Below are 49,897 nucleotides of genomic sequence, written 5' to 3' on the forward strand. Positions count from 1 at the left end.
ATCCCGACATTTTACTCCGGCTGGGCTTCGCTTGAAGTTGTGCGATTGTTCAGTCGTTGCTGATTGGCATCGCCGCGCAGCAGATGAACCGCTGCGGGCGGGGCCGTCTGCCTTTATAATGTCGGCCTGTCTTTACCAGCCTTGCCGACATGTCTTCCACAGCCAATACCGCCAACTTCGTCAATATCGCCGCCTATAAATTCGTCACGCTCGACGATCTCGACGCGCTGCGTCCGCAGTACCAGGCGCTGTGCAACGAACTGGGCCTGAGGGGCACCATCCTGTTGACGCCGGAAGGCATCAACATGTTCCTGTCCGGCTCGCGCGAGCACATCGACCAGTTCCTGGCGTGGGTGCGCAGCGACGCCCGCCTGGCCGACCTCGAGTGGAAGGAAAGCCTGTCGAGCGAACAGTCGCACAAGCGCATGCTGGTGAAGATCAAGAAGGAAATCATCACGATGCGCATGCCGCTCATCAAGCCCGAGCTCGGCCGTGCACCCTCGGTCGACCCGAAAACGCTCAAGCGCTGGCTCGACCAGGGGCATGACGACGAGGGCGTGCCGGTCGTGATGATGGAAACCCGGAATGCCTTCGAAGTGGATGTCGGCACCTTCAACAACACGCTCGACTACCGTATCGAGAAGTTCACCGAGTTCCCGGAAGTCGCCGCCCAGCATAAGGATGAGCTGGCCGGCAAGACGGTCGTGACCTTCTGCACCGGCGGTATCCGCTGCGAGAAGGCGGCGATCCACATGAAGAACATCGGCTACGAGCGCGTGTTCCAGCTCGACGGCGGCATCCTCAAGTACTTCGAGGAAGTCGGCGGCGACCATTACACGGGCGACTGCTTCGTGTTCGACTACCGTACCGCGCTCAATCCCAAGCTGGAGCCGACGGAGACCGTCCAGTGCTTCGCCTGCCGCGCAGTCGTGACGCCGCGCCAGCAGCTGTCGCCGGACTATGTGGTCGGCAAGTCCTGCCCGCATTGCGCAGGCAAGGCCGCTCCGGCCCAGGAAGCCGCCGAACCGGCCGGGAACGCCGCAGGCCGGTAAACCCGACCCGCTACCACCCAATTAAAAAGCCCCGGCCACGACAGGTGTGGAAGGGGCTTTTTATATTGCCTTTGCAGCCGGTGACGCGTCATGCATCCCCAGGCCTGGCGTCATTTAAAACAGGAATTCCGGGGCGTCCATGCCGCTTGGGGAACCGACGATCTGGGCAATCTTGGCATCGATCTGGCCAGGCTGGATTGCCGCTGCTGCCGACTGCGCATCCTTGACGGTGCCCACATAGGCTTCCGCGATGTCGAACGAGCCTGGACGCAGGTAGGCATTGATTTCCGCCTGGGTGTCGAGACGATTCGTGAATTCGGTAGCGACCGCCACCTTGGCGTTGAAGATCTGCTTGTCCGGAAGCGAAGCAGCTTTCACCATTTCGGTCACCACCGTGTTGATGGTCAGCGTGCCGTTATTCATGGCATCGGTCCAGAATTTGACGCCTGCGGCTTCACCCTGGCGGCCGAACATGTTCTCGTAGACCTCGCGCACGATGCCTTCGTTGTTCATGTTCGCGTAGTTCGCGCGGTACTCGGCCGAACCCGAGAAATCGCGGGAGATTTGTTGCAGCACGTTCGGATTGACGTTCAGCGCATCGACCCAGAATTTCAGTCCGCCCGGATCCGCAGGGCGGCCAAAGAACTGCACGTACATTTGCTGAACGTTGTACACATTATCTGCCATCGCAGCCTCCTATAAGAATGTATAGAAAATATTACACAATTCCGAAAAGGGGTGGCGCAGCAAACGCGGCAGTATTGTAACAAATTCTACATAGATACTATTTCTTATTGGAAGTAACCACTAACGACCAACGCTGAATTGTGAAATTTGGAAATTAGTTACAAGGTCTTTATTTGTCTTTATGAGAGTGCCGCGCGAGACCGTGTTTTTATATTTCCAATGCCAAAAGGAAACCATATTCACTCACCGGGCAAGAGGAGCGTTCTGCTCAACATTTACAAGCGAAAATCTTTACTAAAAATAAGTAACGAAAAAACCACAGTCGATAATGGCATGGTGGTTCGTGACGAAAAAACCGCTCAGCACTGACTGAGCGGTTTCAGGCATTTCGCTATATGTTGTGTTCGCTGTTCAGCTTATTCGAAATAAGCAGCGATCAATTGCACGTCGTCGCGAGCGAGGGTCCCCGCCGCCGCCTTCAGGCGCAGTTGCGCCAGCATGTAGCCATAGCGCGCTTGCGCCAGGTCGCGCCGCGCGAGCGATAGCTGGCGCTGGGCATTGAGCACGTCGAGGTTGATGCGTACGCCGCCCTTGATGCTTTGCTCGGTAGCCTTTACCAGCAATTCGGCCGAGTCGACTGCCTTGATCAGTGCATTGATGCGCGGAACGCTGCTTTCGGTCAGCTTGTATTGGCGGCGGAGCTCCACCAACACCTTGTTGATCTGCGTTTCGAGGTCGGCGACCGCCCTGCCCTTGTTGGCCGCGGCCTGGCGCGTTGCGGCACTGATCGCACCGCCTGCATAAAGCGGGATATTGACCTGGAAGCCGACACTATGGGTCTTGATGTCCTGGTTGATGGTAGTGGTGGTGTCCGAGACGCCCTTGTTGTAAGTGGCGATGGCATCGAGCCTGGGCAGGTGTCCGGCACGCTGCTTCCTGATCTCTTCCGTCGCAACCTGGACGCCATACTGCAGGGTCTGAATATCCGGATTGTTTCGAAGCGCGATGTCTTTCCACGCATCGAAACCCAATACATCCCGCTGCTCGGCGCGGAAGCCCGGGCGCAGCTGGTCCAGCCTGTCCACGTAGCCACCGATGATACCGGCCAGGACATCCAGGGCGCTGTTCATGTTGTTTTCGGCTTCGATCAGGGCCGCTTCCGCCACGTCCAGCCGCGACTGGGTTTCCAGCATGTCGGTGCGGGTCCCCTCGCCATTCTTGAACAGCTTGTCATTGACATTGCGTTGCTCGACGTAGACATCGCGCTCGGCACGCGCCAAGGCCACCTGGTCGGCCTGGAACAAGGCATCGAAATAGGCCTCGGCCACGCGCAGGATGACGTTCTGCTCCTGGCTTTCGAACTGGGCCGCAGTGTAATTGCTCTGTGCGACACCCTGGCGGTAGCGGGCAATGGCGTCGAAATTCACCAGCGGCTGGCGCACCTGCACCACGGTCGAGCGCGAAATGTAGTGCTGGTCGTTCACGCGGCCCAGACCGTAGTCGCTAACCGTATGGGCCTTGTTGCTGCCGTAATTGGCGCTGACGTTCGGCAGCAGGTTGGAACGGCCGAGGATGCGGTTTTCCTTGCCGGCCTCGTTCGCGTACACCGCCGAGCGGAAGGCCGGATCGTTTTTCAACGCGAGATCATAAGCTTCCAGGAGGCCGAGCGCCGACGCCTGGCCACAGGCGGCGGCCAGTGCAAACCCGAGTACGGCGGGCAGGAGCTTCATCGACGGAATGCGCATTGTCAATCCTCCGACATCGAAGTGCGTGCACGGTCGACGATCGGCTTGAGCAGGTAGCTCATCATCGAACGCTCGCCCGTCTTGACGAAGATCTCGACCGGCATGCCCGGCTGGATATCCAGTTTCTTGGCCGCGATGATGCGGGCGCCTTCCGGCGTCACGCGTGCCCTGACCTTGTAATAGGGATGGCCAGTACGCTCGTCCACGCTTCGGTCCGCCGACACCTGGATCACTTCGCCAGGAATATGCGGGGTGCGATTCGTATTAAAGGCGGAGAAGATCATCTCGACCGGCAGGCCGACATGGACCTTGTCGACCAGGTGGACTTCCAGCTGACCCTCGGCTACCAGCTGATCGTCGGCCGGGACGATGTCCATCATCTTGGCGCCCGGCCCGACGATGCCGCCACGCGTGAAGATGGTCGAGTTGACGACGATACCGTCAGCCGGTGCCTTGACCTCGGTGTTGGCCAGGTCGTATGTCTGCGCCTGCAGGCGTGCACCCTGTCCTTCGGCCTCGCGCTGCACGTCAGCCAGTTGAGAACGTACTTCCTGCTGGAAGCTCTGGCTGCGCTGCACCTTGCGCAGCTTGAGCTCCATTACTTGGCGTTGAGCACGGCCAATATTGCCGATGTCCTGCGATATCTCACCGCTCAGCTGGGCATAGGTGCGCTCCAGGTCGAGCAAGCGGTTACGGGCCACGTAACCCTCTTTTGCCAAGTCGCGCATGCCTGTCAATTGTTCCTTTAGGAATTCAATCTGCTGGCGCTTGCTTTCGCGCGATTCCTGCAAACCTTTGATTTGCATCTGGAGGCCGGCGATATTCTCATCGATGGCTGTCAGTTCGCTTTCGAGCGCCATGCGGCGCGAGCTGAACAGCTGGTTCTGCAGGGCCATCGCTGCGACCACGTCCGGATCGTTCTTGTACGGCGCAAGCGCTGCCGGGAAAGCGATGCTCTTCGCGCCGTCGCGTTCGGCCTGCAGGCGGGCTTCGGTGGCACGCGCCGTGATGAATTGGGCGCGAGTCGCGTCTACCTGCGCCGCAGCCTGCACGTTGTTCATGCGCACCAGCACCTGATCCTTGCGCACCACGTCGCCGTCCTTGACCAGGATGTCGTGCACCATGCCGCCCGTCAGGTGCTGGACGGCCTTGCGGTTGCCCTCCTTGACGACGGTCGCCGGCATCGGCACGCCGCGATCCAGGGGAGCGGTCGTGGCCCACAGCAGGAAACCGCCGAAGCCGGCGGCGACCACGAACCAGCCGATTCGCGCATAGCTGCGCGGGTCGGTCTGCACGTCCACCGGCGAAGCTTCGTGCGAAACCACTTCGGCGGCGGCGTTTTGTTTGTTGACTTGAGTAAGTTTCATCATTCCTGTTCCGTACGCATCGGCTGAGCTTGCTGACTTGCCTGTGCTTTTGCTTGTGCCTGCAACTGGGCCTGGTGTTGTGCCTGCTGCTGCGCCATTGCCTTTTGGTTCGCTTCCTGGATCGCGGCCATGACCTGCTCCGTCGGTCCGAACAGCTGTGCCGCACCATCGCGCATCAAGAGCAGTTTGTTGGTGGCGCCGATGATGCTGGTACGGTGCGTGATCAGTACGATCGTCTTGCCGCGGCGGCGCAGGTCGAGCACCGCCTGCACCAGGGCATGTTCGCCGACCTCGTCGAGGTTCGAGTTCGGTTCGTCCAGCACGATCAGTGCAGGGTCGCCATACATTGCGCGGGCCAGGCCCAGGCGCTGCTTCTGACCACCGGACAGGCCGGCGCCGCCATCGCCCAGCGGGGTGTCGTAGCCTTTCGGCATGTGCAGGATCATGTCGTGCACGCCGGCGCGTTTGGCGGCCTCGACCACTTTCTCCGCGTCGACTTCTCCGAAGCGCGCGATGTTGTCACTGACGGTGCCGCCGAACAGTTCGATGTCCTGCGGCAGGTAACCGATATTCGGGCCCAGCTCACCCTTGTTCCAAGTGTAGATGTCGGCGCCATCCAGGCGCACCTTGCCTGCCACTGCCGGCCATACACCAACCAGCAGGCGTGCAAGGGTTGATTTGCCGGAACCCGACGGGCCGATCACCCCGAGGGCGTCACCCGGTCCGATGCCAAATGACAAACCACGTACCACGGCCTGGGTTGCGCCCGGCGGTGCGGCAGTCACGGCCTCGACGGTAAGGATACCCTGGGGCTTCGGCAACTCCATGCCGGCGCTGCGCTCCGGATTGTCGCCCAACAACTTCACCAGGCGGTCGTAAGCGCTGCGGGTGCTGGACCACGACTTCCATACCGCGATCACCTGCTGCACCGGGGCGAGCGCACGGCCAATCAGGATCGACGCGGCAATCATCATACCCGGGGTAATCCGGCCTTCGATCGCCAGCAGGGCGCCGAAGCCCAGTACCAGCGAGGTCAGCGCCGTCTGGGTGAACTTGGTAAGTGCACCGACCACACCGGCCTTCTCGCTGGCCTCGGCCTGGAGATTGAGGAAGCGGCTGTGCAACTTGAACCAGCGGCTCATCAGATTGGGCAGCATGCCCATCGACTCGATGACTTCGGCGTTGCGCAGGTTATTGGTTGCCAGGTTGCCGGACATGACCGCCATGGTATTGGCTTCGGCGAGTGGCTTGCGTGTGACCTTTTCGTTGATGACGGCCAGGACGATCAGGACGAGCGTGCCGCACAGCGCAAACAAACCGAGCCAGGGCTCGAACATGAAGATCACGATCAGGTAGATCGGGAACCAGGGGGCGTCGAAGAACGCGAACAGGGCATTGCCGGTTAAGAACTGGCGCAGGTTGGTCAGGTCGTTCAGTGCCTGTCCTGCATTGCCGCCGGACTTCTTGAGATTTTGCTCGAACGCGGCGGTATAGACACGCTTGTTGAGCATCATGTCGAATTTGGCGCCAACACGAATGAGGACGAAGCTGCGCATCATTTCCAGCGAAGACATCAAGACGTATGCGCCCAGCATCATCAGAGTCAACATCAGGAGAGTGATCTCGTTGCGGCTTGCCAGCACGCGGTCATAGACCTGCAGCATGTACAGCGAAGGCACCAATGCCAGCAGGTTCGTGATCGCACTAAAAGCGCCGATAGTCACGAACGTACTCTTGAAGCCGCGCAGGGCCAGTTCGATCTCGTTCTTGGGTTGCGATAGTGTGTTATTCATCTTTAGGCCGTCGTGAGAGGAGTGCTTGACGAATGGATTGTGCCCATCATCAAGCAGTCGCGACATTATCGCCTAAAAGCGGAACAAAATGTGATGAGGATCACATTTAGGCAAGAAGTTTGTTGCGGTTTTGTAGAGCGGCTACCGCAAGAAATAAAAAGGCCATGCTCTTCAGCATGGCCTTATGGAGGATTATTGGCTCCGGCTCGGCATTACGTTATTCCATCTGGCCGACACCCAGCAGAGCAAGCTCCGCATTCGACAGCGCTACAGAAAGTCGCACCACCTGCCCGGCAGCTGTCCTCGCGTATCAGTTCAAGGACCGCACCGGAGCGCGGCCCGAGAATCAGAAACGATTAAGGAGCTGGGGTGGTGAAAGCAACGACCAGGGCGTCCAGGTTCACGGCGCCGGTCAGCTTGACGACGATGTCATTAGCGTCAACAGTGTTGTTACCGCCCACGTCCTGGTACACATAGGTATCGCCACCGAAGCTGAACACGAGGGTGTTCGCATCAACACCGTTGACCTTGTATGCAGCCGCTTCTTTCAGCGCCAGGTCGAAGTCGGTCTGGGCAGTGGTGAACTTGACTGCATTGCTCACGCCGGTGATGAACAGCTTGTCCGAGGTAGCTGCCAGCGACTTGCCGTCGGCGGTCAGGACCAGGTTCAGGCCGGTCACGGTGTCCACTTTGCCGTAGGTCGAAGCGTTCAGCGTGACGCTGTCGATGCCAGCGCCCAGCTTGATGGTTTCGACTGCAGCGTTCGACGACACGTAGGTCAGGCCATTGATGGCAGTACCTGCGTTCGCGCCCAGGGTCAGCTTGCCGCCCAGAGCCGATGCATCCACGGTGACCAGGTCGGAACCGTTTGCGTTGGTGACGGTGGCCGAACCGTTGCCCGACAGGGTCAGCGAAGCCAGGTCAGCATTGCTGGTGCCAGTGTTCAGCGAGACGCTGGCGATGGTGTCAGCGGTACCAGTGCTGTTAGCACCGTTGGTCAGGGTCACGATGGCCGACTGAGCATTGCCTGCCAGGGTAGCAGCAACAGCCGAGGTGCCTGCGGTAACTGCCAGCTTGACGACGTCAGCGTTGGCGTTCACGGTGCCGTTGACTTTTTCGGTGATGTTCAGCGTGCCGGCGTAGGTATTGCCGTTTGCTGCATCAAGCTTGAAGCCCGAAGCCGAAACGGTCAGGGCGCCGTTTGCGACGATCGACTGAGCACCGACGTTGGCAACGGTCGAACCGGCAGCCAGGTCGATGGTGGTGTAGTTGGCGCCCAGCAGGGATGCGTCCAGTGCGGTGGTGCCGCCTTCAGCGCTGGTGAACTTGATGGTTTCGAAGTTCTTCAGCAGCTTGTTGAAGACGATGAAGTCGTCAGCGGTACGCGTACCTGCGCCAGCCAGCGAAATGGTGTCGGTGCCTGCACCGCCGTCGATCACGTCGGTGGTTGCCAGGGCCGCGCCACGCAGGACGACGGTGTCGTTGCCTTCGCCGCCATTGATGTTCAGGCCAGCGCCTGCCACCTTGGTGACGGTAATGGTGTCGTTACCTGCGCCAGCATCAACAGTGGTCAGGCCGGTGCCAGTGGTCAGGATGGTGATGTTGTCGTTGCCGGCGCCGGTCGAGACCGATGCGTTCTTGGCAGCGTCGGTGCCACTAGCAGCAGCGGTTGCGTAACTGATGGTCACGCGGTCAGCGCCCGAACCGGTGCTGACGTTTGCCACGGTGTTGGCGGCGACGTAGGTGATGTTGCCGGTCGAAGCCGATGCGTCGACGGTAGTCACGGTGCCGCTGGTGCCAGCGCTTTCGGCCACGGTCAGGGTGGTGCGCAGCGCGCTGTTGACGGTCACGGTGCTGACCGACGCGCCAGCCGAGCTAGCGCCAGCCTTGACGTTCAGGTTGACCCACGAGGTGTTGCTGTCAGGGATGGCAGCAGCCACGGTACCCGACAGGTTGACGGACGACAGTGCGGCGCCAGCGACGTTCACGGTCACGCCGTTTTGCTGGACGACAGCTGGGACAGCAGCGACGTCATCGGCAGTACCTGGCAGATTGTCCGGACCATTGCTAGCCGGAACGGCAGCGACGTCGGCGCTGGTTTCGCCGGTCACGCCGCTCAGGACAACTTTCGCCGACGATGCACCGGCAGCAGCGGTCACGCTGATGGCGGTGGTGTCGGTCGAGGTGCCGCTGAAGGTTGCGGTGGTGGTCGCAGCCAGGCCGGTCACGGCAGCAGCGGTCACGCCCGCCTGGTTGATGTTGGTTGCGCCGACAAATTTCGATGCATCCAGGCCAGTCGAGGCGAAGGTGGCACCAGTCGCGTTGTAGATGTTGATGGTCTCAACATTCTTGACGGTGCCCTGCTGGGTCACGTTGAAGCCAGGCTTGGTGTAGATGTTCAGGGTGTCCTTGCCTGCGCCGCCGTCGATCACGTCGAATGCGCCCAAGGTGTCAGCGTCAGCGCCAGCTGCAGTCTGAGGAATGGCGTTGAAGATGTCATCGCCAGCGGTGCCGGCGGGGGTATCGACACCGACGGTCAGAGCGATGGTTGCGCCCGGAACGACGGTCATGCCGGTGATGGCTGCGTCGATGGTGGCCTGGTAACCGGTCACGGTGGTGGTGCTGGTCACGCCAGCCAGCAGGCCGCGTGCGGTAGCGGCAGCGACATCACCCGAGTAGGCGTTGATTTCGGTCGGGGTATCCAGTGCGGTGGTGAAGGCAGTAGCGACGTCCAGCTTGTTCTTCACAACCAGTGCGTCCAGCTTGCCCTGGTCCGAGGTGTTGGTCATTGCAGCTGCGGTGATGGCGGCAGCGGCGTTGGCCTTGGTCAGGGTGCCCGAGGTGATGGCGTTGACCCAGAAGTTGAAGCCAGCGGTGTCGGCTTCGCGGCCCAGGACGTTCTGGTAGATCGCGGCGACGAACTTCGAGATGCCGATCTGGCTGTTGTCGGTGCCGTACAGGGCGTTCGATTCAGCCGAGTTGTTGAAGGTGTTCACCAGCTTCGACAGGGCGGAGGTGCCGGCTTTGTCAGCCTGCACAGCAGCCTGAACTTCAGCGAAGGTCTTCGGCGCTTTCATTGCGTCCAGCTGTGCCGAGAAGTTCTGCAGACCGTAGTAGTCGGCCGGACGGCCGAAGTACGAGATGTACAGTTGCTGCACTACGCTGGTGTAGTCTTGTGCTGCCATGGTGTGAAATCCTTTTAATGTGTGGTTAGAACCAAGTCTGCTTCCGGTCAGTCTTCGACTATTTCCGGAACAATATCGCAGAACTGCGAAGTATATTGCCACATCGCCAGAGTCGTGTTGTGACAGCCATCACAATCCGAAACTTTTTTACTTATTAGCGACAAATTTTTCACAATTCTCTCCAATAGTTTCACGCGCATGCGGAATGACACCTACATATGCATATGCATTATGTATTGACGCGCTTATCGCCCCCACAAAGTCGCCCCGCTGACGACTACCCCGGGATTTGCGTAATTCTTGAATATATAACCAGCCTGCTCCGCATTTGGACCGCCCAGATAACCGCGAATGAGCGTTTCCGAACTCCGGTCTTCATAGAGCATTCCCCTGTCGGTAATGATGCCGCTGCCGATGACATTGGCACCGACGCTGCCCGCTTTCACGACCAGCGAAGTGGCAAACGTCCGGCTCGAAAAATCCATGCTCAGCTGGCCGGAATCGATACTGGCAGGACGATCGACGCCGTCGCTTGTCATAATTGCCTCGCCATCCATCAATTTGAAAGTTGCCATACCTTCCTTCGGCATGACGAGTGCCGAATTCTTTAATCTGGAAATGGCATAGGGCGCGTAATAGATGGTTTCCACCTCGGGGTCGTCGATGCGGCCCGGCTGCGCAGGCCGCTCCGCCAGCGCTGCCCAGCGGCCCCAGAAAATCTCCTTCACCGCCGGCACGTCCGGGCGCGGCGGCTCCACGACCACCGGCGGCGGCACCACGACAACTGGCGGGAGCGGCGCAGGGGGCAGCTGCCCGACAACGGGCCGCACATTGCTCAGCGACTGTTCCGACCGTTGCGGATCGAGATTGATCTGCGCCAGCGGCGACGCCGGCAAGGCCTGCTTAACTGCGGGCTCGTCGCCGCGCGGCTTTTCGGCCTGATCCGGGGACAGGGCCGGGTTCTGCAATAGCTGTGGCACATGGTTGCCGCGATCCACCTGCAACAGCAGCCCGGCCTGACCGGCGAACAGCTCGCGCACGTCGCGCCCTTCGCAGGGCCCCGTACCTGCCACTGGGCAAGTAGCGCTGAAGCCGCTCATCACGACGCCGCCGGAGAGCACAGCCACGCGGGTGGTCTGCTGGTCGGTGTACACCGTGAAGTCGGTGCCGCGCACGCCGATCGCCGCGACCGGAGTATTGAAGCGGAAATTCTGGCGCGCCTGCTTCACACCCCGCCCCGAGATCGTGCGGGCCACGCCCTGCAGCAACTCGAGCTTGACCTGGGTCTTCGACGGGTCGCTCTTGTCGATCGTGTACACCACGACACGGGCGGTACTGTTCGGGCGCAGGATCAGAAAACCATTGTCAACGGTCTTCACGTACACGTAGCCATCGGCTCCAGTCGACAATTCGTCACCCTCCGCCACGACTGTGTCCTGCGTGGCGGCATGGCGCCCGACCTGCACCTGGCCTGTCACGAACACCACACGGCCGGCTTCAGCCGCGAACGCGGCGTCGGTAAGCGACCACAACAATCCTGCTGCCACAGCGAGTTGACGTAACATAGTTAGAATTCTCCTTACCTAGCATTGTCCGGAAACAATTGCCAAAGTCTGTGACAGGCGTCACAATCCACTATTGTTACACTTGGGCTCGCCTGGGGCAAATATTTCCAGGTAGTCAATGCACCCCTTATACTTCGTGTTTCTGCTCAGCCTCTCGTAGTCATCTACGCTCCCACTTCCTATATAGATGAGAATTCCCGGCTTCCTGCGCACTGCCGTGCGCGACACAAGCCTCCAGCGCAGCCTGATCGCGCTCATGGCACTCGTTATTACGGGATGGCTGGAATGGCACGGTGGACCTGCCCTGACCACCGCGGCGGACGAGTGGCTGCGTGATAAATTCATCCAGCTGCGGGCAAGTGAGGTGCCGGAACGACGCGTGCTGGTCATCGACATCGACGAGAGCAGCGTGGCGCAGATCCCCTGGCCTTGGCCGCGCGCGCGCATTGCCGACCTGATCGAACTCGTGCTGGCCGACGGTGCGCGCGGAGTCGCACTCGATATTTTGATGGAAAAGCCGGCCGATCCTTTGGGTGACACGCGCATGGCCATGCTGGCAGCCCACGGCCCGGTCGTGTTGGCCCAGATGTTCGATTACATGGATCACCCCGAGCCGTTGGCCGGGGGCCGGCTGGTCGCCGGCCAGCCGGCGCGCGATGCCGGTAGCGCCGTGCTCGCACGTGGCTTCCTGGCCAATCACCAGGGCTTCGCGCAGGCGCGCCACGCCGGCAACATCGGCATGGTGCCGGATGCCGATGGCACCCTGCGCAGACTGCCGATGCACACCAGTTACCAGGGCCACATCTATCCTACGCTGTCGCTGGCCCTGCTCCAGTGTTGCGGCGACACCACAACGAGCAAGGCGTCGCTACCGCCCTTGCGCCCTATCGAGCGGATTCCATATGCGCGCGACTGGCTGGCCTATGACGTCCTCAAGGCTGGCGACCTGCTGGCTGGGCAGATGCCGGCAGGGATGGCGCGCGACCGCCTGGTGCTGATCGGCTCATCTTCGCTGAGCATTGGCGACCGCGTATCCACGCCTCTGGGCGCTTCCAGTGCCGGACTGCTGGTGCATGCATCGATGCTGACCTCCCTGCTCGACCGCCAGCAGGGGCTGGCGCCGCCCCCCCTGCCGGGCAAGGCAATTGCTTTTGCCTTCGTTCTGGCGGTCGTGCTGCTGACCAGCTTCACGCTGCCGCGCATGTCGGCGGCAGCCAACACGCTGCTATTGGGCGCCAGCGCGCTGCTATGGCTGGGTATTGCCGCGCTGCTGGCGCCGCGCGACCCCGTGTTCGCACCGGCGGCGCCTCTTTTCTGCTGCCTGTACCTGCTGGCGGTTGCGGTGCCCTTCCACTGGGAACTGGCACAGCGCCGTTCGCGCCAGTTGCTGGGTACGCTACGCCAGTACGTTGCCGGCGAAGTCGTCGACGAACTGCTGCGCAGCGACCTGAAGGATCCACTGGCGCCACGCCGCCTCGAAGTCACGACCCTGGTGGCGGACATGGAGGGCTATACCAGCCAGGTCGAGTCGCTCTCGCTGGAAGACGCGTCGCGCCTGACCACCGACTTTCTGGAATGCCTGACGCGCCCCGTACTGGAGCACCGTGGCACGCTCGACAAGTACACCGGCGACGGCCTGGTGGCATTCTGGGGCGCGCCGCTGCCGAACCCCGAGCACGCCGACCTGGCACTGGACGCGGCGGCCAAGATCCTGCGCGAAGTAGCCCAGTTCTCGGCCGTCCGGGTTGCCGACGGCAAGCCGGCTCTGCGGGTACGTATCGGCATCGAAAGCGGCACGGCAATGGCGGGCGACTACGGCACCGCCGCGCGCAGCATCTATACGGCCGTGGGCGACAGCGTGAACACGGCCGCGCGCCTGGAGCAGGCCGCGCGCGACTACGCGCACGACGTGATCATTGGCGAAGGCACGGCATCCCTGGCACGGCGCCACCGGCTGCTGCCGCTGGGCGAGCGCCAGCTGCGTGGCAAGGGCCGCCCGATACGCGTGTACACGTTGGAACGCGCGCTGGAGCAGACCAAATGAATCGATTGCTCCGCATTGCCGTGCTGGCCACGGCCTTGTCGTCATGTTTGTCCCATGCGCAACAGAACCCGCAAGACCATCAGGAAGAACTGTACCGCGCCGCCCTGCGCGCCTTGTCGGATGGCAAGCTCGAAGAGGCATCGGCCATGCTTCAGCGCGTGGTCGACCAGCAGCCGCGGCATGCCGGCGCCTGGCTGGACCTGGCGATCAGCCAATGCGAACTCGGCAAATCGGCAGAGGCGGAGCGCCTGTTTGTCAGGCTTGAACAGGGGTTTTCCCTGCCTTCGGGCATCGTGGAAACCATCGCGCGCTATCGTGCCACCGGCTGCGGCAAGCCAGCCGCGCGCCGGGACGCGTGGTTGGTGGTCGCCACCCGCGGGCGCGACGACAACGTCAACCAAGGCGCACGCGATCCGCGCTTCTCGATCGGCACCGGCAGCACCCTCACCGAGTACGAACTCGACCCGGATTTCCTGCCGAAGGCCGACGGCTTCAGCCAGCTGGCCGCCTCCTGGCTGAAGCCGCTCGGCAACAGCGGGACCAACGCCATCGTCCAGGCCTACTCGCGCTGGCACGAGCACGAGCGGACGCATGACACCGCGTCCGTGCTCGGCGCCGTCGAACATACCTGGACAGCAGGCGGCTGGCGGCTGCGCGGCACGGCCGTGCTCGGCTATGTGACGCTCGACCGCACGCTGTACCAGCGCCAGCAGCAGGTGCAAGCTCGCCTGGCGCCGCCGCTCAAACTAGCGCCGGGAGCTGAGTTCGCCCTGTATGCGAACGCCAGCCGCGTGATCTATCCGACCCGCCCGGCGTATGACAGCAATACGGTGGAGCTCGGCGGCATTGCTGGCTACCGCAGCAAGCGCAGCCTCACGCAGGCGACCCTGACCCGGCTGCAGGACGACAGCTCCAAAAGTCGCCCCGGCGGCGACCGCAAGGGGTGGTTCGGCAGCCTGCAGTGGTATGGGGAAGTGAACGAGCGCCTGACGCTCGAAGCCGGGCTGACGCGCCAGCACTGGCGCAGCGAGCGGATCTACTCCCCGCGACTGATCGAAACCCGCCGGCTGCAGAACACGACGACGGTACGTGCCGCCGGCCAGTGGCAGCTGCGGCCATACCAGAGCGTCGTGCTGGAATGGCGCGGCACTTTCAACCGCGAAAACATCTCGCTGTTCCAATATAATAGTCGTGCCCTACAGCTGAGCCTGCGCTGGGATAATTTCTGATTGTATGTTCTGGGAAATAATTGTCTTCGTGACTGCGGCCTCCGCAGTTGCCCTCGGGTGCCTGCTGCCCGCCACCTGGCTCCCCCCGCTTCCGCATGACAAGCTGCTGCATTTTGTCGCGTTTGCAGGGCTCAGCGCACTTGCGCTGCACATCGAACCTGCCTGGATGGGACGCGCGTTGTGGCTGCTTGGATTGCTGTTGGCCGGCCTCGCGATCGAACTCTTGCAGAAACTGGTTCCTGGGCGCAGTTTTTGCTGGCGTGACATGCGTGCCAACACGGCCGGCATTGCCGCGGCCACCCTGGTTTTCGGACTGTTACAGGTGATCTGAGAAACGAATGACATCTTCGAGCAAACGAAAGAACGAGTCAGACAAGGACATCGCCGCCAACGAACTGGTGCCGGATCCGGCCGCCGTCGCGGCGAATGAACCGGCGTCGCAAGAGCTGAACCTGCAGATTCACCTGCGCAAGATCCCCTTGCTATCCAACCTCAGCGAGGAGGACATGGCGCGCGTCAAAGCCGACCTGCGCATTCGCCAGTACGCCAAGCGTGACATCGTGTTGCAAAAAGGCGCACCCGGTGACAGCCTGCTGTTCCTGCTTACCGGTTCGCTGCAGGTCATCGACGTGACCGAGGATGGCCGCGCCGTCGGCCTGCGCATGCTGCAGCCGGGCGACTTCTTTGGTGAGATCGCGGTGATCAATGGTGCGCTGCGCTCGGCATCGGTCGTGGCGCTCACGCCGGTGCTGGTAGCGCTGCTGCCGCGCGCTACCGCCTTGTACCTCTTCTCGCATTCGCCACCGGTTGCCAACCAGATGTTGCGCTTCCTGGCCGACAAGGTGCAGCGCGACTCGGAATTCCGTTCCCTGCTCAGCATTCACAACACCTCGCGGCGGATCTATACCTTCCTCAATTTAATGAAGGAAAAAAAAGATGGCGACGTTCATGTGGTGGAAAACCTGCCAACCCACCAGGACATCGCCAACATGATCAATACGAGCCGCGAAACCGTCACGCGTGCCTTACTGGCCCTGACCCAGGCCGGGATCATCCAGAAAGGCACGCACCGAATCACGATCGTCAAGCCGGATGAGCTGCAAAAGCTGATCCAGGGCTAGATCCTGCCCTCGCCGATGGCTTATTGTGGAAGTTGTAACAATTGTTAATGCGTAAATTACCATTACGCATCCTGTTATAATCCGCAACTTATCTGCAGGATCAGGTGCATGCCGCGCGCAGCGCCATCCGCCTTCCTGATCCCTTGACCAGCGTCCTACATCGATGATTTCCCGATTCATGCTCGGTGGCGTCTGGCGCTACCGCGGCTTCATCGCGGGCAGCGTGCGCCGCGAATTCCAGGCCAAATACCGCAACTCGCTGTTCGGTGCCGCCTGGACCATCCTCAACCCCCTGGCGATGATCCTGGTGTATACCGTGATCTTTTCGCAGGTGATGGGTACCCGCCTGCAAGGCAATGTCGGCCACTTCGCCTACAGCATCTACCTGTGCGCCGGCATCCTCACCTGGGGCCTGTTCGCCGAGATCACCACGCGCGGCCAGAACGTCTTTCTCGAACACGCCAACCTGATCAAGAAACTCCAGTTTCCCCGCATCTGCCTGCCGATCGTGGTCGTGCTCAATGCCTTCGTCAACTTCGCGATCATCTTCGGCCTGTTCACGGCCTTCCTGGCCCTGTCCGGCGCCTTTCCGGGCTGGACCTACCTGGCGCTGCTGCCGGTGCTGGCCATCCTGGTGCTGTTCGCGATCGGCCTGGCCATGACCCTGGGCGTGCTGAACGTGTTCTTCCGCGACGTCGGCCAGTTCTTCACGATCGTGCTGCAGTTCTGGTTCTGGTTCACCCCGATCGTGTATCCGCTTGCCGCCCTGCCCGAGGAAATCCGGCCCCTATTGGCCTGGAATCCGATGGCCGCCGTGATCCAGGCCTGCCAGGGCATCCTGCTCGACAACCGGCTGCCGCACTGGCCCAGCCTGATCCCGGTCACGCTGCTGGCCCTGCTGTTCTGCGCGCTGGGCCTGCACCTGTTCCGCAAGCGCGCGGGCGAAATGGTGGATGAACTGTAATGGGCGCGATCATCGTCGACAACCTGGGCAAGGCCTACAAGCAGTACGGCAACCGCTGGAGCCGCCTGGCCGAATGGGTCCTGCCCGGCAACAAGCCGCGCCACAAGCTCAAGTGGGTGCTGCAGGACATCAGCTTCCAGCTGGCGCCGGGCGACGCGGTCGGCATCATCGGCATCAACGGGGCGGGAAAAAGCACCCTGCTCAAGCTGATCACCGGCACCGCCCAGCCGACCACCGGCAGCGTCTCCATCGGCGGCCGGGTCGCGGCCCTGCTCGAGCTGGGGATGGGCTTCCACCCCGACTTCACGGGGCGCCAGAACGTGTTCATGGCGGGCCAGCTGCTGGGCCTCACGGTGGACGAGATCGCCCAGCTGATGCCGCAGATCGAGTCCTTCGCCGAGATCGGCGACTACATCGACCAGCCGGTGCGGGTCTATTCGTCCGGCATGCAGATGCGCCTGGCCTTCAGCGTCGCCACGGTGCGCCGCCCCGACGTGCTGATCGTCGACGAAGCCCTGTCGGTCGGCGACGCCTATTTCCAGCACAAGAGCTTCGAGCGCATCCGCGAGTTCCGCAAGCAGGGCACCACCCTCCTGATCGTCAGCCACGACCGCGCCGCCATGCAGTCGATCTGCGATCGCGCCATCCTGCTCGACAGCGGACGCCTGGCCAAGCAGGGCACGCCGGAAGAAGTCATGGACTACTACAACGCCCTGATCGCCGAGCGCGAAGGCAGCACGGTGGAACAGGTGCGCACGCCGGAAGGCCGGGTCCAGACCACCTCGGGCAACGGCCATGCCAGCGTGGTCGAGGTGGCGCTGGAAAACGAGGCCGGCCAGGCGCTCGAGGTGCTCAACGTCGGCGTGCCGGCGACCCTGCGGATCCGGGTGAAGGTCAACAAATCGCTGCCGCGCCTGGTGCTCGGCTACATGATCAAGGACCGCCTGGGCCAGCAGATTTTCGGCACCAACACCCATTACCTCGACCAGGCACTGACCGGCCTGCGCGCAGGCGAAACCATCGAGTACCGCTTCCGCTTCCCGCTCAACCTGGGGCCGGGCAGCTACTCGATCACCACCGCGCTCACGAGCAATGAAACGCATTTGGCCGACAATTACGAATGGCGCGACCTCGCCGCCATCTTCATGGTCATGAACATGAACCGCCGCGAGTTCGTCGGCAGCAGCTGGCTGGAACCGCAATTGGAGATCCAACGTTGAACCAGACTTCGTTCTACCGCGCCTTCGAGGACCGCTTCCGCGGATCGCGCGACCTCATCAAGGACCGGCTGCGCACCTATGCCCGGTTCACCGACCCGCTGCTGCAACTGCCGGGCAGCCGCACGGTGCTCGACCTTGGCTGCGGCCGCGGCGAGTGGCTGGAGCTGCTGGGTGAAAGCGGTTTCGACGCCCAGGGCGTGGACCTGGACGAAGGCATGCTGGCCGCCTGCCGCGAACGCGGCCTGAATGCGCGCCATGGCGACGCGCTGGCCGCGCTGCGCGCCCAGCCGGACGACAGCCTGGCCATGGTGTCGTGCTTCCACCTGGTCGAGCACCTGCCCTTCGACCTGGTGCGCGACCTGATCGCCGAAGCGCTGCGCGTGTTGCAGCCGGGCGGTCTCCTGATCATGGAAACGCCGAACCCGGAAAACCTGACCGTCGGTGCCACCAGCTTCTACCTCGACCCGTCGCACCTGCACCCGCTGCCGCCGGGCCTGCTCGGCTTCGCCGCCGAATACGCCGGTTTCGCACGCCAGCGCATCGTCCGCCTGCAGGAAGACCCGGCGCTGCACACGGCGGAACGGGTGCCCTTGATCAGCGTGCTCGAAGGCGTCAGCCCGGACTACGCCGTGGTGGCGCAAAAGGCCGCGCCGCCAGACCTGCAGGCGCCGTTCGACGCCGCCTTCGGCGGATCCTGGGGTCTCACGCTGGGCGAACTCGCGCACCGCTACGAAGAACAGGCGGCCGGCCGGCATGCCGAGCTCCATCACATCATCGGGGGGATCCAGCGCCGCGCCGAACAGATCGCCATCGACGTCACCACCGTGCATGCCCAGGCGCAGGCCCATCTCGCCGCCCACATCGACGAGCTGCGCCAGCAGGCCGCGCGCCAGGAAGCCCGCCTCGCGCACGTGGAGGCGCATGCGGCCGAGATGTCGCAGCGCGTCGTGGATATGCTGGACAGCACCTCATGGCGGATCACCGAGCCGCTGCGCCGGGTCTCGGCGGTGGTCATCCGACTGCGCAAGGCGCGTGCCGAGGGGCGCCTGGGCAGCGCGGCCAAGGCGCGCGCGGTGCGCCTGGCACGCCGTCTCTGCGGCGCCGTGCTGCGCCGTCCGGCCCTGAAGCGCGCCGCGCGTGCCGTGCTGCGCCGGGTGCCGAAACTGGAAGCGCGGCTGTACGCCATGATGCTGGACAATAGCGGCGCCACCCGCGTGGTGCTCGACGATGCCTCGGGCGAACTGTCCCCGCGCGCCACGCGCGCCTACCAGCAGCTGCGCCAACTGAAACAGGAACAAGCAAGGAAGCCAGATGCGCATAGTCATTGATCTCCAGGGCGCCCAGTCGGAAAGCCGCTACCGCGGCATCGGGCGCTACTCGCTGGCGCTGGCCCTCGGTGTGGCACGCAATGCGGGCCAGCACGAGGTCTGGCTGGTGCTGAACGCAGCGCTGGGCAGCGCCATCGAGGACATCCGCCAGGCCTTCGCTGGCCTGGTCCCGGCCGAGCGCATCTGCCTGTTCGACGTTCCCGCGCCTACCGCCGAGGTGCAGGCCCACAACAGCCCGCGCGCGCGCGCCGGCGAACTGCTGCGCGAGCACGCGATCGCCCAGCTGCGTCCCGACGCGGTGCTGGTTACCAGCCTGTTCGAGGGCTACGTGGACGATGCGGTCGTCTCCATCGGGCGCCTGGGCAACGTGGGCGACCCGGGCGAGGCCGTCACCGCCGCCGTGCTGTACGACCTGATTCCTTTCCTGAACCCGGACCAGTACCTGCGCCAGCCGGAACAGGGCAGCTACTACGAACGCAAGATCGCCTCGCTGTGCCAGGCCGGCCTGCTGCTGGCGATCTCGGACTACTCGCGCCAGGAAGCGATCGATGCCCTCGGCCTGGATCCGGCCCGCGTGGTCTCGATCTCGACCGCCGTGGACGAGACCTTCCATCCCGGTGCGCCCGACCCGGCACACCTGGCCGCGCTGCATGCGCGCCTCGGGATCACACGCGCCGTACTGATGTGCGCGCCGGGCGGCTTCGATTCGCGCAAGAACATCGACGGCCTGATCGCCGCCTACGGCATGCTGCCGCAGCCGCAGCGGGCCGCGCACCAGCTGGTCATCGCCGGCAAGATCAACGACGGCGAGCGCCAGCGCCTGGCGGACCTGGCGCGCCAGCACAGCCTGGGGCCGGACGAACTGGTGCTGACCGGCTACCTGAGCGACGCCGACCTGATCGACCTGTACCGCAGCTGCGCGCTGTTCGTGTTCCCGTCGCTGCACGAGGGTTTCGGCTTGCCGGCCCTGGAAGCGATGGCCTGCGGCGCGCTGGCGATCGGCGCCGACAGTACCAGCGTGCCGGAAGTGATCGGCAACCCGGACGCGCTGTTCGATGGCCGCCAGCCGGCCGCGATCGCGGCCAAGATCGCGCAGGTGCTGGGCGACCCGGCCCTGCAGGCGCGCCTGCGCGAACAAGCCGCACTCCAGGCGCGCAAGTTCAGCTGGGACAACAGCGCCCGCCGCGCGATCGCCGCGCTGGAAGCGCAAGCGGCCGCGCGCGCTACAGTGCCCACAGCGCCCGCGGCCGTGTGCCCCCTGCCGTCCAGGCCACGCATCGCCTTCCTGTCGCCGCTACCGCCGGAGCGCACCGGCGTGGCCGACTACGCCGTGCGCGTGCTGCCGACCCTGCTGCCCCATTTCGAAGTGGAACTGATCGTGCACCAGGAGAAGGTCGAGATGCCGCCCGAACTGGCCCACCTGCCGCGCCATCCGCTGTCCTGGCTGGACCAGCACCCCGGGCGCTACCAGCACATCGTCTACCAGTTCGGCAACAGCCCCTTCCACAGCCACATGATGCCGCTGCTGCAGCGCCATCCGGGTGTGGTGGTACTGCACGATTTCTTCCTGAGCAGCATGATCTCCTACGAACAGGTGACCGGCGCCATGCCGGGCGTCTGGACCCGCAGCCTGCTGCATTCGCACGGCTACGCCGCGGTGCAGTCCAGCATCGCACCGGACGGCCTGGACCGCACCAAGCAGGACTATCCGTGCAACCTGGAGATCCTGCAGGACGCCAGCCACGTGATCGTGCACTCGGAGTACGCACGCCAGCTGGCGCGCGACTGGTACGGACCGCAGGCGGGCGCCGACTGGAGCCCGGCCCAGCTGCCGCGCGCGGTGCCGGCCGAGAACGACCGCGCGGCCGCCCGGCGCGCGCTGGGCATCGGCGAGGATGTTTTCCTGGTCTGTAATTTTGGCTTCGTTGCGCCGACCAAGCACTGCCTGGAACTGCTGCAGGCCTGGCTCGCCTCGCAGCTGCACCGCGATGTCCGCTGCCGCCTGGTCTTCGTCGGCGCCAACCATGGCGGCGACTACGGCCGCAGCATGACCGAGACCATCGCCGCGGCCGGCGCCGGCGAGCGCGTGACGATTTCCGGCTGGACCTCCGACGAGGACTATTTCCGCTACCTGCAAGCGGCCGACATCGGCGTGCAGCTGCGCACCGGTTCGCGCGGCGAGACCTCGGGCACGGTGCTCGACTGCATGATCTACGGGCTCCCGGTGATCATCAACGCCAACGGCGCCATGGCCGAGTTCCCGCACGACGCCGTCTGGATGCTGCCGGATGCGTTCAGCCAGGCCGCCCTGGTCGATGCGCTCGAGACCCTGCATGCGGACGATGCGCGCCGCCGCGCGCTGGGCGCCGCCGGCTTCGCCCTGATGGGCACCCGCAACAGCCCCGAGCGTGTCGGCCAGATGTACAAGGAGGCGCTCGACGTGGCCGAGCGCAAGCAGAAGAGCGGCCGGCCCGCGCTGCTGTCGGCACTGCTGGCCACCCCCGGCCTCGACAGCGACGACGCCATGTTGCAGCGCCTGGCGCGCTGCGTGGCGCGCTGCCCAGATCCCCTGCAGCCGCGCCAGCTGCTGCTGGACGTGACCAACATCGCGCGCAACGACCTCAAGACCGGCATCGAGCGCGTGGTGCGCAACCAGCTGGTGGAGCTGCTGCAGATGCGCGCGATCGGTTACCGCGTCGAGCCGGTCTACTTGGCCGCCGGGGACGGCCCGCCCCAGTACCGCTACGCGCGCAGCTACGCCGCCCGCCTGCTCGGCATCGACACCGTGCTGGAAGGCCCGGACCCGGTGGTGGACGTGCTGGCCGGCGACATCTATTACTGCGCCGACCATTCGCCGCACGCCGCGATGGAAGCGGCGCGCAACGGCCTGTACGCGGCTTGGCGCGCACGGGGCGTGTGGATCAACTTCACGGTCTACGACCTGCTGCCGGTGCTCCATCCAGAATTCTTCCCGCCGCACGCCGACGTCACCCACGCCGCCTACCTGGAGTGCATCGCCAGCGAAGCCGATCGCCTGATCTGCATCTCGCACGCGGTCTGCGACGACCTCGCCGCCTGGCTGGCCGAACGCGGGACGGCGCGCCGCCCGGGCCAGCTGCTGACCGCGCTGCACCTCGGCGCCGACCTCGAGGTGCGCCATGCCGGCGTACCGGTTTCGTCGCCGGTGGCGCAGCAGGTTGCCGCCCGTCCCAGCTTCCTGATGGTGGGCACGATCGAGCCGCGCAAGGGGCACCTGCAGGCGCTGCAGGCGTTCGAACAGCTGTGGGCCGCGGGCGAAGACCTGAACCTGGTGATCGTCGGCCGGGAAGGCTGGAAGCCGCTGGCCGACGCCGACCGCCGCACCCTGCCGCGCATCATGGAGCGCCTGCGCGCCAGTCCCGAACTGGGCAAGCGCCTGCTGTGGCTGGACGGCATCGACGACGACACCCTGGAGCAGGTCTACCAGGCCAGCACCTGCCTGCTGTTCCCGAGCGAAGGCGAAGGCTTCGGCCTGCCGCTGATCGAGGCCGCCCACCACGGCTTGCCGCTGCTGGCGCGTGACCTGCCCGTGTTCCGCGAGGTCGCGGGCGAGCACGCGCATTACTTCTCGGGCCTGGACGGCGCCGCGCTGGCCGAGGCCGTGCGCGGCTGGCTGGTCCTGCATGCCGAGGGCCGCCATCCGACCCCGCAAGGCATGCGCTGGATGACCTGGCGCGAGCAGGCGCGCGCCCTGCTTGTGCTGCTGGGCACACCAACTGAGCGACTTCCCACATGAATTCACTGCACAACTTTCCACCGAGTCCCCGGTTGAGGGGTGCCGCCGGCCTGGGCCATACGGCCCGGACCCGAAGCTGGCGCCCCGCTATCCTGTTCGACGTCGACGGCCCGCTCGGCCTGGCGCTGGCGGCCGCCCTGAGCCTGGGTTACGCCTGGTGGCTGTATGGCTTCCCGATGCTGCACGGAACCGCGCCTTTCTGGTGGCGCGACAATACCGACATCACCCAATATATCGCCGGCTTCAACGCCTTCGCCAGCGACGCCTGGCGCTGGCCGCTGCTGCGGGTGAATACCCTCAACGCGCCGGAGGGCACGCTCGCCACCTTCCTCGACACGATTCCGCTCTACTCGCTGGTGCTCAAGGTATTCACCCAGGGCAAAGGCTACTGGAACCCCTACGGCTTGTGGATCGCGATCTGCTTCACCCTGCAGGGCGTGGGGGCCTGGTGGATGTGCCGCGAGGCGCGGGTGCGCAACTGGGCCGCGCTGGTGGCCCTGGCGCTGCTGCTGGCCAGCTTCCCGGCCTTCACCTTCCGCATCTCGCACACCAGTCTGATGTCCCAGTGGCTCCTGCTGTTCGCGTTCGCCATCTACCTGCGCAGTTCGCGCCTCGGCACGCTGGCCACGGGATGGTGGGTGGCGCTGGTGGTCGGAGCGTTCTACATCAACATCTACCTGTTCGCGATGGTGTCTGCCATCTTCGCGGCCGACGTGCTGCGCCAGCTGCTGCGCGCGCCCCTCAGCGCATCCTCGGTCGGCCGCGCGCTGCTGGCGCCGGCGGCGGCCTACGGCCTCCTGTTTGCCACCATGTGGGCAACGATGCTGCCGCTGCCGCCGGGTTCCGGCAACCAGGAATGGGGTTTCGGCTACTATTCGATGAACTTGCTGGCGCCGCTGCACGGCGGCATCTTCCTGAGCTTCCCGCATCCGACCGCGCACGACGGCCAGGGCGAGGGCTACAACTATGTAGGCCTCGTCGTGCTGGCGCTGGCGGCGGCAGTGTACTGGCTGCACAAGCGCCGCGACCCGGATTTCTGGCGCCGCCACAAGGCGCTGCTGTGGGTGCTGGTGGCGCTGAGCGCATTTGCGCTGTCGAACAGGGTATACCTCGGCGATATTCGCCTGTTCAGCCTGAAGGTGCCGGAATGGCTGAGCGTCGTCACCGCCACGTTCCGTTCCTCCGGCCGCTTCTTCTGGCCGGTCGGCTATGCGATCACGGCTTTCGCCGTGCTGGGGTTGGCGCGCCATGCCGGCGCGCGGGTCGCCGTGCCCGTCCTGGCCGGCGTGCTGCTGCTGCAGCACATCGACCTCGAGCAGCACCGGCGCCATGCGCGCGAGACCGTCGCCCATGCCGGCGGGAACGTGCTCGACGTGGCGCGCTGGAACGCTTTCCTCGGCACGGACATCAAGGCCCTGCATTACTATCCACCCTTCCGTTGCAGCGACACGCCCGGGCAGGAATCCCTGCTGCCGGTCATGGCGTATGCGGTGCGCCAGGGCTATCCGTTTTCAACCGGCTATATCGCCCGCGCCAGCAAACCGTGCGGCACCCATGAGAACGAGATCGCCCGCCTGCCCGCCGGCACCGCGGTCGCCTTCGAGAAGAAAACCTTCCCGCGCCTGGACGAGGCACAGCGTCTGATGGGTCCAGGCGCTGCCTGTGCCGACATGGACATCGCCTTCCTGTGCCGCCGCCAGGCTCTCCACCACGACAAGCCATGACGAAAAAACGTATTTCCCTGGTCGCCCCCTTCTACAACGAATCGGGCAACGTCCACGAGTTCTTCCGCCGCGTGGCCGCGATCCGCGCCGACCTGCCCAGCTACGAGGTCGAGGTCGTCGCCGTCAACGACGGCAGCCGCGACGGCACCTGGAACGAGCTGCTGCAGGCGCGCGAGGCCTACCCGTGGGTGCACCTGGTCGACCTGTCGCGCAATTTCGGCAAGGAGGCCGCGCTGACGGCGGGCCTGGACCGGGCCGACGGCGACGCCGTGGTGCCGATCGACTCGGACCTGCAGCACCCGCCCGAGCTGCTGGTCCAGATGCTGGAACAGTGGGAACGGGGGGCCGAAGTGGTGCTCGCGCGCCGCATGGACCGCCATACCGACGGCAGGCTGCAAAAGATTTCGGCGACCTCGTTCTACCGTTTCCACAACATGATCTCGAACGTCCAGGTGCCGATGGACGTGGGCGACTTCCGCCTGATGGACCGGCGCGTGGTGCAGGCGCTGCAGCAGTTGCCGGAGAACCACCGCTTCATGAAGGGCCTGTTCGCCTGGGTGGGGTTCCGCACCGTGACGATCCCCTACGACCATACCGACCGCCACGCCGGCAAATCCAGCTTCAACTTCTGGAAGCTGTGGAACCTGGCCCTGGAGGGCATCACCAGCTTCTCCACCGCACCCCTGAAGATCTGGACCTACGTCGGCTTCGGCGTATCGCTGCTGGCGCTGCTGTACGGCGCGCTGATCGTGCTGCGCACCCTGGTGCAGGGCGTCGACGTGCCCGGCTACGCCTCGCTGATGGCCGGCTGCATGTTCCTCGGCGGCGTGCAGCTGATCGGCATCGGCGTGCTGGGCGAGTACGTCGGACGCATCTACCACGAAGTCAAGCGCCGCCCGGTCTACCTGGTGCGCGAAGAGCATCCTGCAGCGGATGCCGCCGACGAGCGGCAGGTGCGACTGGTGCAGGACGGCTACTGACATGGCAAGGCTGCAACAGCTGCTGGAGCGTCACCGCAGCCTGTTGGTCTTCGGCGCAATCGGGGTCGTCAACACCCTGCTCCACACGCTTGCCGTCGTCACCCTCGTGGAGAGCGCCATGGCGCCGCCGGTGGCGGCGCACGTTGCCGGCTTCGTCCTGGCAAACTGTTTTTCCTTCTTTGCCAATTGCCGCTACGCCTTCCGGCAATCCCCGAGCTGGGCCCGTTATCGCAATTTCCTGAGCGTATCGCTGCTCAGCCTGGCGCTGACCGTCGGCCTGTCAGGACTGGCCGAGGCGATGCGCTGGCATTACCTGGCAGGGCTACTGCTGGTGCTCCTGTGCGGCCCGGTACTCAGCTACCTGCTGCACAAGACCGTGACTTTCCGTGCAAAAGCGCCTTGATCGAGCGCATTGCGCACCGATGCTTGCCTGCCAATGTGAACTCACGTACGGAGCACGGAACCTTGTCCGGATAGAGTGAATTCACATCGGCAGCCGTGCGCGGCCGCTTATGCCGCGTTGAACTGCCTTACCTATGGCACAGCTTCGGAACCCGCAATGGCGACTGGATCGGACAAGGAAGAAGGTCTCTCGAAACCGCTGGACTTGCAAGGCGGCGGCCAGAGCATGGGCGTGCCCGCGGTCGGCGAGGTCGAGGGCAATGCCTTCAATCCGGCCGGCGGCCCCGGCGTCAATCACTGGCAGGCCAGCTACATCGGCCGCGAGGGCCTGGAAGATCGCGGCAACATCTTCTTTGCCGCCGTCGAGATGACGCGCATGCCCATGGTCGTTACCGACCCCAACCAGGAAGACGATCCCATCGTGTTCGCCAACGGCGCCTTCTACGACCTCACCGGATACGAGGAAAAGGACGTGATGGGCCGCAATTGCCGCTTGCTGCAGGGCCCCGACACCGACCGCAGCACGGTTGCCGAAATCCGCAATGCCCTGTGCGAACACCGTGCGGTGTCGGTCGACATCCTCAACTACAAGGCCAACGGCGAGCCATTCTGGAACGCGCTGTTCATCGGCCCGATCTTCGGCCAGGACGGCAAGCTGCTCTACTTCTTCGCTTCGCAGATGGACATCACCGAGCGCCGCAGCATGCTCGAATCGAACCTGCAGGCGCAGAAGATGGAAGCCATCGGACAGCTGTCGGCCGGAATGGCGCACGACTTCAACAACCTGCTGCAGGTAATCAACGGCAACCTCGAACTGGCCCTGATAACGGCTGGCAAGATCCCCGCAGCGGCCGAGCCGATCCGTCGCGCCCAGCGCGCCACCATGCAGGCCGGCAAGCTCACCCAGCAGCTGCTGAGCTTTGCGCGCAAGCAGCGCCTCGAGCACAAGCGTGTCAGCCTGAATTCGCTGGTCGTCGATTTTTCCGACATGCTGGTGCGCACGCTCGGCGACAAGGTCGAGCTGCGGCTCGACCTGCGGCCCGGCCTGCCGTCCTGCTCGATCGACCCGACCTACCTGGAAATGGCGCTGCTCAACGTCGTCATCAATGCGCGCGACGCCATGCCGCGAGGCGGCGCGGTCACGGTGGGCACGACGGTGGTCGATGAAGGACGACGCCTGGCCAACCGGCTGCCGCAGGGCGAGTACGTGGCCATCTGGATCCGGGACCAAGGCGAAGGCATGGCGCCGGAGGTGCTCAAGCGCGCCACCGAGCCCTTCTTCACCACCAAGGGCCTGGGCACCGGCCTGGGCCTGGCGATGGTGCACGGCTTTGTGCAGCAGTCGCATGGCCGGCTGGACATCGACAGCGCACCGGGGCGCGGCACCGAGGTGCGCATGATCTTCCCGGTGGCGCAGCAGTCGCGCCACGAGGACGGAGACCGCCTGGATGCCGGCACCGAGGCGCACGAAGCGGGCCGCAAGTGCCGCATCCTGGTGGTGGAAGACAACGAGGACGTGCGCGAGCTCGCCGAGGCTATGCTGGCGGCGGCCGACTACGACGTGCTGTCGGCGCCGAGCGGCGAGCGCGCGCTCGAGGTGCTGGAATCGGAAAAGGTGGACTTGCTGTTCACCGACGTGATCATGCCGGGCGGGATGAACGGACTGCAGCTGATCGAACAGGTGCATGCCAGGCGGCCGGGGATGCCGGTGCTGGTGACCACCGGCTACATGGACGAACTGCCGGCACGCGGGATGCGTGAAAAGTCACTGGACGTGCTCGCCAAGCCGTACCAGCACCAGGATCTGCTGGACCGGGTGCATGCGGCGCTGCATGCGCGCAGAGCGGCTTGAGAGATCGCGTCTTTCGTAGGGTAGGCGGGGCATGCGAGGCCACTGGCCTCGCATGCCCCGCCCACCCTGCCACATCAGTTCGAACGCGGCCCGCCACCCAGCAGGAAGGCCAGCTTCTGCTTGCCCGGCTTGCTTGCCGCCGGCGCCGGCGTCACGACTTCCTTGCGCGCCGCGCTCGACGGCTCGTAGGGCTTGAGGAACCACGGATCGACCTTCTCGCGGCGCGGCGTCGGGCTGTAGCCGCTGCTGCGCGGCGGGCGCTCGCCGCGTTCGCCGCCACGCGAAGGGGCCTCCTCGCGGCGCCCACGGCGCTCGCCGTCGCGGGCGAACTCGGCGCGTCCGCCTTCGCGTGCACGGCTGGAGGGCGCCACGAAGCCCGGCAGCTCGCCGCGCGGGACGGTCTGCTTGATCAGCTTCTCGATGTCGGCCAGCAGGCGCTCGTCCTTGTCCGAGTACACCGACAGCGCGTCGCCCGAGGCGCCGGCGCGGCCGGTACGGCCGATGCGGTGCACGTAGTCTTCGGCGTTGTACGGCAGGTCGTAGTTGATCACGCAGGGCAGGTCCGAGATGTCGAGGCCGCGCGCGGCCACGTCGGTGGCCACCAGCACTTCCACCGATCCCGCCTTGAAGGCGTCGAGGGCGGCCATGCGTTCCTGCTGGGTCTTGTCGCCGTGGATCGCCGAGGCCTTGATGCCCTTCTGCTCCAGGTGGCGCGACAGGCGCGAGGCGCCGATCTTGGTGTTCGAGAACACGATCACCTGCTTCAGGTTGCGCTCGCGGATGATGTGTTCGACCACGTCGCGCTTGAGCTCCTCGTCGACCTTGTAGACGATCTGCGTGACCCTGTCGGCGGTGGCGTTGCTGCGCGCCACCTCGATCAGCACCGGCTTGTTCAGGAAGCTGTTGGCCAGCTTCTTGATCTCCGGCGAGAAGGTGGCCGAGAACATCAGGTTCTGGCGCTGCTTCGGCAGCAGGTTGATGATGCGTTGCAGGTCCGGCAGGAAGCCCATGTCGAGCATGCGGTCGGCTTCGTCCATGACCAGCATCTGCACCTGGCCCAGGCTGATGTTCTTCTGCTCGATGTGGTCGAGCAGGCGGCCCGGGGTGGCGATGACGATCTCGACGCCGCCCTTCAGGATGGTGGTCTGGCCCTTCATGTCCATGCCGCCGAACACGACGGTGGAACGCAGCGGCGTATGCTTGGCGTAGGCCTTGACGTTGTCGGCCACCTGCACCGCCAGCTCGCGGGTCGGGGTCAGCACCAGGGCGCGCACCGGGTGGCGCGCCGGCGACATGCTGCTGTTGGCGTGCGCCATCAGCAGCTGGATGATCGGCAGCGAGAAGCCGGCAGTCTTGCCGGTGCCGGTCTGGGCGGCGCCCATGACGTCGCGGCCCTGCAGCACGAGCGGAATCGCCTTGGCCTGGATCGGGGTCGGATGCTCGTAGCCCTGGTCGGTCAGCGCGCGCAGGATTTCCGGCGCCAGGCCGAGGTCGGCGAAGCGCACGGTGGGCGCTTCGTCCGCCTTGACCTGCTCGACCGGTGCGGCAAGCGTCAGGTCGGTGGGGTCGGCCGGGTCGGCGCTCACGGGAGTATTCTGGATATCAGACATATTCTTGTTGGACAGTATTTCGTTAGCTCTACGGCTGCGCCTGCTGGCACGGTCGGGCCTGCGGGTAGCTTCCAGAGGGACGGCGGGCCGGCAATCCGGTCCGCATGGGCCGCGAAGCGCCCAGGCAACAGCCTGGACTGGGCGGACGTAGAGGCACTTTAGCGGGCTACACGATACCTGAAAACCACCCCACTGTATATAAAGTCCTGTTTTTCGTCGGGTGGGCGGCTTTGCCGCCCACCCGACGGGACCCCATCAAGGCGTCCAGCCACGCTGCTGGGCCGCACGTTCGGCTGCCGAGTCGAGGGTGGAACCGACGATCCGGGCGTCGATGGCCGTCTGTACCGACGGCGGCAGCGTGCTGCCGTCGAGCCAGGCGGTGCCCGGCTGCGGCTGGGCCAGCACGGGGATGGTCCAGCGCCCGTTGCCGCGGCAAGCGAGGCCTGCCGTGGTGTCGACCACGAAGCTGCGGCAGTAGCTGCCGTCCTTCGAGACAAAGGTGACGCCGATGCGCACCCCGGTCTCGGAGGGGCCGGGGCTGGCCAACTGGCCGCCCAGGGCCTCGACCAGGCGGCCGCGCGCCACCAGGGTGCCCTCGCTCGCTTCCAGCATCACCAGGCCCGGATCGGGCCGCAGTTCCTGCCAGCCGAGCACGCCGCCGACTGCGCCCGCCATGAGTGCGGCGCCGACGGCCAGCCAGTGGCGCGGCGTCCATTCGGCACGGATGGGCTGGGGCGGCGGCACGGGCGGTACGGCGCGGCCGGGTCGGATGGCGTCGAGGTGGACCACCTTGGCGTCGGACTGCGGCCGGGCGCGCTGCTGGTGGCCGCCGCCGTGGCCGTTCGAGACGCTGAAGATGTGCGAGCGGCCGGCGGAGCGTTCGCTGCTTTCGCGCCGATGCTGGGCGATGCGGGCCGCCAGCACCGGATCGGCGCGCATGGCCCGCTCGACCGCCGCGCGCGCCGGCTCGGCCAGCTCACCGTTGATGTACGCGATCAGGAGGTCGTCGGAGAATTTCATGCCAACACATGAGCTACGAGTTGAGCTACGAGGTAATGAGTCCATGTTCGTCCAGAACGTCGTGCAAAAGTTCCAGGCGAATCACGGGGTTGTCGAGCATGAGCATATGGTGCTTCTGCTGGTTGGGCAGCGGCAGCAGTTCGCACCACCGGTTCGCCACCCAGCCGCAATCGTCGAGACGAAACGGCGGCTGCACCGGCCAGCGGTGGCGTGGGACGTCGTGCAGCGAAGACAGCACGCGGTCGAGCGCGTCGGACGCACCCTGCAGTTCGGACGGCACCTTGACGGCGCGGTCGTCCTCGACCAGTTCGGCCTCGGCCATCCACAGCCCGTTCAGGCGCTGTTCGGCGGTCACCACCGTGAAGCGCGAGCCGCCGCGGCAGAGTACCTGCAGCAGTCCAGGCGAGGTGGTGGTGGTTTCGGTCACGGAAGCGATGGTGCCGGCGGCGGCAAATCGCTCTGGCTCGCCATCCGGCTGGCGCACTTCATGCCCGTGCGTCAGCAGCACCACGCCGAACGGTGCGTCTTCGGTGAGGCAGCGGCTGATCATGTCGAGGTAGCGGACCTCGAACACCTGCAGCGGCAGCACCCCGTCCGGAAACAACACCGTACTGAGCGGGAACAAGGGCATGGAAATCGTGGACATGATGCCCATCATGACAGAATCACAGGCAAAACGGGAGCACGATTGGGACGGTCGGCACGCTTGTCCAGCCCACGGCGGCGTTGCGGCAGGGCAAGCAAGGCGTGAACGCGCGGTCGGCATAGCCGACCAGGCTACTCCGGCCCCTGCAGCGGCATGGTCCGGATTGCGTGGGAAAAATTGGCCAGCCGCCAGCGCAGGCGCGCCAGCCCCGGATCCGGCATCGGCACCACCCGCAGCCGCAGCACGCCGCCCGGCAGCGCCGGACAGGGGATGGCCTGCTCGCCCGCCTCCTCCACCGGCAGCCTGAACTCGCCTCCCGGCGCCAGCTGCACCGGGCCGAACACCAGCGGCGCCCCGGTGCTATTCCTCAGCAGCAGCACGTCCTGCACGCCCAGGGTCAGGCGCACCGCCGCGGGCGTGTCCTGGCCGCGCCGCACTTCCAGCGGCAACTCATGGCTGTCGCCCCGCAGCGGCCACAGCATTCCCCACAGCAGGACCAGCAGGAGCAGGCCTGCCATGGCCGCGAGCGGCCAGTGCCGCCGCAGGAGCTCGGGCAAGTCAGGCATCCTCATGCTGGAAAAAGCGTGCGCACGCCATGGAAGAAGAATGCGGCGACGTTCACCAGGCTGTCATAATGTTGCATCAAGTCAATTTTAAGCGATAATACATATTGCCGGATGCGCACAATGGCGTGCGCCCCGACACAGCAAGGATGCGTATCCTACCTGCTTCCGCGCGTTTCCGATCAACCAGCCCCACGGCGCCCTTCGCGCGTACGACCAGATGCCGCAGTCCCAGCGATCCGCCCAGCCCAGCCATATTCCCCTGCCCGGTTCCGGACCGATGCCGCTGCTGCTGGCCATGCTGGTGCTGCTGGTGACCCTGCTGGTCACCTTCAGCGCCTGGAGCAGCGCCAAGCGCAGCGCCGAATCGCAGCTGCTCGAGACCTTCGACTACCGCACCCGCGACATGGCCTACAGCATCAGCCGTCGCATGGCGGTATACGAACAGGTGCTGCGCGGCGCGCGCGGCTACCTGCGCGGTTCGGTCGAGCTCGACCGGCGCGACTGGGCGGAGTACTACCGCGTGCTGCGCCTGGACCAGTCCTTCCCGGGCATGCAAGCGCTCGGCGTCGCCACCATCGTTCCGCGGCAGCAGCTGGCGGCGCACGAAGCGGCCATGCGGCGCCAGGGCCATCCCGACTACGCGGTGCGCCCGGAAGATCCACGCGAGCTCTATACCTCGATCACCCACATCGAGCCCTTCGGCGGACGCAACCTGCGGGCCTTCGGTTTCGACATGTTCAGCGAACCGGTGCGCCGCGCCGCCATGGAGCGCGCGCGCGACGGCGGCCAGGCCGCACTCAGCGGCAAGGTGGTGCTGGTGCAGGAAGGCGTGGCGCACGAGGGACCGGCCAGCCAGCAGGCCGGCGCCCTGATGTACCTGCCGGTGTACCGCGGCGGCGAGCTGGCCGGCACCGTCGACCAGCGCCGCAAGGCCATCGTCGGCTGGGTCTACGCGCCCTTCCGCATGAACGACCTGATGCGCGGGCTCGGCGGCGCTCACTCGACCGACCTCGACATCGAGATCCACGACGGCGACCCGGCCGGGGCGGCCAGCCTTCTGTTCCGCTCGCCGAACGCAGCCAACCACAACCCACGGCTGCGCGCCAGCGCCCAGATCGTGCCGGGCGGGCGCACCTGGACCATCATCATGCGCTCGAGCACCGCCCTCGAGAACAGCCTCGACACCACGCGCCCGCGGCTGGTGGCCGTCACCGGCATCGGCCTGAGCGTCCTGATCAGCCTGGTGGTCTGGCTGCTGGCCAGCGAACGACGCCGCGCGCTGCAGCTGGCGCATGGCATGACGCTGGAGCTGCGCCGGTCGCACGACCGGGTTGCCAGCGAGCAGAAGCGCATCCAGGTCATCCTCGAGAACGCGCCGGACGCCTTCGTCGCCGTCGACGCCCGCGGCTGCATCACCGACTGGAACGCCCAGGCCAGCCGCCTGTTCGGCTGGAGCGCCGGCCAGGCCATCGGCCGCGAAATACAGGAGCTGCTGCCCGCGGAAAGCCGCGCCGCTTTCCGCGCCGGCTACGCGTCCTTCGCGCGCAGCGGGCAATGCGCAATGACGGGAGCGCCAACCGAACTGCAGGTAGCCGAGCGCAACGGGCGCCGCATCCCCGCCGAAGTGACGGTGGCGGTGATGCCGATGGGTGAAGGCTTCGGCGCCACCGCCTTTGTCCGCGACATTACCCAGCGCAAGGAAGCGGAAGCGCGCGAGCAGCAGCGCCAGCACGGCCTCGACGAGGCCCGCAATGCCCTGGCGCGGGCCCACAAGCTGGAAGCGGTGGGCAAGCTCACCGGCGGCGTGGCGCACGACTTCAACAACATCCTGCACATCATCAGCGCCAACGTGCAGCTCATGCTGCGCGCCGACAGCGGCCAACGCAAGCGCCTGCTCAGCATCCTCGACGCGGTGGAGCGCGGCGCCAAGCTGGCCAACCAGTTGCTTGCCTTCGCGCGGCGCCAGCCGCTGCACCCGCTCGAGGTCCACGTGGACGGACTGCTCGAACGCATGGACAGCCTGGTGCAGCGCGCGGCGGGCGACCAGATCGCGCTGGACAAGCGCATCCCGCCCGGGCTCTGGCCGGTGCTGGTGGACCCGAACCAGCTCGAGAACGTGCTGCTCAACCTGGTCATCAACGCACGCGACGCGATGGAGGGCCAGGGCCGCATCGTGCTGGAACTGGGCAACGTGCAGGTGCAGGACGACCCGGTGCTGGCGCCGGGCGACTACGTGACCGTGGCGGTCGCCGACACCGGGCAGGGCATGCCCCAGGACGTGATGGAGCGCGCCTTCGAGCCCTTCTTCACCACCAAGCCCGAAGGCAAGGGCACCGGCCTGGGCCTGTCGATGGCGCACGGCTTCGCGCGCCAGAGCGGCGGCGACATCCGCCTTGCGAGCACGCCCGGCAAGGGCACGACGGTGACGATCTTTTTGCCGCGGTACATGGCGGCCACGCATGTAAGCATCGGAAACGAGGCGGCCACGCCACATTGAGATGCTGCCCCGGGGCGCGCCGCCAAATCGTGCGCTCGAATCGACGTGCTACATTGGGCCTGCCTGAACCCGACCCAGGAGCCCAGAGTGTCTTTTTCCGACAATCAGTCTCTCCATGTTCCCGTCGAACAGGGCGTGCCGCGCACCAGGTCCTTGGACAGCACGCTCAAGCTGCTCTCCGAAGGCTATCCCTTTTTCCAGCGCCGCTGCGCCGAACTGGACACCGACGTCTTCACCACCCGCCTGATGGGCCGGCGCGCCGTCTGCGTGAGCGGCCACGAGGCCGCGCGCATGTTCTGGCAGCCGAACCGCTTCACGCGGCGCGGCGCCATCCCGCCGACCACCCTGATGCTGCTGCAGGACGTCGGCAGCGCCCAGACGCTCGACGGCGAAGACCACCGCCACCGCAAGGCGATGATGATGTCGCTGCAGACCCCGGGCGACCGCGCGCGCATGGTGACGATCGCGCAGGAGGAGTGGCGCGCCCACTTCGCGCGCTGGCCGACCCTGCGGCGCGTGACCCTGTTCGACGAGACCGAAAGCGTGCTGTGCGCCGCCGCCTGCCGCTGGGCCGGCATCCCGCCCTCGCACATCGACCGTCCGCGCCTCGCGCAGGAGTTCTCCGCCATGATCGACGGCGCCGGCAATGTGTTCCGGCGCACGATGCGGGGCCTGCTGCTGCGCCGCCGCACCGAAGCCTGGGCCAAGGGCCTGATCGAGGCGGTGCGCGCCGGGCAGGTGGCGCCGGAACCAGGCAGCCCCCTCGCCGTGATCGCCCGCCACCGCGATCGCGACGAACAGCCGCTGGGGGTGGACATCGCCGCCAACGAACTGATCAACGTGCTGCGTCCCGTGGTGGCGGTGGCGCGCTTCATCGTCTTCGGCGCCCACGCGATGCACGAGTACCCCGAATGGCGCCCGCGCATCGCCACCGGCGACGACGCGGCGCTTACCGCCTTTGCCCAGGAGGTGAGGCGCTGCTATCCCTTCTTTCCCGCGGTGGGCGGGCGGGTGCTGAATGCCTTCGTGTGGCGCGGCCTGCATTTCGCCGAAGGTACCTGGGTGCTGTTCGACATGCACGGCACCAACCACGACCCGCGGCTGTGGCCGGAGCCGCAGCGCTTCAAGCCGGAGCGCTTCATGGCCTGGCAGAGCGACAGCTTCGACCTGGTCCCGCAAGGCGGGGGCGACTACCTGACGGGGCACCGCTGCCCGGGCGAAGCGATGACGGTGGACTTGGTGAAGACGGCGCTGCACCTGCTGGCCTCGGAAGTGGTGTACACGGTGCCGAGGCAGGACCTGAGCATCGACCTGTCGCGCATGCCGACCGGGCCGGCGAGCCGCTTCCAGATCGAGGTGGCGCCGCCGGTGCGCTGAGGGGCGCCCCGTCAAGCCTGCCTGTGCAGGGGCGGTTCGATCCGGTGCGCACTCGAGACTCGGTTGCGCCCGTGCGACTTGGCCTCATACATGGCCAGGTCGGCCGCCCGCAGCAGCTCCTCGGCATCCGTTCCGTCGTCCGGGAACATCGCCACACCCAGGCTGCCCGAGATGCGGTGCACCAGCTCGCCGTCCTCGAACGGCTGGTTCAGCTGGTACAGGATGTTCTCCGCCACCTTGACCGCATCGGCCGGCGCATCGCAGCGCGGCAGCAGCACCACGAACTCGTCGCCGCCGACGCGCGCCAGTGTGTCGGCATCGCGCAGGCCCGCGCGCAGGCGGCGCGCCACCAGTTGCAGCAGGCGGTCGCCCACGGCGTGGCCGTGGGTGTCGTTGACCGGCTTGAACCTGTCGAGGTCGAAGTAGATCAGCGCCACCTTGTGCCCGTGGCGGCTGGCCGCACGGATCGCCTGGCGCAAGCGGTCGTCCAGCAGCACGCGGTTCGGCAGGCCGGTGAGCGCATCCTCGTGTGCCATGCGGCGCATGCGCACTTCTTCGAGCTTGCGCGCGTCGATGTTGGAGAAGGTGCCCACCATGCGCATCGGCTGGCCCAGTTCGTCGCGCTCGCTGATGGTGCCGCGCGCATCGATCCAGCTCCACTGGCCATCGCGCTTGCGCACCCGGAACTCGGCCGCGAAGTCCTGGCTGCGCCCGGCCAGGTGGCTGCGCAGCTGGGCGCGCAGCTGCGGCAGGTCTTCATGGTGGACGATGGCGTCGAGCGCGCTGCCGTACCACGAGATCACCGAGCGCTCGGTATCGAGGATCATCTGGGCGCGCGCCGACAGCGTGGCCAGGCCGGTGACGACATCGCAATCCCACACGCCGTCGCCGGTGGCGGTGAGCGCCAGCTTCCAGCGCGCCTCGGCCGCGGCCAGCGCCTTGAGGGCGCGGCGGCGGCGCTCGGTGGCGCCCAGCGCGGCCCAGCCCAGCAGGGTCAGCACGAGGGACACGGCGGCGCCGACCCAGGTCAGCGCGTCGCGCTGCTGGGCGAAGCGCGCCTGCGCATCCTGCACGGCTTCGCCGACCGTCACCACCATGCCGTAGTCGGACAGCTTGTGCCAGGCGTAGAGGCGCTCGACCCCGTCGAATTGCCCGAAGCGGCGGAAGCTCCCCGTCACCGGGCTGTGCGGCGAGTGCGGGTTGTCCTTCAGGACCTGTCCCATGCCATGGCTGGCGCTGCCGCGGGTGCTGCGTGCGATGATGGCGCCATCGGTGCGGATCAGGGACACCGATGCATGGGGACCGAGGTCGATGTCCTCGTAAAAGCGCACGAAGTAGTCGGGCGAGACGCCGGCGATCATCACGCCCTGCAGGCGCCCCTGTCCGTCGCGGATCGAGCGGGTGAACTGGACCGTCCAGGAATTGGTGAGCGGGCAGATCACCGGCCGGCTGACGTAGACGCGGTCGTCGCTGATCCCGAGGTGGGCCTGGTAGCCGGCCATGTTGCTCAGGTCCAGGCCTTCGTGCGCGGGAGCGGCGTTGGTATAGGCGATCTTCCCTGTCGCGTCGAGCACGGTAATGAAGATCGGCACACGGTTGCGCAGGTAGCGCGCGTTCTCGCCGACCGCCTGGGGGAAACCGGCGCGGTCGCGCTGCCAGGCGGAGCGCAGCTGGATCAGCGACAGGTCGATGATGCCGGCGGTGGCGCGCACTTCCTCGGTGAAGACGCGCGCGTAGTTGCGCAGGTCGCGCATGCTGCCGGCCTCGGCAATGGAGGCAAAGCGCGACTGTTCCACCGCCACCAGTCCCCAGACGAGGGGCAGCATGAAGGCAAGGTAGATGGCCAGGTCGCGCAGAACCCGCGGACGAAACAGGTTCGCCACGCGTGTGCGCAGGGATGGCTTGGTGGTGGGGGAAGACGTAGACATGGACGACGAGCTTGCGGCAACCGATACATGGCAAATAGAGGCGAAGCCGGGCGTCTTGCTCGCGCCCGCAAAACTCATGGATCGCGCCCGTTGTGTACGCGTCAATTATACCTACAGTTTCCGCTTGGAACTTACTGTTGACTTAAAATTTGACGATTTTGGCAGCTGCGCGCCACAATGAAACAATATTTCATTTTTAACATTAAATTGAAATGCTATTTCATCCAGGATGCCTGCACGGCCTGTCATGACACATGCTAGAGTGACATCATGAAACTGTTTTATAACGTGGCCGGTGCGCTGGCGGTGCTGCTGGGGATCCTGGGGCTGTTCCTGCCCCTGCTTCCGACCACGCCCTTCCTGCTGCTGGCCTCCTGGTGCTTCGCCCGCGGCTCGGATCGCCTGCACCGCTGGCTGTTGTCGCACCGCGTGTTCGGCGAATACCTGCGCAATTTCGAAGCCGGCCGCGGCATCCCGCTGAAGGCCAAGATCCTCGCCACGACGATGCTGTGGGGGTCCCTGATGCTGGCGATGCCCCGTTTCGACAGCCCGGCCATCCCCGCCGTGCTGGTGCTCACGGGCGCCTGCGTCAGCGTCTACCTGTGGCGCTTCCTCCCCACCCTGCGCCTGGACCGTTCCGCACAGCGCTAGTCACGCCTCCACCGCCGTTTTTACGCGCCGCGCTGCACCTCGTCCAAATTTGTACTATCATTAGTTACATGAGACGCGACAGCAAACTATCTTCCGTGCTCCACGTGCTCCTGCACCTGGCCCACAGCGACCATCCGATGACCTCGGAAGAAATGGCCCGCTTCCTCGACACCAACCCCGTGCTGGTGCGCCGCGTGCTGGCTGGCCTGCGCGAGCGCGGCTACATCAGCTCGAACCGCGGCCACGGCGGCGGCTGGAGCATCACCTGCGACCTCGCCAGGGTGACGCTGCGCGACATCTACGACGCCGTCGGTTCTCCCCCCTTCTTTGCCATGGGCAACCGCAGCGAAAAGACTTCCTGCCTGGTCGAGCAGAGCGTCAACGCCGCCCTGGGCGAGGCTTTCGACGAAGCGGAAGCCCTGCTGCTGCGCCAGCTCGGCCACGTGAGCCTGGCCGACCTGTCGCAGGACTTCAACCGCCGCTTCGAGGAATTCAAACGCACCCATCCCCACGACACGAGGTTCCATCATGAACATGAGCACAACGCAGTATGACGCCATCGTCATCGGCGGCAGCTATGCCGGCCTGTCCGCCGCCCTGCAACTGGCGAGAGCCCGGCGGCGGGTAGCGGTGATCGACGCCGGCCAGCGCCGCAACCGCTTCGCCAGCGAGTCGCACGGCTTCCTCACCCGGGATGGCCAGATGGCCGCCGCCATCGCCGAGGCAGGCCGCGCCGACGTGGCCGCCTACTCCACCGTCCGGTGGATCGATGGCAGCGCGCTGGATGCGCGCCCGAGCGGCGACGGCTTCACGGTCGACCTCGACGGCGCACGACAGGTGCACGCCCGCCGCCTGGTGCTGGCCACCGGCGTGCGCGACGAACTGCCGCCCATCGAGGGCCTGGCCGAGCGCTGGGGCCGCAGCGTCTTCCACTGCCCCTACTGCCATGGTTACGAGCTGCAGCAGGGCGCGATCGGCATCCTTGCCAATGACGAAATGGCCTTCCACCAGGCGATGCTGCTGCCCGACTGGGGCAGCGTAACCCTGTTCACCAACGGACGCTACACCCCGGACGCCGAGCAGCGCGCCGCCATGGCGGCGCGCGGCGTGGTCGCCATCGACGACACGCCGGTCGTGCGCATCGAGGATGCCGCCACCGTCGTGCTGGCGGACGGCCGCCGCATCCCCCATGCGGGCCTGTTCACCTACGGCCGCCTGCACATGGCGAGCCCGATCGCCGAGCAGCTCGGCTGCGAGTTCGACGAAGGCCCGCTCGGCCCCTTCATCCGCACCGACATGACCAAGCAGACCACCGTGCCCGGCGTGTTCGCCGGCGGCGACGCCACGCGGCCGGCCGGCAACGTGGCCATCGCCGTGGCCGACGGCGCCATGGCCGGCCTGGGGGCGCACCGCTCGCTGGTGTTCGGCTGAGGACGACCTCGGGGCGGATCAGGAGCAGCCGCGCCGCAGGCGCCCCTTGCTGTCGGCCGGATAGCTCAGCAGGATCGTATCGGGGCGTCCCTCGGGCATCCAGGTGAGCTGCACATCGCCCCGGTGCGAAGCGTAGCGGTGCGGGCCGACCTCTTCCAGGAAGACCCGGCGCCGGTTGTCGAATGTTGCCAGCACGTCGTGCTGGAGGTCGCTCAGCTCCAGCCGGCGGCCATTCGACAAGGCATAGGTGCCCGCGACTTCGGCGGACAGCTGGGCGCCGGTGGAAATGAAGCCGCCAGACCCACCCGCGCCTTCGCGCTGGGCGACCAGGTTGACCATGCCTCCCCCGCCGCACTCGACGGCGGACGCAAGCGGCGCGGCCAGCAGGCAGGCGGCCGCGACAAGCGGATATATGCTGCGCATGAAACCTCCTCGAGATGGATGGTGGCAGCCGCTCCACGGCGGCCGTCCTGTCACTCAGACAGCGGAATGCACGGGGAGTGCAAGCTAGGTCACGCTACTAGTTGAACGCATTGAGCGCGATCAAACACGCCGCAGATTTGATGAGGTCCTGCAAGCTGACGCCGCAATACCGGCAATTGCGGATAATGGCTGCAACGCAGCAGCCCACCACGAGAAAACGCGCAGCACATGGAAATCCAGTTCCTCGGCACCTCCTCCGGCGTACCGACCCGGTCGCGCAACATGACGGCAATCGCGATCCGCACGCGCGGCGCCCGGCACTGGTCGCTGGTCGATTGCGCGGAAGGCACGCAGCACCGGCTGCTGCGGTCGAACCTGTCGCCGATGAGCCTGCGCGCGATCTTCATCACCCACCTGCACGGCGACCACTGCTACGGCCTGCCCGGGCTGCTGGCCAGCGCGGGCATGCTCAACCGTTCAGAGCCGATGGCCATCGTCGGCCCGCCGCCGCTGCGCGGGATGATCGAATGCATCATGGAAGCGACGCAGCTGTCCCTTCCCTATGCCATCGAATGGGTGGCGGTCGACGCGCTGGCGCACACCGACATCCTGCCCGACCTGCGGGTACGCGCAACGAAGCTGTCGCACCGGATCGACTCCTACGGCTACAGCTTCACCGAGGCGGCGGTCGAGCGTAAACTCGACATCGACAAGCTGAAGCTTGGGGGGATTCCGTCCGGGCCGGCCTGGGGCGAGATCCAGCAGGGGCGCGACGTGGTGCTGCCGGACGGCCGCGCCGTGGTGGCGGAACAGTACCTGGCGCCGCCGCGCAGGTCGCGCAAGGTGATCATCGCGGGGGACAACGACACGCCGGAGCTGCTGGCGCTTGAAGCGGCGAGCGCGGACCTGCTGGTGCACGAGGCGACCTATACGGAAGCGATCCTGCGCAAGGTGGGGCCGGGGCCGCAGCACAGCTCGGCCGCGATGGTGGCGCGCGTGGCGCAGCAGGCGCAGGTGCCGAACCTCATCCTGACCCACTTCAGCCCGCGCTACCAGGATCGCGAAGGTCCTCTCACCTTGGACGATATCGAGCGCGAGGCGCGCGAGCATTACACGGGCACGCTGGCGCTGGCGCGCGACCTGGCGAGCTACGAGCTCCGGAAAGACGGCAGCATGCATCAGCTGAACTGAGCTGCTGCCCTGAGCCCGGCTACAATCCTTGCATGCCCAAGAAGACACCCATTTTCCCCGGACCGAATACCGCACGCGGCGCCGTGCTCGCCGTGCTGTTGTCGAACGAAGACCAGTTAGGTAGCGAACCGCTGCGCGGCCGCATCACCCTCGCCGCCATCGTCCGCGCGCTCAAGCGCAAGTACCACTGGCCGATCGAGACCGAAAGCTTCCCGTCCAACAGCGCGGACGGACGCGCGACCTGGGCGACGGTCTACAGCCTGCCGGCCGAGGTGATCGCGCGGGCGCTGAATGCCGGCGGGCGCGACTGGCTGAAGAGCCGGAAGGCCGGCGGCGGGCAGTAACGCTCGCTCCCGCGGCGTGCGCTACGAAACAGCGGCACAGCGCATTCTTGGCGCATCGCATGATCACGGAATGTGGTCATGCGATGCGCCAGGGCGACGACTGCGCGTTCATGAGCCGAAAGGACAGTCACACAGACGAGCCTGCTTCGCCCGCCTCCCTACCAGATGAGCAGGCGTTTTTGGCAGGCGCTCCTAATGGATGAGCTCCAGCTGCGCGAATGCTTCCACCGCAACATCCACGAAGGCGCGCACCCTCGCCGGCATGTGCCGCGCGCTCGGGAACACCAGGTGCACGGGCAGCTCCTCGCCTTCGTATGCGCCGAGCACCGGCACCAGGGACCCGGCCAGTACGTCGGGCGCCGCCTGGTAGGACAGGACGCGGGCGATGCCGAAACCTTGGCGCGCCGCGTGCAGCACGCCCTCCACGTCGTTGACCTGCAGGCGCGGCGTGAAGCGCACCACGTGCTCGCGCCCCTGCGCCCCGTAGCGCCATTCCGGCAGTCCGCGCACCGCGGTGCCCAGGATCAGCTGGTGCCTGCCCAGCTCCTCAGGCGTGGCAGGTGTCCCGTGTTGCTGCAGGTAGGCCGGGCTGGCCACCGTCATGCGCCGCACCGCGCCCAGCCGGCGCGCCACCAGGCCGGAGCTGTCGAGCGGACCGATGCGCAGCGCGAGGTCGATGCCGCCGTCGATCAGGTCCATGTTGCGGTCGTTGAGGATGAGTTCTACCTGGATGTCCGGATAACGCATCAGGAACTCGGTGACCACGGGCGCCACGTGGCGGCGCCCGAAGACCGTCGGCGCCGTCACCCGCAACAGCCCGCGCGGGGTCGCCTGCTGGTGCTCGCTGATCGCCGCCTCGTAGTCGGCGAGCAGGCGGCGCGCGCCCTCGGCCAGGCGCTGCCCTTCGCTGGTGGGGCTCAAGCGCCGCGTGCTGCGTTCGAACAGGCGCGCGCCGACGCGCTCTTCCAGCGCGGCCAATAGACGCGTCACCGCCGAGGGCGAGCGGTGCAGCCTCGAGGCGGCCGCCGCCATGCTCCCCGCCTCGAAGATGGCGAGGAAAACCTGCAGTTCATCCAGACGGTCCATCGCTATTGCGCAAATTGAAAGAGTGAATTGCGATTATGCCCCATTCCGCAATGCTCGCCACCTGTCTACGATGAGGACTCCATCAACCCTTCCTTTCACAGACATGGCTCCTTCCTCCCTCACCGTCCATGGCATGGCGCTATCCGGTCACACCCACCGCGTGGAACTGTTCCTTCACCTGCTGGGGCTGCCTTACCGCTTCATCGACGCGCCGGCCCCGGTACGCGAGAGCGCCGAGTTCCAGCGTATCAATCCGCTCGGCCAGATTCCCGTGCTGCAGGACGGCGAGCTCGTGCTGGCGGACAGCAATGCCATCCTCGTCTACCTGGCGAAACGCTACGCTCCCGGCAGCGGCTGGCTGCCGGACGATCCCGTCGAAGCGGCGCAGGTGCAGCGCTGGCTGTCGCTGGCGGCCGGAGAAATCGCCTTCGGCCCGGCAAAGGCGCGCGTCGGCGCACGCTGGGGCGACACCGGCATGCCGGCGGAGCTCATGCACAAGCTGGCGGACAAGGTGCTGGGCTTCATGGAAGCCAGCCTGGCGCGGCAAGACTTCCTGGCCGCACCAGAACCGACGCTGGCGGACCTGGCCTGCTACGCCTACATTGCGCATGCGCCGGAAGGCGGCGTCTCGCTGGCGCCCTATCCGCATGTGCGCAGCTGGATTCGGCGCATCCAGGCCCTGCCGAATTTCGTACCGATGCCGGAGTAACAGGCGATGGACGACCACCGCATCCCCGAGCCTTTCCACGCCGGTGAACTGCGCGCCCAGCAGCTGGCCGGCGGCGGCCCGGCCGGCGCGCCGATCCGCAGCCAGATGCCGGACCAGCACCGCCAGTTCTTTCCCCTGCTGCCGTTCGTGTGCGTGGCCGTGGCGGATGCGGCGGGATGGCCGATTGCGACGCTGCTGCATGGCGAACCGGGCTTCGCGTCCTCGCCGGCGCCTCGCCAGCTGCGGATCGCCGCCCTGCCCGAGCCGGGCGACCCGGCCGCTCCGCATCTTCGCCGGGGTGCGGACATCGGCATCCTCGGCATCGACCTGGGTACCCGGCGGCGCAACCGGGAAAACGGCGTGGTGGCGCAGGCGGATCGCGAAGGCGTGCTGGCGGATGTGCACCAGTCGTTCGGCAACTGCCCGAAGTACATCCGCGTGCGCCGGTTGGTTCCCGTAGAGCGGGAGCGCAGTGGCGTCGAGGCCTTCGGAGCCGAACTGCCGCCGGACGCAGTGCGCCTGATCGCGGCCTGCGAGACCATGTTCGTCGCCAGCGCCAGCGGCGGCGCGGCGCAGGACCAGGCGCGCGGCCTCGACATCTCGCACCGCGGCGGCGAGGCCGGCTTCCTGCGCCTTGGCGGCAATGTGCTCACGGTGCCCGACTATCCGGGCAACCGCTATTTCAACACCCTGGGCAACCTGCTGCTGGAACCGCGCGCCGCGCTGGTCATGGTGGACTTTGCCAGCGGTGACATACTGCAGTTGCAAGGCCGCGCCGAGATTGCGTGGCAGGACGCGGCATCGGCGGATGCGCGGGCGGAGCGGGCTTGGACCTTCAGCATCGCGCGCGGATGGTTGCGGCGCGCGGCGTTTCCACTGCGGGAAGAGAAAGTCCACCCTTGATGATGGGTGTGCGCTCTCGCGTTTGGTATGCTATTGCCGATGCGTTAACCCATCCGGCGACCGATGAGCAGATTCATGCAGCTGATAAGCGCGCGCGCATACCGCGCGCAGCGCCTTGCACCCACTGCCGGCACCGTGGACTGAGCGATGCTGGCGGCCCTTCCCATCCTGGTGGTGCTGGTCATGATGATCGGCCTGCGCGCCTCCGCCGCCCGCGCGGGCAGCGCCGGACTGGTGGCCGCCGTCATCATTGCGGTCACGGCGTTCGGCCTGGGCAGCACGGTGCTGCCCCGATGGGGCGTCGTCGGCAGCGTGGGCGGGGCGATGGCGGAGGCCACGTTTACTGCGCTCACCATCTTGTGGATCATTTTCCCGGCCCTGTGCATCCATGAGATGCAGCTGCGCACCGGCAGCATGGACGTGCTGCAGGGGGCGATGGGGCGCATCACCGGCGATCCACGCATCCTCGCCTTGTTGATCGCCTGGTTCTTCGTGCTCTTCGTCGAAGGCGCCGCCGGGTTCGGCACCTCGGTGGCACTGGCGGCGCCCTTCCTGGTGAGCGCGGGCTTCGGCCGGGTTGCGGCGGTCAGCATTGCCCTGATCGGCCACGCGGTCGGCGTGTCCTTCGGCGCGGTCGGTACGCCGCTGCTGCCGCAAGTCGCGGCCAGCGGCTTGCCGGGCCTGGCGCTGGCCGGCACCACCGCCGCCTACCATGTGCTGCTGGGCTGGATGATGCCGCTTGCCGTCATGCTGCTCGCCACGCGCGCCCTCCCTGGAGACGCGCGCATGGCGCCATCGTGGGGCTGGGCGCTGTTCGCCGCGCTGTGCTTCCTGCTTCCGTATTATGTGCTGGCGCGTTTCGTCGGCCCCGAGCTGCCCACGCTGGCCGGGGCGCTGCTGGGCGCCGCGCTGTTCGTCGCCGCGCTCAAGATCGGCCGGCGCTCCACGGCGCCTGCGGCCGCCCCGAAGGCGCCCGGCGCAGGCGCCGCGGCGGTGCTCAAGGCCGGCGCACCCTACTTGCTGCTGATCGTCCTGGTACTGGTCACGCGGCTTGTGCCGGCCATCAAAACCCAGCTGGGTTCCGTCACCCTTGCCTGGTCGTCCGGGCCATTCGGCGGCAGCATGCAGATCCTCTACCATCCGGGCACGATGCTGCTGGCCAGCTTTCTCCTGGCGGCGCTGCTGACGGGCGTTGCGCCAGGCGCGCTGGTCTCGATCATGACCGCGGTCGTCAAGCGCCTGCTGCCAGTGTGTGCCGCCCTGCTGGCGATGCTGGGCCTGTCGCGCGTCATGGTCCACGCCGGCATGATCGATGCGCTGGCCTCGAGCGCCAGCGGCGCCGGCGCCCTGTGGCCGCTGCTCGCCCCGGCCATTGGCGCCCTGGGCACCTTCGTGACCGGATCGGCAACGGCATCGAACATCCTGTTCACGGAGTTCCAGGTCGCCACCGCACGCCAGCTCGGCTTGTCGGTGCTGGGGCTCAGCGCGGCCCAGGGGTTTGGCGCGGCGGTGGGCAACATCATCTGTCCGCACAATATCGTGGCTGCCAGCGCCACCGTCAACCTGGTGGGGCGCGAAGGTGAGGTACTGCGCCGGACCGTCGTCGTGACCGTTGTGTACTGTGCGCTGGGCGGGCTGGCGGCTCTCCTGCTGTTTGCCTGAGCTTGCAGCATGAAAACGGCGTGTGGCGCCTACAGTCATAGGTCAGAAATGCCTACCCGAGTGGTGGTAGTCCAACATACCAAAAAACTAAAGACTTGAAGCGTGTCAACGTCACGCTTACTCCGAGTTTTACCATCGATCATTGTTCACACCGCACCGCCGCTCACGAACCAGCAAAATAAGATTAGCGCCAACACCCCAGACAGGAAGCTTCTAATGGACCTGAAGGATTTAATACAGGCATTCGCCGGCTTGTCTGAAGCGAAGCGTCCCATCCGGTTGCGGCTATCGCAAGAGAAGCAGGTGCTGGACGATGTCTTGCTGGTCAAACGCGTTGCGGGAAATGAAACGCTATGCGGCGGACTGGAATACCGACTTCTATGCGTATCGACACGTTCTGATTTGCCTTTGAAGGAGTTCATCGCACTGCCGGTTGAGCTCCAGTTCGTGACGGACCGCGGGGACGTGCGCGCCGTGTGCGGAATAGTCGCGCAAGCGGCTGCCGGCCAAAGTGATGGCGGTCTGGCGACCTACGAGTTGGTGATGCGCGATGCGTTAGCTTTGATGGAGTATCGCACCAACACCCGCGTCTTCCGCAATCAGAATGAACTGGATATCACCGAAGTCATTCTGCGTGAGTGGCGACAGAACAATTCGGTGCTGGCCAAAGCCTTTGATGTGGACTGGTCACATGTAAAGGGGACCTATCCCACTCGAGAATTCACGATGCAGCACAACGAGTCCGACGCCGCCTTTCTGCGACGGTTATGGAAACGGCGTGGCATCGCGTGGTTCATGCGGCCGGGACAAGCTAGCCAGTCGCAAAGTCAGAACATCCCCGCCCACGCCCTGGTGCTTTTCGACGACGCATACGCTCTACCGCAAAACGCCGCGGGCGCCGTGCGCTATCACCGTGATGGGAGCACGGAGGATGCGGATACCGTTACCGCATGGAGTCCGGTGCGCACACTCAAACCGGGCAATGTCACCCGCCAAAGCTGGGATTACAAGCAAGCCCGCTATATGGCCAGTAACGCGCCCTCCTGTATAGATCAGGGGACGACGGGTAACCAGTTCGCGATCGGTCTTGATGATTACTTGATCGATGTACCGCATGCTGGGAAGGATCACGACGACTACCGGCAACTCGGCGAAATGCGCATGAAGCGCCATGAGTACGAATCCAAGTGCTTCTATGGCGAAGGCAGTGTGCGCGCCTTGTGTGTTGGGGAGTGGATTGCCCTGACCGGCCATCACGAAATCGACTCCCATCCGCCGAAAGAACGAGAGTTCATCGTCACACGCTTGGAAGTTGATGCCGAAAACAACCTGCCCAAGACCGTCGACGAGCAGGTGCGGCGCCTGTTTGCCCTCAACCGCTGGGACGAAAGACCGTCCAGCAACGCTCTACAGCAAGCCAGCGAAGAGCGCGGCATGCGTTACACCAATCGCTTTTCTTGCGTGCGTCGTGGCATTCCGATTGTTCCCGCTTTCGACCCCCGTGCCGATTTGCCGCGCCCACAGCTGCAAAGCGCAATTGTGGTCGGCCCGGCCAGCGAAGAAGTGCATTGCGACGAATATGGCCGCGTCAAGGTGCGTTTTCCCAGTACCAAGCCGCAAGACCACAGCCATGCGCAAGGTGCCGGCGCCAGTGACAGTGACTCGGATTCTGCTTGGGTACGTGTCGCCAGCACTTGGGCCAGCAATCACTGGGGAACAATTACCCTTCCCCGTGTGGGCGATGAGGTCATCGTCGATTTTCTAGGCGGGGACCCTGACAAGCCCATTATCGTGGCGCAGGTTTACGGCGGCACAACCAAGCCACCTTCATTCAGCCATACCGGGGAACTACCCGGAAACAGGTACCTGGCTGGCATCAAGAGCAAGGAAGTGCAAGGTACCCGCTACAACCAGCTGCGGCTAGACGACACGCCAGGGCAGATCAATGCGCAGCTGTCCTCCCAGCACGGGCATAGCGAGCTGAATCTGGGATGGCTAACTCATCCCCGCAGTGACGGTAAGGGCGAGGCGCGAGGCGAAGGGGCCGAGTTGCGCAGTGATCGTGCTGTTGCGGTACGCGGCGCACAAGGCGTACTCATCACCGCCGCTGCACGCCAGCAAGCCAGTGGCAGGCAACTCGACCGCGATGAGTTGATTGGCTTGGTGGAGGCGCTGCAAGGCGTGCAGCAGTACTTGTCCGACCTGTCGACGACGCATCATGCGGACGGCACCGACGACAAAGAACTCAGTCAACTGATCGCTCATCTGAAGCGATGGGAAGCCGGCAGCAACACCGAGGTCGACAGCACCGGCGCCGGGGGGCAACCCGTCGTGGCACTGTCCGCGCCTGCCGGCGTGGCAGTGACGAGCCAGGACAATATTGCGATCGGCTCGCAAACGCATATCGACATGGTCAGTATCGGCAATACCCAACTTTCCGTCGGCAAGAAATTGCTCGCCCGCGTATCGGAGAGTATTAGCCTGTTCGCGCACCGACTCGGCATAAAACTCATCGCCGCCAGCGGCAAGCTGGAAATGCAGACGCACGGTGATGACATCGAAGTCACGTCCGCCAAACGCATCGTGTTGACTGCAGCCGACGAAATTGTGCTGCAGGCGCCCAAACTGCGCTTCGTCGCGCAAGGTGCTCAAGTGGATATTGGTGGTGGCACCATCACGCAGCAAAGCAGTGGCGAGCACACCATCAAATCGTCGAAGTTCGCTCATATCAAACCGGGAGGCGGCAGTCCGGCTGGCATAACTTTGCCCAGGAGCGAGCTGGCGCACGATCAGCAAACCGTTCTGCGCTGGATCGGAACGGACGAGCCGATGAAGAATCAACGCTATCGCATCACGACAGAGGACGGCCGCACGTTCGAGGGGCGCACTGATGCAAGCGGGCTGACCGAGCGATTTACGAGTGCCATTCCTTTTGGACAGTACACGGTCGAAGCGCTCGACGACTGACACCGGTAATCGCAGACAAGACGATAAACGAGGCTGAAGGGCGCGATGACAACCGCTGAATACTTGTTACCCGCAAAACAAAACGATGGTGCCGCTCGGAAGGCTGAAGGTTTTGCTACACCGAAGCAGGACACGAAGCTGCAGTGCGCCAGGTTCCTCCCCAAGCGGGTTTTACCGATCGTTTTTCTGCCCGGGATCATGGGATCGAACTTGCGAATAAGCACGCAGCGGCAAGAGGAACTACATAAAAAGGACAACATTGCATGGCGGCCAGATATTCTCGGGCCAACGAATATAAGCAGTGCCTCGAATGACAGTCCAAGAGGCCGACAACTGAGGCTCGATCCGATGCAAACCACGGTGGACATTTATGATTCTGCCGGTCCAATGGACATCAGTGGAGATGGTCGGCATGGCAATGTGACACTCGACAAGAACTTTCGCTCGCCATTGCTAACCGATGACCCACCAACCACGAAAAATCCGCGTAGCGCCGTACAAAAGGCCCGGGCGCGAGGCTGGGGTGAGGTCTTTTTCAAAAGCTATGGGGAGCTGTTACAGCATCTCGAATCACGCCTCAACAATACATTCTCCGACGGTAAGCTGCGGCAGGAATGGCGTGATGTCGTGGGCGTCGATCCTCGTGTCTGGGGAAGCGATCCCAGCTTGCAGCAGTCGGCATTAACTGAAGGCGAACTCAAGAAACTCGCTACTGGCTGCTGGTTTGCTGTGTACGCGTTCGGGTACAACTGGCTGCAATCCAATGGGGACAGCGCCAGAATCATCGCAAAGCGCATCAACCAGCTGATGGACGATCTCAACCAGTCAGGCTATGAGTGCAACCAAGTGATCG

Annotated in this window: 39 protein-coding genes and 1 pseudogene (1 of these 40 running past the window's edge); 26 read left to right on the plus strand and 14 right to left on the minus strand. The window is 65.3% G+C overall.

Features of this window, described 5'->3' with window-relative positions; translation table 11 throughout:
* Nucleotides 1-2: a 2-nt sliver of a DNA polymerase III subunit alpha gene (gene dnaE, locus MA09_RS03205; RefSeq protein ID WP_036245445.1), read on the minus strand. 3,508 nt of this gene lie to the left of the window's left edge; a 2-nt sliver of its 3,510-nt coding sequence is all that appears in the window; the start codon is cut by the window's left edge — 2 of its three bases fall inside, at nucleotides 1-2; its stop codon lies off the left edge, out of view.
* Nucleotides 3-149: 147 nt separating this feature from the next.
* Between dnaE and MA09_RS03210 the strand changes: the two genes are divergently transcribed.
* Complete coding sequence (locus MA09_RS03210) at nucleotides 150-1,052, plus strand: sulfurtransferase (protein ID WP_036245447.1); 903 nt, start codon at nucleotides 150-152, stop codon at nucleotides 1,050-1,052.
* Nucleotides 1,053-1,166: 114 nt separating this feature from the next.
* Here MA09_RS03210 and MA09_RS03215 read toward each other — a convergent pair whose 3' ends face one another.
* The 6 genes from MA09_RS03215 to MA09_RS03240 all read right to left on the minus strand — a co-directional run bounded on the left by MA09_RS03215 (nucleotide 1,167) and on the right by MA09_RS03240 (nucleotide 11,394).
* The gene (locus MA09_RS03215) at nucleotides 1,167-1,739 is read right to left on the minus strand and encodes a DUF4214 domain-containing protein (protein ID WP_036245449.1); all 573 of its coding nucleotides are present in this window, start codon (nucleotides 1,737-1,739) and stop codon (nucleotides 1,167-1,169) included.
* A 416-nt stretch (nucleotides 1,740-2,155) separates the two neighbouring features.
* The gene (locus MA09_RS03220; RefSeq protein WP_081897391.1) at nucleotides 2,156-3,484 is read right to left on the minus strand and encodes a TolC family outer membrane protein; all 1,329 of its coding nucleotides are present in this window, start codon (nucleotides 3,482-3,484) and stop codon (nucleotides 2,156-2,158) included.
* A 2-nt stretch (nucleotides 3,485-3,486) separates the two neighbouring features.
* Nucleotides 3,487-4,854 (minus strand): HlyD family type I secretion periplasmic adaptor subunit, encoded by a 1,368-nt coding sequence (locus MA09_RS03225; RefSeq protein ID WP_229440536.1) that lies wholly within the window; start codon nucleotides 4,852-4,854, stop codon nucleotides 3,487-3,489.
* On the minus strand, nucleotides 4,851-6,644 hold the full coding sequence (locus MA09_RS03230) for a type I secretion system permease/ATPase (protein ID WP_036245451.1): 1,794 nt from the start codon (nucleotides 6,642-6,644) through the stop codon (nucleotides 4,851-4,853). Before MA09_RS03230 ends, MA09_RS03225 begins: the two co-directional genes overlap by 4 nt.
* A gap of 356 nt (nucleotides 6,645-7,000) precedes the next feature.
* Nucleotides 7,001-9,829, minus strand: a complete 2,829-nt coding sequence (locus tag MA09_RS03235; protein ID WP_036245453.1) for a DUF4214 domain-containing protein — start codon at nucleotides 9,827-9,829, stop codon at nucleotides 7,001-7,003.
* 245 nt (nucleotides 9,830-10,074) lie between these two features.
* Nucleotides 10,075-11,394 (minus strand): FecR domain-containing protein, encoded by a 1,320-nt coding sequence (locus MA09_RS03240; RefSeq protein WP_081897392.1) that lies wholly within the window; start codon nucleotides 11,392-11,394, stop codon nucleotides 10,075-10,077.
* A gap of 256 nt (nucleotides 11,395-11,650) precedes the next feature.
* On the opposite strand from MA09_RS03240, the gene MA09_RS03245 reads away from it, so the two are divergent.
* The 12 genes from MA09_RS03245 to MA09_RS25195 all read left to right on the plus strand — a co-directional run bounded on the left by MA09_RS03245 (nucleotide 11,651) and on the right by MA09_RS25195 (nucleotide 28,033).
* Nucleotides 11,651-13,438, plus strand: coding sequence for a CHASE2 domain-containing protein (locus MA09_RS03245; protein ID WP_081897397.1), 1,788 nt, complete (start codon nucleotides 11,651-11,653; stop codon nucleotides 13,436-13,438).
* Complete coding sequence (locus MA09_RS03250) at nucleotides 13,435-14,667, plus strand: tetratricopeptide repeat protein (RefSeq protein WP_036245457.1); 1,233 nt, start codon at nucleotides 13,435-13,437, stop codon at nucleotides 14,665-14,667. Before MA09_RS03245 ends, MA09_RS03250 begins: the two co-directional genes overlap by 4 nt.
* 4 nt (nucleotides 14,668-14,671) lie before the next feature.
* A complete protein-coding gene (locus tag MA09_RS03255) occupies nucleotides 14,672-14,998 on the plus strand; it encodes a VanZ family protein (protein WP_036245458.1) in 327 nt (108 codons plus the stop codon).
* 7 nt (nucleotides 14,999-15,005) lie between these two features.
* The gene (locus MA09_RS03260) at nucleotides 15,006-15,788 is read left to right on the plus strand and encodes a Crp/Fnr family transcriptional regulator (protein WP_036245459.1); all 783 of its coding nucleotides are present in this window, start codon (nucleotides 15,006-15,008) and stop codon (nucleotides 15,786-15,788) included.
* A gap of 163 nt (nucleotides 15,789-15,951) precedes the next feature.
* Nucleotides 15,952-16,752 carry an ABC transporter permease gene (locus tag MA09_RS03265; protein ID WP_036245460.1) on the plus strand — a complete coding sequence of 267 codons (801 nt, stop codon included), beginning with the start codon at nucleotides 15,952-15,954 and terminating at the stop codon, nucleotides 16,750-16,752.
* The gene (locus MA09_RS03270; protein WP_036245461.1) at nucleotides 16,752-17,972 is read left to right on the plus strand and encodes an ABC transporter ATP-binding protein; all 1,221 of its coding nucleotides are present in this window, start codon (nucleotides 16,752-16,754) and stop codon (nucleotides 17,970-17,972) included. The genes MA09_RS03265 and MA09_RS03270 overlap by 1 nt, the downstream gene beginning before the upstream one ends.
* Nucleotides 17,969-19,300: a bifunctional 2-polyprenyl-6-hydroxyphenol methylase/3-demethylubiquinol 3-O-methyltransferase UbiG gene (locus tag MA09_RS23560; RefSeq protein ID WP_051933124.1), complete on the plus strand. Its 1,332-nt coding sequence runs from the start codon at nucleotides 17,969-17,971 to the stop codon at nucleotides 19,298-19,300. The genes MA09_RS03270 and MA09_RS23560 overlap by 4 nt, the downstream gene beginning before the upstream one ends.
* Nucleotides 19,284-23,075, plus strand: a complete 3,792-nt coding sequence (locus MA09_RS03280; protein ID WP_036245462.1) for a glycosyltransferase — start codon at nucleotides 19,284-19,286, stop codon at nucleotides 23,073-23,075. Before MA09_RS23560 ends, MA09_RS03280 begins: the two co-directional genes overlap by 17 nt.
* Before the next feature lie 32 nt (nucleotides 23,076-23,107).
* Nucleotides 23,108-24,799, plus strand: a complete 1,692-nt coding sequence (locus MA09_RS03285; RefSeq protein WP_051933125.1) for a DUF6311 domain-containing protein — start codon at nucleotides 23,108-23,110, stop codon at nucleotides 24,797-24,799.
* Nucleotides 24,796-25,779, plus strand: coding sequence for a glycosyltransferase family 2 protein (locus MA09_RS03290; protein WP_051933126.1), 984 nt, complete (start codon nucleotides 24,796-24,798; stop codon nucleotides 25,777-25,779). Before MA09_RS03285 ends, MA09_RS03290 begins: the two co-directional genes overlap by 4 nt.
* A gap of 1 nt (nucleotide 25,780) precedes the next feature.
* Nucleotides 25,781-26,182 (plus strand): GtrA family protein, encoded by a 402-nt coding sequence (locus tag MA09_RS03295; RefSeq protein ID WP_036245465.1) that lies wholly within the window; start codon nucleotides 25,781-25,783, stop codon nucleotides 26,180-26,182.
* 156 nt (nucleotides 26,183-26,338) lie between these two features.
* A complete protein-coding gene (locus tag MA09_RS25195; RefSeq protein WP_036245468.1) occupies nucleotides 26,339-28,033 on the plus strand; it encodes a response regulator in 1,695 nt (564 codons plus the stop codon).
* Nucleotides 28,034-28,107: 74 nt separating this feature from the next.
* Here MA09_RS25195 and MA09_RS03305 read toward each other — a convergent pair whose 3' ends face one another.
* The 4 genes from MA09_RS03305 to MA09_RS03320 form a co-directional block, all read right to left on the minus strand.
* On the minus strand, nucleotides 28,108-29,643 hold the full coding sequence (locus MA09_RS03305) for a DEAD/DEAH box helicase (protein WP_081897395.1): 1,536 nt from the start codon (nucleotides 29,641-29,643) through the stop codon (nucleotides 28,108-28,110).
* A gap of 255 nt (nucleotides 29,644-29,898) precedes the next feature.
* Complete coding sequence (locus MA09_RS03310) at nucleotides 29,899-30,663, minus strand: anti-sigma factor (RefSeq protein WP_036245471.1); 765 nt, start codon at nucleotides 30,661-30,663, stop codon at nucleotides 29,899-29,901.
* A 25-nt stretch (nucleotides 30,664-30,688) separates the two neighbouring features.
* Complete coding sequence (locus tag MA09_RS03315; protein WP_051933127.1) at nucleotides 30,689-31,309, minus strand: LON peptidase substrate-binding domain-containing protein; 621 nt, start codon at nucleotides 31,307-31,309, stop codon at nucleotides 30,689-30,691.
* Between the two features lie 131 nt (nucleotides 31,310-31,440).
* Nucleotides 31,441-31,875: a hypothetical protein gene (locus MA09_RS03320; protein ID WP_036245475.1), complete on the minus strand. Its 435-nt coding sequence runs from the start codon at nucleotides 31,873-31,875 to the stop codon at nucleotides 31,441-31,443.
* A 217-nt stretch (nucleotides 31,876-32,092) separates the two neighbouring features.
* Here MA09_RS03320 and MA09_RS03325 point away from each other — a divergent pair, with 217 nt between their 5' ends.
* Together MA09_RS03325 and MA09_RS03330 are read left to right on the plus strand one after the other, a co-directional pair.
* On the plus strand, nucleotides 32,093-34,372 hold the full coding sequence (locus MA09_RS03325) for a CHASE domain-containing protein (RefSeq protein WP_036245476.1): 2,280 nt from the start codon (nucleotides 32,093-32,095) through the stop codon (nucleotides 34,370-34,372).
* Between the two features lie 87 nt (nucleotides 34,373-34,459).
* A complete protein-coding gene (locus MA09_RS03330) occupies nucleotides 34,460-35,749 on the plus strand; it encodes a cytochrome P450 (RefSeq protein ID WP_051933128.1) in 1,290 nt (429 codons plus the stop codon).
* Between the two features lie 11 nt (nucleotides 35,750-35,760).
* On the opposite strand, the gene MA09_RS03335 is transcribed toward MA09_RS03330, so the two are convergent.
* Nucleotides 35,761-37,677 carry a diguanylate cyclase domain-containing protein gene (locus MA09_RS03335; RefSeq protein ID WP_036245478.1) on the minus strand — a complete coding sequence of 639 codons (1,917 nt, stop codon included), beginning with the start codon at nucleotides 37,675-37,677 and terminating at the stop codon, nucleotides 35,761-35,763.
* Between MA09_RS03335 and MA09_RS24430 the strand changes: the two genes are divergently transcribed.
* From MA09_RS24430 to MA09_RS03350, 4 genes are all read left to right on the plus strand, one after another.
* Entirely contained in the window at nucleotides 37,676-37,858 is a 183-nt protein-coding gene (locus MA09_RS24430) for a hypothetical protein (RefSeq protein ID WP_152594541.1), read from the plus strand. The genes MA09_RS03335 and MA09_RS24430 overlap by 2 nt on opposite strands.
* An 89-nt stretch (nucleotides 37,859-37,947) precedes the next feature.
* Nucleotides 37,948-38,328 (plus strand): YbaN family protein, encoded by a 381-nt coding sequence (locus MA09_RS03340; RefSeq protein WP_036245480.1) that lies wholly within the window; start codon nucleotides 37,948-37,950, stop codon nucleotides 38,326-38,328.
* A gap of 68 nt (nucleotides 38,329-38,396) precedes the next feature.
* Nucleotides 38,397-38,882: an Rrf2 family transcriptional regulator gene (locus MA09_RS03345; RefSeq protein WP_036245481.1), complete on the plus strand. Its 486-nt coding sequence runs from the start codon at nucleotides 38,397-38,399 to the stop codon at nucleotides 38,880-38,882.
* A complete protein-coding gene (locus MA09_RS03350; RefSeq protein WP_036245483.1) occupies nucleotides 38,857-39,759 on the plus strand; it encodes an NAD(P)/FAD-dependent oxidoreductase in 903 nt (300 codons plus the stop codon). Before MA09_RS03345 ends, MA09_RS03350 begins: the two co-directional genes overlap by 26 nt.
* 18 nt (nucleotides 39,760-39,777) lie before the next feature.
* Here the strand turns inward: MA09_RS03350 and MA09_RS03355 are convergent, their stop codons facing one another.
* Nucleotides 39,778-40,182, minus strand: coding sequence for a hypothetical protein (locus MA09_RS03355; protein ID WP_036245484.1), 405 nt, complete (start codon nucleotides 40,180-40,182; stop codon nucleotides 39,778-39,780).
* Nucleotides 40,183-40,410: 228 nt separating this feature from the next.
* Between MA09_RS03355 and MA09_RS03360 the strand changes: the two genes are divergently transcribed.
* Both MA09_RS03360 and MA09_RS03365 read left to right on the plus strand, forming a co-directional pair.
* Nucleotides 40,411-41,373 carry a ribonuclease Z gene (locus tag MA09_RS03360; RefSeq protein ID WP_036245485.1) on the plus strand — a complete coding sequence of 321 codons (963 nt, stop codon included), beginning with the start codon at nucleotides 40,411-40,413 and terminating at the stop codon, nucleotides 41,371-41,373.
* A gap of 32 nt (nucleotides 41,374-41,405) precedes the next feature.
* The gene (locus MA09_RS03365) at nucleotides 41,406-41,717 is read left to right on the plus strand and encodes a hypothetical protein (protein ID WP_036245486.1); all 312 of its coding nucleotides are present in this window, start codon (nucleotides 41,406-41,408) and stop codon (nucleotides 41,715-41,717) included.
* A gap of 192 nt (nucleotides 41,718-41,909) precedes the next feature.
* Here the strand turns inward: MA09_RS03365 and MA09_RS03370 are convergent, their stop codons facing one another.
* A complete protein-coding gene (locus tag MA09_RS03370) occupies nucleotides 41,910-42,803 on the minus strand; it encodes a LysR family transcriptional regulator (protein ID WP_036245487.1) in 894 nt (297 codons plus the stop codon).
* A 103-nt stretch (nucleotides 42,804-42,906) separates the two neighbouring features.
* On the opposite strand from MA09_RS03370, the gene MA09_RS03375 reads away from it, so the two are divergent.
* The 5 genes and pseudogenes from MA09_RS03375 to MA09_RS03395 form a co-directional block, all read left to right on the plus strand.
* Nucleotides 42,907-43,512: a glutathione S-transferase family protein gene (locus MA09_RS03375; RefSeq protein WP_036245491.1), complete on the plus strand. Its 606-nt coding sequence runs from the start codon at nucleotides 42,907-42,909 to the stop codon at nucleotides 43,510-43,512.
* 6 nt (nucleotides 43,513-43,518) lie between these two features.
* On the plus strand, nucleotides 43,519-44,415 hold the full coding sequence (locus tag MA09_RS03380; protein WP_036245492.1) for a pyridoxamine 5'-phosphate oxidase family protein: 897 nt from the start codon (nucleotides 43,519-43,521) through the stop codon (nucleotides 44,413-44,415).
* A 147-nt stretch (nucleotides 44,416-44,562) separates the two neighbouring features.
* Nucleotides 44,563-46,077, plus strand: a complete 1,515-nt coding sequence (locus MA09_RS03385; RefSeq protein ID WP_036245493.1) for an L-lactate permease — start codon at nucleotides 44,563-44,565, stop codon at nucleotides 46,075-46,077.
* Nucleotides 46,078-46,293: 216 nt separating this feature from the next.
* Complete coding sequence (locus MA09_RS03390; protein ID WP_036245494.1) at nucleotides 46,294-49,044, plus strand: type VI secretion system Vgr family protein; 2,751 nt, start codon at nucleotides 46,294-46,296, stop codon at nucleotides 49,042-49,044.
* Nucleotides 49,045-49,089: 45 nt separating this feature from the next.
* Nucleotides 49,090-49,897 (plus strand): annotated as a pseudogene (locus MA09_RS03395) (hypothetical protein); the annotation flags it as partial.

This window comes from Massilia sp. BSC265 (assembly GCF_000740675.1).
GTDB lineage: Bacteria > Pseudomonadota > Gammaproteobacteria > Burkholderiales > Burkholderiaceae_D > Telluria.

Excerpts from the sequence above, each read along its gene's own strand:
- MA09_RS03210 (WP_036245447.1), top strand. The coding sequence starts at position 150 with ATGTCTTCCACAGCCAATACCGCCAACTTCGTCAATATCGCCGCCTAT.
- MA09_RS03215 (WP_036245449.1), bottom strand. The coding sequence starts at position 1,739 with ATGGCAGATAATGTGTACAACGTTCAGCAAATGTACGTGCAGTTCTTT.
- MA09_RS03220 (WP_081897391.1), bottom strand. The coding sequence starts at position 3,484 with ATGCGCATTCCGTCGATGAAGCTCCTGCCCGCCGTACTCGGGTTTGCA.
- MA09_RS03225 (WP_229440536.1), bottom strand. The coding sequence starts at position 4,854 with ATGATGAAACTTACTCAAGTCAACAAACAAAACGCCGCCGCCGAAGTG.
- MA09_RS03230 (WP_036245451.1), bottom strand. The coding sequence starts at position 6,644 with ATGAATAACACACTATCGCAACCCAAGAACGAGATCGAACTGGCCCTG.
- MA09_RS03235 (WP_036245453.1), bottom strand. The coding sequence starts at position 9,829 with ATGGCAGCACAAGACTACACCAGCGTAGTGCAGCAACTGTACATCTCG.
- MA09_RS03240 (WP_081897392.1), bottom strand. The coding sequence starts at position 11,394 with ATGTTACGTCAACTCGCTGTGGCAGCAGGATTGTTGTGGTCGCTTACC.
- MA09_RS03245 (WP_081897397.1), top strand. The coding sequence starts at position 11,651 with ATGGCACTCGTTATTACGGGATGGCTGGAATGGCACGGTGGACCTGCC.
- MA09_RS03250 (WP_036245457.1), top strand. The coding sequence starts at position 13,435 with ATGAATCGATTGCTCCGCATTGCCGTGCTGGCCACGGCCTTGTCGTCA.
- MA09_RS03255 (WP_036245458.1), top strand. The coding sequence starts at position 14,672 with ATGTTCTGGGAAATAATTGTCTTCGTGACTGCGGCCTCCGCAGTTGCC.
- MA09_RS03260 (WP_036245459.1), top strand. The coding sequence starts at position 15,006 with ATGACATCTTCGAGCAAACGAAAGAACGAGTCAGACAAGGACATCGCC.
- MA09_RS03265 (WP_036245460.1), top strand. The coding sequence starts at position 15,952 with ATGATTTCCCGATTCATGCTCGGTGGCGTCTGGCGCTACCGCGGCTTC.
- MA09_RS03270 (WP_036245461.1), top strand. The coding sequence starts at position 16,752 with ATGGGCGCGATCATCGTCGACAACCTGGGCAAGGCCTACAAGCAGTAC.
- MA09_RS03280 (WP_036245462.1), top strand. The coding sequence starts at position 19,284 with ATGCGCATAGTCATTGATCTCCAGGGCGCCCAGTCGGAAAGCCGCTAC.
- MA09_RS03290 (WP_051933126.1), top strand. The coding sequence starts at position 24,796 with ATGACGAAAAAACGTATTTCCCTGGTCGCCCCCTTCTACAACGAATCG.
- MA09_RS03295 (WP_036245465.1), top strand. The coding sequence starts at position 25,781 with ATGGCAAGGCTGCAACAGCTGCTGGAGCGTCACCGCAGCCTGTTGGTC.
- MA09_RS25195 (WP_036245468.1), top strand. The coding sequence starts at position 26,339 with ATGGCGACTGGATCGGACAAGGAAGAAGGTCTCTCGAAACCGCTGGAC.
- MA09_RS03305 (WP_081897395.1), bottom strand. The coding sequence starts at position 29,643 with ATGTCTGATATCCAGAATACTCCCGTGAGCGCCGACCCGGCCGACCCC.
- MA09_RS03310 (WP_036245471.1), bottom strand. The coding sequence starts at position 30,663 with ATGAAATTCTCCGACGACCTCCTGATCGCGTACATCAACGGTGAGCTG.
- MA09_RS03315 (WP_051933127.1), bottom strand. The coding sequence starts at position 31,309 with ATGTCCACGATTTCCATGCCCTTGTTCCCGCTCAGTACGGTGTTGTTT.
- MA09_RS03320 (WP_036245475.1), bottom strand. The coding sequence starts at position 31,875 with ATGCCTGACTTGCCCGAGCTCCTGCGGCGGCACTGGCCGCTCGCGGCC.
- MA09_RS03325 (WP_036245476.1), top strand. The coding sequence starts at position 32,093 with ATGCCGCAGTCCCAGCGATCCGCCCAGCCCAGCCATATTCCCCTGCCC.
- MA09_RS24430 (WP_152594541.1), top strand. The coding sequence starts at position 37,676 with ATGGACGACGAGCTTGCGGCAACCGATACATGGCAAATAGAGGCGAAG.
- MA09_RS03335 (WP_036245478.1), bottom strand. The coding sequence starts at position 37,677 with ATGTCTACGTCTTCCCCCACCACCAAGCCATCCCTGCGCACACGCGTG.
- MA09_RS03340 (WP_036245480.1), top strand. The coding sequence starts at position 37,948 with ATGAAACTGTTTTATAACGTGGCCGGTGCGCTGGCGGTGCTGCTGGGG.
- MA09_RS03345 (WP_036245481.1), top strand. The coding sequence starts at position 38,397 with ATGAGACGCGACAGCAAACTATCTTCCGTGCTCCACGTGCTCCTGCAC.
- MA09_RS03350 (WP_036245483.1), top strand. The coding sequence starts at position 38,857 with ATGAACATGAGCACAACGCAGTATGACGCCATCGTCATCGGCGGCAGC.
- MA09_RS03355 (WP_036245484.1), bottom strand. The coding sequence starts at position 40,182 with ATGCGCAGCATATATCCGCTTGTCGCGGCCGCCTGCCTGCTGGCCGCG.
- MA09_RS03360 (WP_036245485.1), top strand. The coding sequence starts at position 40,411 with ATGGAAATCCAGTTCCTCGGCACCTCCTCCGGCGTACCGACCCGGTCG.
- MA09_RS03365 (WP_036245486.1), top strand. The coding sequence starts at position 41,406 with ATGCCCAAGAAGACACCCATTTTCCCCGGACCGAATACCGCACGCGGC.
- MA09_RS03370 (WP_036245487.1), bottom strand. The coding sequence starts at position 42,803 with ATGGACCGTCTGGATGAACTGCAGGTTTTCCTCGCCATCTTCGAGGCG.
- MA09_RS03375 (WP_036245491.1), top strand. The coding sequence starts at position 42,907 with ATGGCTCCTTCCTCCCTCACCGTCCATGGCATGGCGCTATCCGGTCAC.
- MA09_RS03380 (WP_036245492.1), top strand. The coding sequence starts at position 43,519 with ATGGACGACCACCGCATCCCCGAGCCTTTCCACGCCGGTGAACTGCGC.
- MA09_RS03385 (WP_036245493.1), top strand. The coding sequence starts at position 44,563 with ATGCTGGCGGCCCTTCCCATCCTGGTGGTGCTGGTCATGATGATCGGC.
- MA09_RS03390 (WP_036245494.1), top strand. The coding sequence starts at position 46,294 with ATGGACCTGAAGGATTTAATACAGGCATTCGCCGGCTTGTCTGAAGCG.